The following is a 57,671-nucleotide window of genomic DNA, read 5'->3' as shown; positions in this document are numbered from 1 at the left end:
TAGCCTAACTTTAAATATTCTCTTTCGTAGGCTAATTTGTCATTATCGATTTTAATCATTATATTACATAAATAATATTAATAATAACAAAGCGGCTGTTATTCCCATTAAGGAAAACAAAACAACGAAAATATTATTTGAAATATCCTTTACTATAATATTTTCAAATTTTTCTGTGCTTTCTTTTACTTTTTTGTTTTCGATTAAAATTGACATTTTATTCTCCTTAAAAAATAAAGTGTGTAAACATAAAATAGTTATCATAATAATACATTAAATTTAATTTAAAACAAGTCTAATTTTTAATTTTTTTTAATATATTTTTTGGAATTTTTGATTTTGATATTTATATAATTTAAATAATTATTAATAAATGATTTTTATATATTCTTTGATTTTTTGATTTCGGATATTTTTACTTCTTTTACTTTCTCTCCGACTGATTTTTTAAGAATAAATTTTTCTCTGTCTTTTTCTGATATATAATAATCGTTTCTTAATTTTACTATTATATCTTTTGCAGTATTTATACCGCCATAATTTTTATAAGCGTCTATCATCATTTGAATTAAAGATATAGTTGATGGAAGCCCTATATAAAGTATAGCTACGGTTGCTGAAGGAACTGCGGATATAGCGGAAACTAAAACGGTTTTGCTTTTGCTTAACTTTTTTGAAGATAATACGGCGGTTACAGAAACTATAATTCCGCCAATAAGAATTCCCCAAGCTATTTTGCCCGTGTTTTTTATATTTGCTATTTTTCTGCCTAAAGACGCTTCTATATATATCATATCCTCGTTTGAATATAAAGCGTCAACAAGCTCTTCTTCATTCATGCAAACTTTAATCGTTTCGTTATTCATATTAATAAAAACCTCAATACAGTTTAATTAGTTAAATATAATTAAATATAATAAATTAATCGGAAAAAAGTTGATTAATTTTATATATTATAAATTAATATTATTGAAATTTTTATTTATCTAAAATAATATTATAGAAAATAATTCGGATAAATAAATGTTTTATATTTTAAAAAACAAAATTGCAAATAATAACTCGTTTATAAAAGGGTATAATTTTTGGACAAATGCGCTTATTATAGCCGTTATTATTAATTTTCTTTTTTTTAGAACTCTATTTTTAAATATAGAAGAAAATTCTTTTTTTTATTTAATAAATTATATTATAGAATACGGAATATTTTTAGCTTTCTTTTTACTTCTATTTTATAAATTTTATAATTATCTTTTTAACTCTCAAATATCAGACGGAATTTTAGGAATAATTTTTTTAATATTTGGAGTATTAAAATTATATATAAGCGACATAAATATTTATAATATAACGGAATTATTATTTTTTATTTTTACTTTTTTAATAACGATAAAAACTCTTCTTCCTTTAATATTATTAAAAAATATAAATGAACTTCAAAGAGGAGCATATATATTTATTCTTATCTCTCTTGGTTTTTCTAATTTAAATTATATTATTCTTTCTGCAAATAAAATTATAGATAACGATATTATGCATTATATTTCTTTATATTTAATAGAATATAAGGGAAAAGTTTCTTCAATATCTTTTATAATAATTATGATAGGCTATATTATAATTTTTGCAAAAAGAATGATTAAAAAAAATATATACAAATATTTTATTTTTATTTTAGTTTTTACAATCGTATTTATATTGAAATCGAAATATAGCTATCATTTAATAATAATTTCTTTTTACAACGCTCTTGGAATCGGGCTTTCTTTTCCTTTCATTTTATATGTTGGCATAATATTTATGTTTCTTATTATTCTATTTGGTTATTTAACGGATTCTATTATTTCAAAAAAATATTCCGCAGAATTTTTAGTTTTCACTTTATTTATACTTGCAGGCTTGGATATGAGCGGTTTTACTTTAAGATTAATGTCAATATTTTCAATAATAGAAATGTCGGAAATGGTTGAATTAATTGAGATTAAAGATAAAGAATTATAATTTTTTATATTTTATAAAGCGGACAATTCTTTAATTTTTTGTTTATAAATAGAATTATTAAGTTTTAATTCATAATTACTAATCAATAATTCCTTTCCAATATCGGCTTTTCCTCGTTTATAATTATTCATTCCATATTGCAAATCCCACTCGAGAATATAAAAATCTTTATAAAGTTCTTTTATATATTCGCAATTATCATAAGTAAGCAAAAATTTTGATTTTGTTTTATATAAATAATCTCTCAAATTTTCATGATTAAAATTTAAATGCAAAATTCCTTTTTTGCCATATAATTTAGATTTTACAGAACTATAATAAGGCGGGTCTAAAAAAATAAAAATGTCTTTTTGATTTTCAAAATTGTTATCTATCGCATTAAAAAAATTATCGCATGAAAAATTAAAATTCTTAATTATTTTATGAGTGTTTTTTAATCTATCAATAGAACTTGTTGTAAATCTTGATTCGTAAGCTTTTTGAGAAAATCCTCCGCTATCTACAATACCCGAAAAAGTAATTCTATTAAGAATAAAAAAATCAATTCCTCTCTCAAGTATAGAAAGATTAGATTCTCTTCTATATAAAATAAAATTATACAAATCTTTACCGTTTTTAAATCTATTTTTTAATTCTATAATTCCTTCAATTAATTTATTAGGATGAATTTTTAAACTCTGCCAAAAACAATATAATTCGTAATTTAAATCGTTTACATCTATTTGTATATTATTCATAATTTGAGCTATATAAATACCGACAGAACCGCCTCCAAAAAATGGCTCTTTATATATCTTAAAATCATTCGGAAAATATTGGCATAAAAATTTTATCGCTCTACTTTTTCCGCCTGGATAACGCAAAGGCGATTTAACTAAATTCATACTTAAGCCTTTTGAATCCATATATAAAATTTATTTCTTTCGCATTCAGAATTTAATTTATATATAATTTCTATTTGTTTTTTATTTAGTTTATTCGATTTTATAAAAGATTCTAAATTATTATTTGGCAAATCTACATTGCTTTTTAATGTGTTTGAAGTTAATCGCAAAACTATTTTAAAATCTCTTTTTGTTTTTAAATCTCTAATTTCACATAGATTATTATAAAGCATAAGTTTTAATAAACCGTCTTTAATATCGTCATTTGAGGGCAAAATAGAATTTTTACTATGTTTGCTTTCAATTAAATACAAAATATTATTTTTATCTAAAACATCGTCAATAGTAAAATAATAATATCCGCCTAAATAATTTTCTATTTCTATTTTTGTTTTTTCTCCTATTCCGACAGATTCTTTATTGTGCAATGTTAAAACTTCTCTATTTTGCGCGCTCTTTGCTTTATATCTTGAATATTGCATAAAAGTTTCTTTGTCTTTAGTAATATTGATTTTAAATTTATCTATATTTTTTACATCATGAAGTTTTATTTTAAGTTTTTGCGAAATATAATTGTAAGAATTTTTAACTTTATTTATAAGATTTAATAAATTTTCGTTATCTAATTGATTAAGATTCCAATGCAATGCCGATTGATGATAATTGTTCAATATTTCAAGTTGTTTATATATAAAGCTTGATTTTAATTTTTGATTTGTTATTTTATTTAGTTTATTCGTATTTCTAATATTTTTTTCGGCGTCTTCGTAGAATCCTAATATAACATATACATTAAGCAAACTCATTAAAGAAATTGTATCCCATTGCAAATAATCTATATCTCCATCGATTCCTTCGTCTTTAATGATTGGTATTATAGTCGTAACCTTACAACCGAAAGAATCAAAACTATCATATACTCTTGCAAAAGGATATGAGCGAGTGCGTTTAGGACTTACCCATTTACTTAACGATATAATTTTATTATTAATTTGAATATAACTTTTACTTGGCAAATAGTTTATATCTATATTTTCATGATTTAAATTGAATGTTTTTAACTCTTCTCTCCAAAATTTTTGATACGAAAAGTTTTTTATTTTACCAAATAATATTTGCACTATTGCCTCAAGATATATTAAATTAAGTATTAAATAAAATTATATAAAATTTATCATAATATACAAGCATAATATTTTTATAAATTATTTTACTATATTTAATTTATTTCATAATATATAATAAATATAGAATTAAAATATAACTTTATAAATTATATAATATTTTTTAGAGAGGAAATTTAATTATGATATTAGTCGATAATTCGGAAGAATCAAAAAGTTTGCTAAAATATTTTGAAAAACAGTTTTATAATATTGATAATGAAAACGATATTCATAATATAAAAGAAATTTGCATATTAACCGCTTATTGTTATTATGAAGTATTTTCGTATATAATTAAAAATGAAAATGCAAGAAATATATTTTTAAATGCGAAAGTAAAAATACTTATCGGAATGAATATAGATAACAAAACAAGAAGATTATATTTTAATGATAATAAAGATAACGATAAAGCTATAAGCGATTTTAAAGAATTTACTTTAACTGAAAATAAAGAATATTCTTCAATAATAGAATTATTTAAATATAAATGCGAAAATAAAACTCTTGAAATTAGAAAAACGGCGGAATATATGCATGCTAAATTATATTTATTTAAATACAACGAAGAAGCGGAAAGAAACGCTTTTTTAATAGGCTCAAGTAATTTTACGCATCGCGGAATTAAAGACAGAAAAGAACTTAATATATATTGTAAAGACGGTTTTAACGAACTTTATAATTATTTTGAAGAAGAATGGAATAAAGCTCATGAAATTCTAAATAATAAAAATGAAGAAGAATTCTTTAGAAATATTATTAAACCGACTAAAGAAGATAAAAAAGATAAAGACGATTTCGGTTTGCCTTATAAAATATTTCTTAAAGTTATATACGAATATTTTGAATTTATTAATAGAGAAGAATTATTATGTTCGCCTGCAGATTATGGTTATAGAGATTATAAATATCAAATTGAAGCTATAAAAAGCGGAATAAACGGAATTATGTTATATAACGGAGTTCTAATTTCCGATGTAGTAGGTTTGGGAAAAAGTATAATCGCTTCTGCAATAGCGAAAAATCTTTTATTAAAAGAAAAAGTAGAAGAGATAATTATTATTTGTCCGCCTAAAATAATAGATTCTTGGGAAAATTATAATATCGAATTTCAAATTAAAGCTAAAGTTTTTAGTATCGGGCTTTTAGATAAAGCTTTAGAACATGTAAGAAATCATAGAAAAAATAGATTAATTATAATAGACGAAGCTCATAGATTTGTAAATAATAAAACTTATTCTTATGATATGATAACTAATATATGTTTTGGTAATAAAGTTATAGCAATTACGGCGACTCCTATGCATAATACGACTTCCGATATATTTTCAATAATTGATATTTTCGATAGAAAGCTTACTAAAAATAAAAATATTGAAGAGGCAAAAATTAAAATATTAAAAGAAGAGAGAGAATTAAAATCGAAATATAAAAAATCTGAAAACTCAAAAGAAGAGAATATTAAAAAAAGTAAAGAGATAGCAAAAGAAATAATGAGTTTAATACATACTATTATAATAAGAAGAACGAGAAACGATTTGCTTGAATCTTCGGAATATAGAAAAGATTTAGAAAAACAGAAAACGGAATTTAACGATGTGGAAGAGCCGAAACTTCATAATTATGAGCTTGGAGATTTATCAAAATTATATTACGACACTTTAGAAAAAATAAGTCCTTATAACGAAGATAACGAAGACAATAAAGATAATTCTAATATTTTTAAGGGCGTTAGATATAAGCCTTTAATTTATTTGAAAAAAGAAACGATAGAAGATAAAAGGAAAAGCGCGGAAATTGTTAAAGCGGTTTACGGAGAGGATGCGAATTTTGATTTTGCCGATTTGTCTTCAAATAATATTGCAAAGTTTATGAGGCATTTACTTGTTAGGAGATTTGAAAGTTCTATTTTTGCATTTAAAAAAAGCGTAGACAATATGATTGCAAAATACGAAAACATAAAAATGTGGATTAGTAAAAATCGCTATACTATTTATAAAAGAGGCGATGTAAATTACGAAGATTATGACGATGATAACGATATAATGATAAAAGATAATTCTAAAAAATACGAAGGACTTTATATAATAGAAAATGTTAAAGAAGTTTTAAGCAAGGAATTTTTTATTGATTTTGAAAACGATTTAAAAATACTTAAAGAGATTAAAAAAGATTGGGAAAATATAGGAATTGAAAAAGATAAAAAGTTTTTCAAATTAAAAGAAGAATTAAAAAAATTCAAAAAAGAAAACGACAAAAGAAAAATAATTATATTCAGCGAGTTTAAAGATACTGTCGATTATTTATATGAATCGATTTGCCAAGACGAAGAATTAAATTATTTACTCAAACCTTTAAAATCGGTTGCAGATTCAAAAAATAGAGAAACTGTTAAAGCGAATTTTGACGCATCGCTTGAAGAGAGAAAACAAGAGAGCGAATATTTTTTACTTATATCTACGGATACGCTTTCGGAAGGAGTTAATTTGCATAGAGCGGGAATAATTATAAATTATGATATTCCTTATAATCCAACGAGAGTTATTCAGAGAGTTGGAAGAATAAATAGAATTGGAAAAAAACTTTTTGATAAAATTTATATTCACAATTTTATTCCGAGATTAGAAGCTCAAAAAGATATTAAAAATTGGCAGATTTCTAATTTCAAACTTACTTTAATTAATTCTATTTTTGGAAACGACACCAAAATACTTCAAAAAGACGATGAAATTAATTCTTTGTTTTCTTTGAAAAGAGAAGCGGGAATTATTTCGGATTTAGAAAACGATATAAGTTGGGATATTGAATATAGAGAGATTTACAATAAATTAAATCAAGATAATAATCTTTTGGAAGAAATTAAAAATATGAAGGATAATATTTTTATAAGAAGAGAAAACGATTTTAACGGACTTGTTGAAATAAGAAAAGGAGAAAACGGAATATTTGGAGGATTATTAAAAAATTCTGTTATGGATTATAATATGGCAAATATATTTAAGATTTTGAAAGCGCAAGAAAATGAAAAATCTTTTAAGCCGAGCGATAAAGCGGAAAGTTTAATTGCCGATTTTGAGAGAAGAAAAAATATTAAAAAGATTAATTATAAACCTGACGCTTTACTTAAACTTGAAAGATATAAAGAAATTATGGGGCTTGAAATTTCTTTAAATGATAGAGAATATATTGAAAAAATTATTAAGGGAATTGAATATAATATTTTTACTGAAAAACAAATTAAGAATATTGAAAAAGCTTTTAAGAATAATAATGGAATTGAGATACTTAAAGAGATTAAAAAGATAATAGATTATAGTTCGCTTAATTATATTAATTATATTGAAAGCGATTATTTGAAAGATTCTATTTTGGTAGTAAGGGAAGAGTTTTTTAAATAAAATTTATTAATTAATTTTTCGCATAAATTAATTTTTTAGGGCTTGTTATTTTTACTTTTAAGTTGTTTAATATGGTAAAATAATAAATTTGTAGAAAGTATTTTAATTTTAATTTTAATTTTAATTTTAACTTTAATTTTAATTTTTAATTTATAAGGATTATTTATGAGTAAAGATTTTTTTAGATTTGATAAAGAATATAGCAGGGAAGAATGGACTAAATATTTAGGAGATAATTTTAAATATGAATACGGTTCTATTCCTAATCAAAATAGCATAATTGAAAAATATATTGATTGTTTGGATGATTCAAATAACGACGCGATAATTTGGCTTGGCAATTTAAATGTCGATGAAGATATCGGAGTTTATGAGATTAGAATAAAAAATACTAAAACGGGAAGCAGAGTTAAAATTTCTAAAATATGCACGGATATTATAAAAAGCGGAAATAGAAATTCTTTCGGGAAAGGAATATTTTTTATTTTATATTCTAATGAAAATGAAAAAGCTTATAGAATTTCTTATGTGAAATATGATAAAAAGGTAAATGAAAATCTTGAAGTGAAAAAAGATTTGAGCGACCCGAAGAGATTTACTTATTTACTTGGAGAAAGAGCGAAAGTAAAAACGGCGCAAAGTAGATTAAATAAAGAAGCGTTTTCAAGCGTTAAGAAAATTGAAGAAGCTTTTAGCGTAGAACCCGTCAACGAAGAATTCTATAAGGGAATTAAAGAGTTGTTTGATAAGATTTGTAAAGATGTTTTGAAGAATTTTGTCGGAAACAAATCAAGTGAAAATAAAGAAGGTGAAGCTTTAGCTAGCGACTGCTTGCTTTCAGCAAAAGAATTTAGTTTAAGGTTTTTAGGAAGGGCGCTTTTTTGTTGGTTTTTGAGAGAGAAAGATTTGATACCGAAAGAAATTTTTGATTTTATAAATATTGGCGAAATGAAAACGAAAGATAATTATTATAAAGAAGTTTTGGAGGAATTATTTTTTAATATATTAAATGTAAAAATGGAAGAGAGAAAAATTGAAAGTAAAATAATTAATAAATACGAAAAACAAATTCCATTTTTAAACGGCGGATTATTTTTAAAGAAAGAAGAAGATTATAAAGTAAAAACTATTGATAATGAAATAATAAAAGAATTGTTTGAATTTTTTGAAAAATATAATTTTACTGTAGATGAAAGCACGCCATTTGATATTGAAATTTCTATTGACCCTGAAATGCTTGGGAGAATATTTGAAAATCTTCTTGTAGCAATAGATACTAATGAAAATTTGAATATAGGCAATTCAACATTCTATACACCAAGAGAAATAGTAGATTACATGGTTAAAGAAAGTGTAAGACTATCTATACAAAATAATACAAAAAATATTAGTGAAGAAGAAATAGAAAAAATATTTAATTCTAATGAAGATATAAAATTAGGTAAAAAAGAAATATATGAATTATTATCAGTTTTACATAAAATAAAAATATTAGACCCAGCTTGTGGCAGTGGAGCTTTTCCAATCGGAATATTGCAAAGAACTTTTATGATTATAGATAAATTAGACCCAAATCATGAATTTTATAAAGAATTATTACTTAAAAATATTAAAGGACAAGCTAAAATTGAATTTGAAAAACTTTACGAATCAAAAAAATTTGATTACGCTTATAAACTTTATATACTTCAAAATATGATTCATGGAGTAGATATTCAACCGATTGCGATTGAGATTAGCAAATTGAGGGCATTTTTGTCTTTAATTGTGGAAGAAGAGAAAAATGAAAGTGAAGAGAATTTGGGAATAAAACCTTTGCCTAATTTGGAATTTAATTTTATATCAGCAAATAGCCTTATGCCACTTGAAGTAAAAAATAATACTCAACAATCTTTTAATTCAATGTATGTTGACGGCATAATAGAAAAAATAAAATCAATTTCGGAAGATTATTTTAACGCTTCTTCAGAAGAAAATAAAAATAATATAAAATATAGATTTGAAGAATTGAGAGACTTTATAGTTAATAATGATTATTTGGAAGCGGAAGATAAGAAAAAATTTTTATCTTGGAATCCTTTTGAAAATAAATCGACAGACTTTTTTGATAGCGAGATTCAATTTGGGACAAAGTTTTTTGATATTGTTATTGGCAATCCGCCTTATTTAGAAGCGAGAAGTAAAATTTTTTCTGATAGTATGAAAGAAAACTATCAAAATAATATATTAATTAATTTTCATAAAAATAAAAAACTTTTAGGTAAAGGCATGGATTTATCTTTATATTTTTATATTAAATCTTTGCAACTTATAAATGAAAATGGATTTATAACTTTCGTTTGCACTAATTCTTGGCTTTCTACAAAATATGGAATAAATTTTCAAAAATTTTTAATAGAACAAAATTTAAATATAACATTAATAGATACTGATTTTAAACATTTTAGCACCGCTGCAATTAATACAATAATTAGTATTTTCCATTATGATAATAAAACTAATTTAACATTAAAATATTTTAGAGAAAATTTTGCAAAATATAATGAATTATATTCTTATTCTATAGGAGATAAAAATTTAATGCTAAATTATAAATGGAATATATTATTTACGGAAGAATTAGATATTTTATTATCAATATTAAAAAAACTATCAAAAGGTTTAACCATAGATAAAATAGGGTTAAAATATGGACAAGGTTTAAATGGCTATAAAGTTAGTTCAAAAGGCAATATTCATTTTTATCATAAAGAAAAGCCAAGTTTTACTTTTACAAAATCATCAAATAAAATAGATAATCTTAAAACTAAACGAACACCGCCAATTTTTATAATGCCAAGAGGTATTGCATATTCTCATTATTGTTGTTTTAATAAAATTCATTCATATTCAGATAGTTATGTTGAAATTTTAAAAAGCGATAATTCTAATAATATAAAAGAATTAAAAGATAAAAATTTATTAAGTATTTGGTTATTTTATAATTCAACTTTAGGTTGGTTTTTAAGAGAAATTACGGGAAGAAATAATTTAGGCGGAGGTTTATTAAAAGCGGAAGCCTTTGATTTACAAAATATACCTTGCGTATTTGATATTGATTTAAAATTAGCTACATTAATATATAACAAAACTAAAAATTTAAATATATTAACATACGATAAAGAAATAAATACCGAACACCATAAAGAAATTGATAAAGTTATTTATGATAGCATAGGTTTAAATAAAAACGAAAAAGAATTTATAAATAATAAATTTATAAATTTGATAGAACAGAGAAAAAGTAAATAAATTGTAATTTTATTGTTATATATAAAACAGAGGGCAATAGCCCTCTGTCTTTACCTAATAAAGCATTTATTTTTTTGTTTTTTTATACTTTACAGGTATTCGCCATGCTTTGTAGCCATAATCTTTGGCATAAAGGATTCTCCCAGAGTTACCTCTGACTTTCCTTTTTGTTACAAATATGTAAGGCATTTTTACCTCCTTCAAGGAGATATATCTTGAAATTTAATCATAATTAGTATAAACTAATTATTATATTGATTATTTACAAGACATACCTTCTTGTAATTTTTATTTAAATATCTTAACAGTTGCAGCTGTTAAGATATTTCTTGTAAATTTGTTATTCTTTTTTTATTAAAATATTATTTTCTACTTCTCTATTGCCTATACCTGTAATTATTAATCCATCGTCATCCCTTTGCAGTAATTTTTTCGTGTTTCTACTAGCATTACTTATGGCATCGAATACTTTAAATTTTATATTATTATTAGTAGCAGCTATTAAAAAAGAATATACATAATCATCATTTATCCTATTAGATAATTCATTTATATTTTTTGATATCCAATATACTGTGATAACAACACTGGTTATAGCGCTATTAATTTCTAATGATTTGTAAAAATTAATCCATTCTTCTATTTTTTCTTTCCCAAATTCCTTATCTATATCTATATATTCTAGTTCATTTCTATTAGCATTTTTTACTTTGTTTTTCTTCTTTTTTATATTTTTTTTATTTTCAATATTTTTATTTATAGGCTTGCTATCAGATTTAACTTCTTTATATGCATTATAAATATTTATATTATTTAATATATATTCTATAGTGTTTAATATTTCAGCTGGATTTCTTTTTGTATCATAATCAATATTTATATTAATATTGATATTTAAATTATCATTACTAATAGGTATATTCAAAATATTTTTATTATTAATTTCAGAGGCTGTATAATTATAATCATATAAATCCTTATGTTTAACATCTAAATTAAAATTTTCAAATTCATTTTTATTAAAAATAATTATATTGTTATCCATTGATATAATTTCCGCCTCTTTAAATATTTCTAATAGCGTATTAGCTCCTATTTTAGCGTATTGATTACTTGGTTTATCAAAATAATTAATAATTATATTAGTAAGTGCTTCTACTGTTAAATTCGTTTTATTTAATTGAGCAAATATTAATTCATTTAAATCTTTATTATTTTTTATCATTTTTATCAATATTTCTTTTATTTTAATATTGTCTTCTAAATTATAGGCTTTAGCCAGTTTTAATCCAATATCAGTAATGATATTTTTATTATTATCATTCTTTTCAAGAAATCCTATAGAAAATAAAAAAGCATTATTTCTACTTATAGTGTCAGAATTTATTTCTGTTTGTCTTGATAACTCATCCCTTTCTATTATCATATTTATATCTTTTTTCCCACAAGCCATCATAATTTTTTTTAATTGTTCGTATGCTAAACTAGGTAGTTTAAAATCCATGTAATCCTCCTTTTTATTTTACTAATATGTGATATAATTATTTCTTAATAATATCACATAATTAAAAATATTACAATATAACTCTTATAACAAAATATATTATTGATTAAAACAATTATATATTTACGATTATCATTGTAGCATTTTATAAAAATTTTTCAATATAAAAATATGATATAATTGTTAACTTTATAAAAATATTTTTAATAATACTACATTTAATACAGAAATCTTATAAAAATAATTGATAAATTTATGTATGAATATTTTTTATACACAATTAATTTCTAAAGAAATTAATTGTAAAAAGAGTATTGATATATAATAAAATAATGATATGTATCTTATATATTTAAGTAATTATTATTAATGAGGTTAATAAATTCTAAATTTAAATATAAGCAAAGCGATAAAAAATATGCACAGGTTGATTTGTCCTTCGTATGATTTGAGTAAAGAGGAAACGGAGTTTATTATTGGTTATGAGTTGGAGTTTAGGGTTTAGTTGATAGATGCCTAAATGAGATTGGCACACAATGGGCTACAGCCACATTGTTATTAAGATAAGTTAACGGTTGTAAAGAGTAAAGCTAAATGGAATGATACTGAAAAAGAGGAAAAGGAAATAAATGAGATTGTTTATAAGTTATATGATTTAAGTGAGGAGGAAATAAAGATAATTGAAGGGGAATGATTATTTAATTTGTTATTATAATTATACTTGTTTTTATGTTTGTATATAGCAATTAAATTTGATAAATGTTTTATTTGTAGTATAATTGCATAATAGTGAAATTAATTATAATACAAATGGGGAATTTTAATGTCAAATGAAAAAATAAAAAAATTAGAAGAACATATTGAAGAATGTAGAAATATTTTATACAAAAAGAAACCAAAAGAAGCGGAAAGTCAAATAAAGAAAATTAAAAAAGCTTATGAAGGGACTAAACATTTTAATACAAAACAATACGATGAATATGATACAGGATTTATCTCTATGTTAGAAGCCAATTCACCTTTGCAATTAAATCGTCTTGAAGGATTAATTTCAAAATTGGAAGTTTACCGTGCAGAATTAATAGACGAATATAATACACAAAAAAAGCAAAATCAAACAAATCAGCAAAACATAAATATAAATAATCAAAATAATAATACTTCAAATGCATCAATAAATCAAAATATAACGATTAAATCGACTATAGAAGATATAAATAAAATACCAGATAATATTTTAGATAAAGAAGCTAAAGAATATTTGGAAGAAATCTTATATTCTATTGAAACCTTAAAAGAAGAAAATAAAGATAAAGCAAAAGAAAAAGTATTTAAAGTTTTAAAATATATTATTGATAAAGGTTTTGAAGTAGGAATAGCGATTTTACCATATTTAGGGGAAGTTTCAAAAGTTTTAATATAAGGTATTTATTATGAATAATATTATTTCTACAATATCAAACAATCCGTTAATTTCAACAATAGTTGGAAGTCTTTTTAGTAGCATTATAATTCTTATTGTAAGTATTTTTATAAGTAGAAAGAAAAAAATTTTATCATATAGAATTATATATAATAATTTATTAATTACCAATAGCGAAAATATAAAAATATTTTATTCTGATAAAGAAATAAATAATATATATATAGTTATAATTGAAATTGATAATGCATGTAATAGCGAAATTAAACCTGAAGATTACGATAAAAATATTTCTATTGTTTTTGACGAGAGCATAAATATATTATCTGCAATAATTAAAGAAAAATACCCTGACGATTTAGATGTTAATTTAAAAATGAAAGATAATAAAGTTTTATTAGATAAAATACTTTTAAATAAAAATGATAGGTTTATAATTCAATTTGAATTAACATCAAAAAGCAATTTGATTAAAGAAAAATTAGATAAAATACAAGTATCAGCACGGATAGCTGGATTTAAAATTAAAAAAAGAAAGCATATTTCTTCTTTTTCCTATTTACTAAATATTTTTTACGCTATGACAAATTCTCTTATTATATTTTGTCTTGGTATTACTCTATATTATGAAAAAAGGTTATATTTAATTTCTTATATATGCATTATAATATCCTATATAGCTATGGCTGGAGCTATATTTATATGTATATTTTATATTTATACAAAAAAGAGAAGCAAGTATTAATAAATTATAATATAGATTAATATAAATTAGGTTACTTTATTTCGTTTAGTTTGAATTGCTACGCCTCACTCTGTGTGCCGTTGACAAAGGTTCGCAATGACTAATTTTTTTATATAAAAAAGATATATTAAATATTTTATTTTTCAATTATTATAATAAATTTCATTGCAAGATATATCTAAATAATCGTTCCAATAAATGCCATAACCTTGAATATCGATTTTTACCAATTTAAATAAATTTTTATCTCGTTTCAATATTTCAAAATCTTTATTTACTTCTATAAGTTTATTTAAATCGTAAAATCGTTTTTCTCCGCTTTCAAATAAAACTTGTAAAGTAAAATTGTCTAAAGCTTCTACATTTTTTATTTTATGAAACGACATAGCTACTCCAAAGGTTCTAATTGTTTAAAATTTTGCGTTTGCCATATATTTAATAATTCTGCTTGATTATTTTTCGCCCATTCCAAAACCATAGAAGACGCTTTGCTTGGTAAATCGCCTTCTATAATTTTTAATTCGTTAATATCCACTACGCCGACATATTCTCCATATATTGCATGAAAATGCGGCGGATTATGTTCTTTCTGCTGAAAATACATTTTTATTATAATTCCATAAAATCTTGATATAACGGGCATTTTGCTATCCTCTAAATTGATAAATATATTTTAACATATTAAAAAAAATTATAAATAGTTTAAAATGGAATAGTTTATAAATATTAAATTATTATGTCGGTTGATTTGTCCGCTTTATTGTTTGACGGAGGAGATGGAGTTTATCATTGGTTATGAGTTGGAGTTTAGTAAAGTGGGAAATAAAAATTGACTTATTGGTTTGTAAATTGTATAATTTGTTAATAAATAAAATTCAAATTATAGGGAGAAAATAATGACTGTAAAATTAACTATAGAAAATGCTAACGAAGATTTGATAAAAGCTATAAAAAGTATGGCTAAAATATCTAAATCAAAATTAAAAATAGAAGAAAAAGGAATAGATAAAGCTATAAAATCTTATAAAAAAGAAAAAGACAATTTAAAAACATATAAAAACTTTGAAGAGTTTGAGAAAGATTTATAATGTATAGATTTAAGCCATCGTCAAAATTTAGAAAACAATACAAAAAATTAAATCAAAAAGATAAAGAAATTACTAAAAAAATTATAAATAAACTTTTAAATGACGAAATATTAGAATCAAAATATAAAGACCATAAATTAATTGGAAAGTATGCAGGTTTTAGAGAATGCCATATAAAACCCGATTTACTTTTGATATACAAAAAAGAAAATAACGCTTTAATACTCGTATGCATTGCTATAGGTTCGCATAGCGATTTATTTTAATTAAATAAATAATTATAGATAGGTTGATTTATCATTTGTATGATTTAACTTATATATGAGACGGAGTTTATTATTGGTTATGAGTTTGGGTTTAGGGTTTAGGCAGAATACAATTAACTACTGAATAATTTTTTATTTATCATAATGATATTTGCATGAAGTAATAATTAGTTTTTCATTTTCTATATGATAAACCAATCTATGTTCCAAATTAATTCTTCTCGAATAGAAATCTTTTTTATCGTATTTTAATTTTTCGGATTTTCCTATTCCGCTATAGGGATTTTTTATTATATCTTTAATTAATTCGTTAATCTTTTTTACGATATGTTTATCTTTATTAACCCAATAAATATATTCTTCCCAAGCCCTTTCGTTAAAAACTATTTTCATTTTTCAAATTCTTCTAATTCCTCGATAGTTTTCGTTATTAATTTTCCGCTATTTTCCATATCGAGCGCTTCGTCAAGATATTCGCTCGCTTTTATCAATTCTATAACTCTTGTAATATTTTCTTCAGGCATTTTGTCTATAATTTGAATTAATTCTTCTTTAATCGTCATAAGTCTCTCCTTTTTTATAATTATACAATTTAGAGTTTTAAAATCAACTATTTATTAACGCAGATTTTATATTTGATTTGTCCGCTTTACGGTTTGACGGAGGAGGAGATGGAGTTTATTATTGGTTATGAGTTGGAGTTTAGGGTTTAGTAAGCGGAAAATAAAAATTGACTTATTGGTTTGTAAATTGTATAATTTGTTAATAAATAAAATTCAAATTATAGGGAGAAAATAATGACTGTAAAATTAACTATAGAAAACGCTAACGAAGATTTGATAAAAGCTATAAAAAGTATAGTAAAAGTTGCAAATGCAGAAATTAAGATAACGAAAGAAAAAATTCCCGCTTGGCTTAAAGAAGCAAAATATATGGAAAAAAATCCTCATAAATATAAAACTTATAAAAATGTTGACGAAATGTTTGAGGATATTTTGAAATGAAATACGAAGTTCAATATTCTAAAGAATTTAGGAAAGGATTAAAGAAATTAAAAAACGATAAAAATAGTTTAAATCTTGTAAGAAATATAATTAAAAAATTAGCAAATAACGAAATATTAGAATCAAAATATAAAGACCATAAATTAATTGGAAAGTATGCAGGTTTTAGAGAATGCCATATAAAACCCGATTTACTTTTGATATACAAAAAAGAAAATAACGCTTTAATACTCGTATGCATTGCTATAGGTTCTCATAGCGATTTATTTTAATTAAATAAATAATTATAAATAGGTTGATTTGTCCGCTTTATGGTTTGACGGAGGAGGAGATGGATTTTATTATTGGTTATGAGTTGGAGTTTAGGGTTTAGTAGGAGTTCTTTTTTGATAACAAAAGAAAAAATTATTTGTTTAATAGAGTCTTTTGTTTCACTTCGTTTAATTTGGATTGCCACGCTATCGCTCGCGATGACAAATTTTTTATTAAATAAAAAATATCAATAAAATTAACATTTTAGAATTTATGGAATTATATTCCCTTGCCATAGAAATTATTAACCTTATTGATAACAGTGGACTTAACCACCTTGAACGCTTTTTCTTGTAATCATATTTTTCTAGTCATTGCAAACCTTCATTCCAAAAGTGAAGCATAACAATTCACATTTAAAATTAAATTTTCCAACGCTTCAAATTACAAAATAAAAATTATATTTCAATTTTAATTATTTAAATCGTTTTTAATAAAATTATTTAATCTATTCTTTAAGTAATTCGTATAAATCAATCATCGCTTTTGCAATTTTTTGTGGATTATCTTTTTCTGTATTTATATAATAAACAAAAATCCACACGTCATTTTCGTCATATTTAAAATATCCAAATATATTTTCAATAGAAACTTTTAGTTGTTTTTTCTTAATTATTTGATTTTTTTATCTTCTTCTTCTGCTATACCCAAACGACATATTATAGAATTATCTTCGCAGTCACTTTGTAAGAATACACTTCCAAGCCCTAAAAAATAACTACTATCAATGGGACATTCATTATCAGTAAAGATATATTCGTCTTTATTTGGAGCATAAAAATTACCTTTTTTATAACCTTGCTTTTCTAATTCTTTAATTACATCTTTTGTAAATTTCAAATAATGGGGAAAAAATTTATCTATAATAACTTTTCGATTTTCTCTTTCAATTTCAGCTTCAATTTCTACCCTTTTCTCTTCAAGAAGCCCTATCACTTGAGATTTAAACATATTAATATATTCGTCTACATCCTCAACGGTTTTAATGTCCTTAAAAATATTTTCCTCTAAAATTTTTTTAATTTTTCCTTCTGTCATTTTATCTCCTTGACTTATACTTAATTCGTTATTTATTATTTGTATAAGCGCCGATTTTAATAATTTATAATCATTTTTATTGTCTTTGCTTTCAATATTCAAAAAAGAAAATTCTTCATTTTTTAATATTTTCTTGTTAATCCATTTTCCTATTTCTTCATGTTTTATATTTTTAAATTTGCCGTAAAGTTCGCTTCCTTCTTTTTTATACAATTCTTTACTCAAACTTTCTTCGCTCGGTTCTCTTTCATAAGGCGTCAAATAAATTATATATATTTTATCGTATTCTTGGCTTTTTACATGATTATAATAATTTTTGAGCTGTTTATAACCGTCATCAGCCCAAATTTTATTTTCTATAATTATCGCAAATTCTTTTTTATAACCGATAAAAATATCTATTCTTTTTAGCTCTTCGGTTGAAAGTTCCCGTTTTATTTTTATGTCTTCGATTTTAATATTTTCTAAATCAAATTCCCATCCGAATTCTTCGGTAATATATTTCAAAAATAATTTAGCGAAACCGATTTCATTTCCGTTATGTTTAAATTTTATATCCAAAAAATTAGCGAATAAATTGCTATTATAATTTTCATGATTTAACAAATTAATAAAATTAAAGACATTAAATTGAGGCGGAAGTTTTTCCATTTCCTCTTTAACTTTTTTTCTAACTTCAATTAAAGATTTAGAAATATTTCCTAAATGATTTAATTTTTCTTTTTCGTCATTTTTAAAAGCGTTTATTAAAGTTAATAATATATTTTCTTCTTTAGTTAAACTTTTAGCCATAAAGTTTTTAATTCCTTTTATAAATTTAATTATAAATTAAAGACAAATTAAAATCAAAGAAACTTAATATTTTATTCATAATATTATTTATATATCAAAATATATTTTATTTAATTTTTTAATAAATTATATGAAGATAATTAAAAGTCAATTATAAAAAATAATTTTTTTATAGTAATTCTTTATCGCCTTCTTTACAATCGGAAATAAGAGCTTCGTTTATATCTACTTTTGATTCGTTTTCTTTCTCTTCTTGCAATTTTAAATTTTTTTCTGATTTCATTTTTAACTCCTTAATAAAAAATTAATTTATGTATTAATTATAAATTATAACAAGTATCATAAGTAATACTTGTTATAACTCTATTTTTACCTATCAAAATAATGATTTATTTGTATATTTTTAAGTTTATTTAAATTTAATATTTCTTTTGGCAATTTATTTATATTTTTTCTCCATATTAAATTAAAACTTTTAAGATTATTTAAATTGCCGATTTCTTTAGGAATTTCTTTTAAACTTACGCAATTTATATCAAGTTCTTTAAGTTTAGTAAAATTTCCTATTTCTTTGGGAATATTTTTTAAATAATGGATTAACAACTTAAGTTTTTTCAAGTTTGATTAAATTTCCAATCTCTTTTGGAAGTTTATTTAAATTTACAGAGCCTATATATAGCGCTTTAAGATTTCAAGGTTTCCAATTTCTTTTGGCAGATTTTTTAAATTCCAACAGCGTATAGTAAATTCTTTAAGCTTTGTTAAACTCCCAATTTCTTTGGGCAATTCTTTTAATTTTTTATTATCCGATATTTTAAATATTTCAAGATTAATTAAATTTCCTATTTCGCTTGGCAATTCTTCTAAATCATCGCTATTTATTTCAAGTTTCTTAAGATTATATAAATTTCCAATTTCTTTTGGTAGATTTTTCAAATTCCAACACCATATAGTCAATTCTTCAAGTTTAGTCAAATTGCTTATTTTATCGGGTAATTCTTCCAAACCGTAGCAAAGTATATTAAGTTTTTTAAGATTAACCAAATCAAACATTTCTTTAGGAAAAGTTTTTACATCGTAAGAGGCTATCTCAAGACTTTTAAGATTAATTAATTTTCCAATATCTTTTGGAATTTCTTCTAAATTGTCATAACCCATACAAAGACTTTCAAGATTTGTAAGCTTAAAAATTTCATTTGGCAAATAATCTATTTTCTCATGTTCTATTTTCAGTTTTTTATATTTTCTAATTTTTCTTTAAGATACAAACTTTTAATAAAATATTTTTTACCCCACTTGTATAAATTGTCGATTTCTTTTTTTGTTAAATTATTTTGCATTTTACTTCTCCTATTTTTTAATTTTTTATATAATAATTATAACATATAACTAGTATCATACAGTGATACTTATTTTTTATTAAATTTAAAAGATTATAATTAAATATTATGATTTATATTAATTATATAAAAAATTAATTTAAAATTAAATTGCGTCATATAATTTATATACAACGCAATTTATTATAAATTTTATTTAAAATTATTTTCCGCTATTATAAATCGATTCGACATCTTCTTCCAAGCATTTTATTAATTTTTTAGTGAATTCGTATAATTTATTTTCTTCTTCAGGGAATTTAAATCCTTTATACCATCTCCAATCTTCAAAATAAAAGCCGTCAAATAATTTATGTTTTTTAAGCCAAGCTTCTATATCTTTATTGTCTTGTTCCCATTTCTTTGTAGATTTAGGATTATCATCCGTAGCCGTTCTTTCTTCTCCTGAAAATAATTGTAACCGACTATAATTATTATACATATAAATTTCTAAACAATAATCCATTTTTCTTTTTTCGCTATAAAAATATCGCCAAAAATACTCATTTTTATAATTTTCTCCGTTAAATTCTTTAGCAAAATAATCAATGCGAGTTTTTATCAAATCGTTATACATAGTCGCTATTAATTGAATTTTCTTGTATTCTTCAGGTTTGGCTTTAATATTGTCATAAAATTTTTCAGTTAATGCATCCATTTTTGTTTCTCCCGTTAATCTTAAAATTTTTAAATAATGTTTTAATAATAAATGCCATTCTATATTTGATTTTACTTCTTCCAAACTATAATTTAAAACGGCATGAAAATCTTTATTTTCTCCATTATAACCTACTATAATTTTTATCAATTCTTTTGGAATTCCTTCTTTACTTTGTTCGTCAGGTTTATTCTTTTTATCTAAATTAGGCAATAAGTAAACTATTTTATCTACTTCAAATTTTTCACTGCATGCAATGAAATATCTATATAATTGCCTTTCTTCGTCTTTAGCTCCGTGAAGTTTATTTTCAATTATAATGCAATGAGGTTTTTCTTTATTTTCTTCGTCTTCGTTATTTTCTTTATCGTTCGATTTTATAAGAATATCAATTCTTCCGTCTTTTATTTCATGTTTTATAGAATATTCGGGAATAACATCATAACCGTTATTAATATATACGATTTCGTTAACTTTGATAAACTTTAGAAAATTTTTTAATATAATTTTGCTTTTAAGTAATTGAGCGATTATATACGAATGAAAATTTTCTCTATAGAATTTATCCGACATTAACTCAAAAATATTGAAATCTTCATTATCCTCAAAATTATTCTTTTCAATATATTCTTCATACCTTTGAAGCATATCTTCGTTAATAAATTTGAAAGAAACATCAACCGCATTGTCTATAATTTCTTTTGCGGAATTATCGTAGAAATTCCAAGTTTTTTCTAATTCTTCTAAAGTATAATTCATTTATTTAACCTTTTATAATTCTATATTATAATATATTTTTTAATTGTCAATTATTTAGATTAAACATGCAAAAATTATTATATATCAAGATAAAGTGATTTTAGATTATTTAATTTTACTATTCCTCCAATTAAATATTGCAAATTTAATTTTCCATTAGAATTTATAATATAAATAGTTTCCAAATTAATTAATTTTGAAATTCCATCTGGGAAATTTTCTGAATTCGGGCAATCAATATCAAACCTTTTAAGTTTAATTAAATTATGTATTTCTTTTGGCAATTGTTTTAAATTCCCACACTCAATGTGAATAGACTCAAGATTAGTTAATTTTTCAATCTCATTTGGCAAACTTTTTAAATTCTCACAATAAATATAAAGTTCTTTAAGATTAATTAAATCGCCTATTTCTTTTGGTAATTGTTTTAAATTTTCACAGTAAATAGAAAGTTTTTTAATATTACTCAAATTACCTATCTCTTTTGGTAATTCTATTAAGCAGCGACTAATTATATCAAGTTCTTTAAGTTTAATTAAATTGCATATTTCTTTTGGCAGTCGATTTAAATTATTACAGTAAATAGAAAGACTTTTAAGGTTTGTAAGTTTAAAAATCGCAGCTGGAATATATTTTATATTTGTATTAAATATACAAAGCTGTTTAAGATTAAAAATTTTTTCCTTATCATTAATTTTTAATTCTTTAATACCATATTTTTCAGCCCATTTGTTTATAGTTTTAATGTCTTTTTCGGTTAAATTGTTTTTCATTTTAATTTCTCCTGTTTTAATAAAATTTTTTATATTATATACATATTATTTACTATATAGAGGCGGTTCGCCCTCTCCCAGAATCAACTATATTTTATTTATTCTTAATTGAAAACTATAATTTAATTATTAAAATAAACTTATTTAAAATAAAAAATCATTATTGGGAGATTTCCTCTCAATAATGATTTTTTATTTTAAACTCAAATATTGAAGCTATAAAATTTACGATTACAATTTAAAAAAATTTATGTTATAATAATTCTTAAATTAAATTAGGTTTCATAATGAAAGCAAAAATTGAAAATATAGATATTAAAAATAACTTGAAAAATAAAGTCGAAAAAATAACAGAAGCGAGAGTTTTGGTAATTGGCGATTTGATGCTTGATAAATTTACTTACGGAGATGTTATTAGAATATCGCCCGAAGCTCCCGTTCCCGTTTTGCATGTCAATCATGAAGAAAGTTATTTAGGCGGAGCGGGAAATGTCGCAAGAAATATATCCGCTTTACTTGAAAATTCTTATAAAGGAAAAGTTGGAATTATTGCCGTAATTGGAAAAGATAAATCTACAGATTCTATAATCGAAGAGATGAATCGCTGTAATATTTCTAAAGCGGGAATAATAACTGACGAAAGCAGGAAAACGATAACAAAAACGAGAATAGTCGCGGGCAATCAACAAATTGTGAGAATAGACGAAGAGAATACGAGTCCTTTTTCAAAATCGATTTATAAAGAAATAGAAAAATCTTTTATAAAAAATATTGACGATTATAATGTCGTTATAATGAGCGATTATGCAAAAGGAATTATAACGGAAAAAACTGCAAAAAAAATTATAGATATATGCAATAAAAAACGAATTCCTATTCTTGTGGACCCCGCTATAAAACATTTTTCATTTTATAAAAAAGCCACTTTAATGACTCCGAATCTAAAAGAAGCTAAAGAAGGAATAGAAGCGCTTGAAGGATTAAAAGGAATTGACGATAAAATAAATTTTTACGAATTCAATCCTAAAAATATTAATATATTAGGAAAAAGCATAATAAAAAAATTGGGGCTTTCAAAATTAATGATAACTTTAAGCGCAAACGGAATGGCATTATTTGACAAAACTATAAAAGGAGAATTCTATATAGCGCCGACAAGAGCGAAAACGGTTTTCGATGTTTCGGGAGCGGGCGATACGGTAATATCGGTTTTGGGAATGTGTCTTTCTGTTGGTTTTTCATTTAAAGAATCGGCTGAAATATCAAACGCGGCAGCTGGAATAGTCGTTGGAAAAAGAGGAACTTCTACTTTAACTTTACAAGAATTAATAGAGGCTTTATGAGAATTAATTATTTTATTATTTTATTAACAATTTTATCTTTATTTATTTTATCCTGTCTGCCTAAACCTCCGATAACTCCCGCAAAAGTTATAGCTGAATTGGAATTAAATAAAGATATAACGGTTTATAGCAACGATATAGTAGATTTGGATAGCCCGAAAGTTTATAATGTGAACGGACAATATTATTTTGGAGACTTTTATTATATAAATAATAATATAGTTTACGCGCTCGATTTATCAAATTCAAGAATAATAATAGCCGAAAGCGATAATATTAAATATATTCCTTTAGAATATAAGAATTTAGAAAAATCAAAAATATCTTTAATAGACAATAATCAAAATATATATATAACGGGACATGAAACAAGATATATAGGAAATGTCGTAGTTTCAAATATAACAATGTCTTTGCCTTCTGAAAGTCCTACAGCCGAAGGCGATGAAGTTTCTCATAGAGGAACTTATACTATTATAGTGACTAATACGAATTATACTAAAGTAGGTTTTGTTTCTTTAAATAAAATATCTCCCGAAGGAAAAATTTTATATAGCGTAGATTCTATAATAGAAAACGAATACGAATCTTTGGAAAAATTATTTTCGTTAAATGACGATAAATTTGCAGTTTTGAAAAGAGATAAAAATAGAATTCCAATTATTAACATATACGATATTAATACGGGAAAAATAGAAAACGAATATTTGCTTTCTTCTATAGAATATGCCGATACAAATACAATGTCTTATAGAGAAATAATAGATTGCGTTTATATTTTTGAAAAACAATTAATAGCTATACTTACAATGAATATTGTAAACGGAAAACATAAAGAAGACACTATTTATACAACCGAAATAAACAATTTTAATTTGAAAGAATCTTATAAAATACCTTCGCGCGATAATTCTTTAGCTGTTGGAATCTCTTCTAGCGGAAGAGTCACTTACACGGGAATAAATAACGGAATGTATTTTTTTATTAGAACGAATCCTTTTCTGTCGCAAAATTATAGCAAAGAATATATGGGCGTTGATGGATTAAATAAATTGAGAGGAATAAATATATTTAACGATTCTATTTACGGTTTTTTAATTGAAAACGATAAAATAAAATTTCAGAATTATTAAAAAAATAAAGTCGCTTCCGCTTATAGTTTGCTTTACATTTTTATATAATCTTTGAAATTATCCGTTCTATATACGAAATTTATTTTATAATAATTTCATATTCAAATTATATAAATTAATGAATTTATCAAATTTTTATTAAATTATCACGCTCAAAATATAAAAAATTCAAATATTATGTTAATCCGCGAAAAAAATTCAAAAAAATTTACAATTTTTTAAAAAAAGTTCTTGACTTTTTAAAAAAATTTATTATCTTAAGTATGTATGAGAAATAAAATAATTTTTAACGAAAATATAACGGTTGCATTCTGCAGCTCAGCTCAGCTCAGCTCAGCTCAGCTCAGCTCAGCTCAGCTCAGCTCAGCTCAGCTCAGCTCTAATATAAATTTATTTAAAATTTTTGCATTACTCTTTAATGCATTAAATAGCGGATTGCCACGCTTTCTTACTAAAGCTCGCAATGACGACTATGCATTTTATTATGCATCCAAATTTGAAATAATAAGTCATAATAAAAATTTAAAATCAATTTATTACGGCTTCTTATTTAATAAACAAAATTTCATTGTTAGAGGAGGAATAGGACAATGAGAAAACACATTTATATTTTAACGGCTTTAGCTATAATCGTATCGGTTTATACAATGGCTTGTAAGTCAAACACGATGAGCCAATTTACAGAGGAGACGGGCTTAATTGACGAAGCTACGGGAAAAGTTTGGACTAATGCTTTTATCGAAACGGATACGGTAACGGCTACGGAAGAAACCATCAGAGGTTATACAAATGTAGGCGCGGTAAAAGAGATTGTGACGCAGTATGTTCAAGGAGAGAAGGAATACATAATTAAATATGTTACAAATGAGACGGTAGCTCAACTTCCAGACAAACCAGGCGCAAAGTATAGAATCTCTGTTCCTTTTGCAAGCAAAGACAAAGTTGATGTGGATTATAGAGATACTGCAAGATTAAAACAATTATGGCTCGACCAAATTAACAGAAAGGCTTTAAATGACGGTAGAGTTATGGCTATTAGAAACGGTAGAAATAAAAATGATTTAAATAACTTCCAAAAGCAACTTGATTATTACTATTTTGCGGCTAACGGAGATATTCACTACGCAAAAGACAACAGATTAATCAAGAAATTTGTAGGAGCGGTTATAGTAGATTATGTTAATACTACCAAAAAAAATTATGGATATGCTGACAGCGTAACGCATGAGTATAGACATACGGGCGAATATACCGTTGCGGGAATTTACAAAATGGCTATAAGCGGACAAGAAGCCGAAAGCATATATGGATATGGCGATGGTAATGTTTACACATTCATAGAAGCTAACATAACTTTGTCTAAATTCTGGAATGGAGCTCATTACAACAACATATATTTCAAAAGACAATTTGAAAGAGGTTATATAGAGTTTTTGGTTATGAATCCTTATGCTAATGAAGGACTTGCAAATTGCGCAGGCGTTGATTCCTATTATGTATATTATGGCGGCGGATTTGGACATCCAGATAGAACTCCGCAAAATGTTCATAAAATGATGGATGAAAAATTATATTTAGGAGAAAGACCTGAGTTTGTAGTTCCACAATTTACGAGATATGTAAAATTCTCTGATAGTTGGGATACTCCTTGGTGGTTCTTCATGTTTATGCCAGGACATAAGAATTAAGTCAAGCAATCTGTAAAAATTTTGTATATCCGAAGAAGGCGCTCTTTTCGTGTTGGTTAGAGCGCCTTTGATTTTATTGTATGTATAAATTCCTGTCATTGCGAAGTATCTTCTGAAGTAATCAATTTTTAATAAAATTCATTTATAAATAAAACAAAATTCTAAAATTTAATTATTATAAATTGAAATTAAATAAGGCAAAATTTCTTCGGGCTTTAATTTATTCAAACAATCGATAGTTTTGCATCCTCGCTTTATATATTCGCAATGAAAACTTTTTAAAAAATTGCAATATTTTTTTCTCTCTTCAATATTAAAAGCTTTCTCTCCTCGCGCTCCATAAATCAGAGGCAAAGTGTCTCCGAATATTCCGATTGAATAAATATTAAACGCGTTAGCGATATGCAAAGGCGCGCTGTCTCCTCCAATTAAAGCGTAAGAATTTTTTATAATCGACATAAGCTCTCTAATCGAAAGTTTAGCCGTGAAATCTTCTTTTATTATATCTCCAAGTTTCGCTTTCATTTTATTTGCAAAATCAATATCTTCTTTTGAATTAGAACCTATAAGAATAATCGGAACTTTAATTTTTTTATAAAACATTTCAATTAATTTAGAAAAATTTTCTGCATTATATCTTTTGCTTATTCTTGTAGCTCCGCCATGAACTATTAAAGCGTTTTTATAATTTTTCATTTTTTCAATTCCAAAATTATTTTCTTCCTCGCTTAAAAATAATTCCGTTTTTATTCCGTCAATTTCTATATTTAAAGGTTTTAATATAGATAAAATTGTATCGACTATATGCCTTTTATGTTTTCTAAAAGAAATTTTTTTATTTAATAGTATTCCTCTTAATTCGCTTTTAACTCCAGCTCTTATTGGAATTTTTGCCTTATATAAAATCGAAGCTCCATAAAATGCGGTTGTAGCGCTAAAACCGATATCGTAATTTTCTTTTTTTATTTTTTCTAAAATATTTTCATTTCTGATTATAATTTTATTTATATAAGGATTTTCTTTTAAAATATCTATTCCTCGCTCTCCGTTTACAATATCAATTATGCAATCTTTATAATGCTTTTTTACACCTCTTATTAACGGCGTTATAAATATCGTATCTCCGATATAATTCATTCCTATGATTAATATTTTTTTCATTTTATAAATTAATTATTATAATTTTCTATTTCTTCTCATTAGTTTTTCTTTTCTTTCGCTTAATTCTCTCTCTTCGTTATAAATTTTCATTACTTCAAAGAATAAAATAAACATTAAAGGACCTAAAATTATTCCCGATAAACCGAAAAATAAAACGCCTCCAAGTATCGCAAAGAATATAAATAAAGGATGCAATTCTATTCTATTTCCCAAAAGCAAAGGACGAACAAAATTGTCGGGTATCGTTATAAAAAACCATGAAACGATTAAAAATATTATCGCTCTAATTATCTCGCCTTTTATAATAAATAAAATTCCAAGCGGGACCCAAATAATTGTAGTGCCGATTATAGGCATAAAAGACGCTATTATAGTTAGAAACGCAAAAGTAAAAGAATTTTGCACTCCAAATATAGAATAAACTATAAAAGCGCAAAATCCTTGAAATATTCCCGTAAATAAATTTCCAAATATTATTCCTTTAATTCCTTCTGAAACTTGTTTAAATAATCTGTCAATATATTTTTTATCTATCGGAAGCAAAGTTCTAACTTGTTCTATTAAATAATCGCCATCAACGAAGAAAAAGAATAAAGAAAACATCATAAATATAAAAGAGCTTACAAAAGTTCCCGTGCTTTTCAATAAACTTGAAACATTTTTTGTCAAATAAGAGCTTATAAAAGTTAAATTCGATAATGAAAAATCTTGAATCTGTTTTATTATAGCTTCTATTGAAGTTTCAAAAGGCAATCTTTCAATTATTTCGTTTAATTTTGGATTATGTATAATTTCATTTATATCTAAATTTATAAAATATTTTATTCCAATATTCGATATGTCTATAAGTTGAGAGACTATAGTATAAAAAAGCAGGCTTGTCGGAACTAAAAATATTATTAAAGAAATTAAAGAAAATAATAAAGCTAAAGTATTTCTTTTTATCGTAGCGAAATTTGTATTTTTTTTATAGCTTTTTCCCATAGCTTTTATAAATAGAGGATTTAAAATAACATAAAAAACTACGGCAAAAAATATTATCATACCGAAAGGTTTTAAAAGCTGATACATTATAATTATAGCTAAAAATATAAAAGCGATAAAAAATGCATAACCGATATTATTTTTATTCATTCAATAACTTTCCTAAAATTTTTTAACTTTAATATAATATATACTAAAAATAATATATTGTCAAAAACAATTTAAATTATTCTATTTTTATGTTATATTTATTTTTGAAAATTATTATAAAAAATATTATTAAAAACATTATGGAAAATATTAAATTAAATAAAGAACAAGAAAAAATAATAAATAATTTTGTAAATAAAAACGCTTGCTTTGTAAACGCTTCCGCTGGCACGGGAAAAACTACGACTATTACCGAAGTTTATATAAAATTGCTTGAAAGCGGAGAAAAAGTTTCAAATATTATAGTGATAACTTTTACAAAAGCCGCCGCAAATGAAATGCTTTTAAAAATAAGAAATAGAATAAGAAAAAAAATAAACGAAGAAAATATTAATAAAAATTATTGGCAGAATATTTATAAAGAATTATTATCAAATTCAAAAATTTCTACAATAAACGCTTTCGCTCATTCTATAGTTAAAGAATATTCTATGCATTTAGGAATGCCTCCGAATATTTATATTTTAGAAGAAGATAATCAAGCCGATGAAATATTGCAAGAAGAAATTTTAAATGTATTGGACTTTTCGGAAAATGGAAAAAAAGTAAAAAAAATCTACAGAGTTTACACAGAAGAAGATAAAGAAATATTTATAAAAAGCATATTTAATTTTCTTGTAAAAATAAAACCGAGATTAGAAAATATTGAAGCCTTTGAAAAAGTAGCCTTAAAATGCATCGATATAGACGATAAAGAATATTCAAAATTATATAACGATATTATACATTATTCAAACGAAGTAATGAACGATAACACAAAAGAAAATACAACCATAAATAAATGCAAATATAAAATAACAAAATTATTAGAATGCATAAATAATATAGAAAAAAAAGATAATGTAAAAAATTTGAATTATGCGAATTTTGAAAATATAAGAGATTCTTTAATTGAAGTTTCAACTGCAAAACTTGGAAATACTAAAGCCGAAGAATTAAAAAATATATTATACAATTTAAATAATTATTGCAGTTTAATGATTAAATATATTGAAGCGATTTATAATAAAGATAATTATATTGAAATTATAGAATTTATAAAAGAAACATTTAATAAATTTGAAAAAATAAAAAAAGAAAACGGCATTTATTCTCATGAAGATATTATGTCAAAAGCTATAGAATCTTTAGAAAATAAAAAAATATCTAAAGAGATAAGAGATAATATAAAAGCTTTGATACTTGACGAAGCTCAAGATACGAGCAAACTTCAATTTTCTTTTATAAATTTAATCGTATTTGGAAAAAGAGATATAAACGAAAACGATATAAAAGAATTAGATAAAATAAATAAAAAAATATTAATTGTAGGCGATAGAAAACAATCGATATACAGATTTAGAAACGCCAACTTAAATATATTTACTAATATTCAAAATTCATTTAAAGATTATTTGATTGACTTAAAAAATAATTATAGAAGCAATTCAATGCTTATAGAATTTTTTAATCGCTTTTTTAAAGAAGTCGTTTTTTTTGACGATGATTTGGTAAAATATAAAGAAGGCGATAATATTTTATATAATAAAAAAACTGAACAAAAATCCGTTTCTTTATTTGTATTAAATAATAATTTTGAAGAAGAAGATAAAAAATTAGATATAGATTCAAAAACTAAATTAGAAGCCTATTCTATTGCAAATTATATAAATAAAAATTACAAAAAAGAAGAATATAAAGAAACCGTTATTTTACTTCAAACTTTTACGAGATTAAATATTTATTTGGAGGCTTTATCGGATTTAAAAATTCCATATTATGTGGATGGCGGAAACGGTTTTTATGCGAGAGAGGAAATAGAAAATATAATTTTATTTTTAAAATATTTGATATTAAAAGATTATTCCGTTTTGCCTAAATTATTGAGAGAAAAATTTTTTGATATCAATATTGGCGATTTATCCGATTTTTCAAATTCTTTATTATCTGAAATGTTGGATTTAAAAGATTATTTTTCTTTAAGTTCTTTATATTCAGAGAATTATCAAAATGCATGCAAAATAGCGAAAGAAAAAAAATATTATAAAGAGCTTGAAAAAAATAGAGAATTGTTAAATAGTTTAGAGAGAAAATCCGCGACTATTAATTCTTACGATATTATAGAAACTATTTGCATTGAAACGAATTATTATAATTATTTAATGACTAAAGAAGACGGAGAATTATGCTATGCGAATATAGAAAAATTAAAATCAATCGCTTATGATTTTGAAGATAAGAGCGGAAAAAATGTTTACGATTTTGTTATAGGATTAACTTCCGTAGTAAACGATATTTCTTACGCTTCCGTTCCTAAATTGTCGGTTGAAGCCGTAAAGGTAATGACAATTCATAAATCTAAAGGTTTGGAGTTTAAGAATGTATTTTTAGCGGGAGCGGGTTATAATAGAAATTCTGCAAATGATAGATTTGATTTTATAGAAGATTTTCCCGTTATAGAAATTCCCGTGCATAATTATATTAAAGATTATAATATAAGAATATCCGAAAAAGATAAAGAATATAATAGAATTGCGGATTTGTCAGAAAAGCGAAGACTATTATATGTAGCATTAACGAGAGCGGGAGAAAATTTAACTATTTCGGGAGAAGGCAGAGGAAAAAATACTTATAGAGGATATATTAACGATTATATTGCAGAATTAAAAGAATTAAATAATAAAATTTCAAGCGAAAGCCAAAAAGAATTAATTGAAATAAAAGATATAAAAAACGATTTTGTTAATTTTTATTCTTACGGAAGAGGAATAAAATCAAACGAAAAAAACAATATAAAAAATATCGCTCAAATAAATGAGAAATTAAAAAATATTCCAAATAATATTGTTAATGAAAATAAAATTAAAAATAACGAAATAAATAATATTCAATATGTTATTCCTTCAAAAATCGGAGTAAAAAATAATTTTGAAGAAGACAATTTTAAAGATATAGGCGAATTATTAAATAAAAAATTATCGAATTTAGAATTTGAAAAAGAAAACGATTATAACGATTATGAAGAGAAAATAAAAATCTCTCCAACGAATATGGGAACGATAATGCATGAATTATTTGAAAATTTTGATTTCGATAAATATTTGAAAGATAAAGAAAATTATATTGAAAAATTAAAAATCGATACCTTAAAATATTATAAATATTATGACAATAACGATTTGAAAGACAAGCTTGATAAATATTTTAATAATTTTATCAAAAACGAGCATATAAAAAATATAATAAACGGAAACGAAAAAATTATTTCAAGAGAGCATAAATTTCAGAGCAGAAAATTAGAAAATGAAACTATATTTATAATACCAGCTAAAATAGATTTGATTACTCAAAATTCCGAAGGCAAATATTTTATTTTAGATTATAAAACTTCAAAGAAAAGCGAAAAAAAAATTGCATTTTATCAAAATCAATTAAACAAATATAAAAAAATAATTAGAGAAGTTTTTAATATAGAAAATTTGGAAGAATTAAAAACCGATATAATATTTTTAGGATAATTTATTTTGTAATTTCTACTATTAACATAGGATTTGTTAGATTAAATCTCTATTTTATTAGCATATATAATTTTATAAATTTAATTTAAATTTTGACAGATAAAAATAAATTATTACCTTCATTTAAAAAATAAAACCCCTATGCTCTTTTGAACATAGAGGCTTTGGCTTAAATCTTTATTTTTTGTAGTTAGCTTAAAACCATACTTTAATGGAATTTTTAATTTTGATTATTCCATATTTTATCTGCAGTAATAGTTATTACAGTTTTAACTGATTTACCTTTTTCTACTTCTGAATATTTAGGTGTTACATCTGAAGCAAAAGTGTTATTACCTTTAATAGTAATAGTTAATGTTGCCGTTTTATCATAGTATTGAATTGTTCCAGCGTATGCAGTAGAAGAATAATCATCAGTATCTAATTTAAAATCACTTTCTAATGTTGTCTTTAAATCAGCCACTTTTACTGCTGCAGTAACTTTAGCGCTTGCAGAACCTGTTCCGCTAGTGGAAGTAAAATTATTAAAGTCAAATGCAACTTTATCTGTTGATGAATCTGTAGCTAATTTAGTTGCAGCTAATTTTATTGCTCAATCAAGAATTGCAGCATCGATTTTAATCGGAGTAGACGGAGCAGTAGGTTTACTTCCTTCGTCTTTGCTACAGCTTACCGACAATAACGATAAAGCCATTACCATTATTAATAAAGATTTAAGAATGTTTTTTGTGTGTTTCATTTTGCACATTCCTTTTGAATAAAATTTTTTTCTAACTAAACAAGGATTTTTAATTTTTCTTGATAAGTTATCGAAAGTAAATTTGATTGAAGTTAAAAAAGATTTAACTAAATTGATATTAGATTTTTGTAATTCAAATTTAAAAATAACAACGGACTTCAGCCCATTGTTTGCAATTGCAAATTTATGTCATGGGTTAAAACACCTTGTTATTAAATTTATAATTTGTCATTGTGAGAGACTATGCTTAAACAATCGCTATATTTAGATTGCTTGGCTTCTGCCCGACTTTGTTACGGAATTTTCAATGTCTCACAATGACAATATTGTTATTAAGTGAAGAATATGAATAAAATTCTATATTCTATAGATAAGGGAATAAAATTCCCGTTACTAAATATAAAGAAATTTTTAAAAATGGTATAAGCCATTGATATTGAGCTTTAAATTCATATTGTTAATGTTTTTTTGTTTCTTTTTTCACCGAAGTAGCGCAGAGCGACAAAAAAAAGAATAAGAATTTTGATTAAATAATAAAGTAAAAATTTAAATTGCATCTTTCTTATGCAGAGGATTATTCTCAAATCCTTTGTATTTCCTATAATTTTGGCGTCTTTCGTTTGTTGCGGAGGGAGGACGCTTTATTTTTTGAAGGTTTATTTTACTTTATTCTATTTTACCTTTATCTCTATACTCTTACTTTCCACTCTCTTATTTGAAATGGTTATTTTTATAATTCCTTTTTTAGTGCTCGTTTTTACCCAAAAAGAATAATATCCGCCTTCTAAAACGGGATTATCGTTTCCTATAAGCTCTCCCGCTCCTTTTACTTCTATATTAATAGCTTCGTTAATATAAGGCAGTCTATTTCCCCAAGAATCAACCGCTTTAATCGTTATTCTTGTAGAATCCCAAGCCGAACCTTCGTTTATAGAATTAATTTCTTTATCGTCCGCAGTTATTTCTAATTCTTTGAAAGTAGGATTTTTCAAATATTTTCTTTCAATTTCAGCTTTTCCGTTTATATAACCTATTACTTTTAAATCTTCCCAATTCATAGAACTTACGCCAGGAATATTCTGCTCTATATTAATAATAATCGGAGGATGTTTTAATCCAGGATATTTATTTGTAGCGGGATATTCTTTTACAATCATAATATCTTTAAAATAAACTTCTACATAATCGCAATTTGTGGAAATCATTAAAGGAGTAATTCCGCCAATCGCTCGCTCGCCTCTCGCGTATATCGTTATCGGTTCTAATATTATTTTTTTATCTGTATCCATTTGAGAAGAATAAACGGTTGATGCAAATTTTGGATTTCTAAACATATCATAAACGCCATGATAACATATTCTATCGCCAGAACCAAAATCATAATGCGTATGATAATCGAAAGCGCACCAACCAGTTCCGCCCGCAATATGATTATCGATAGCTATTGCATTGACAACCTCGTAATGTCTTTTTGTATGTTCCGATAATCTTTCTTCGTTGTCCTGCATTTTAGTAGGAAACATATGTCCGTTATATTCGGTAATCATATAAGGAACATTTTTATTTAATTTAGTTATAAATTTCTGCGCTTTAATCGGCGTCTCTTTTCCGTCATAATTAAAATCATTAACGGTAAAAACATCTTCAAGAAACTCGCTTCCAATTACATATCTAACTCCGCCCGTTGGTCTTGTTTTATCTAATTTATGAGATACTCTATTTGTTTCTTTATAAAAACTATGATTATCTTGACTCTCATTAATTCTCACGCCCCACATAATTATTGAAGTATGATGAAAATCTCTTTCTATCATATCTTTAACATTTTCTATAGAAATTTTTTGCCAATTTTTATCTCCTATATGCTGCCATCCAGGAATTTCTTCAAAAACTAATAAACCTATTTCATCGCATCTGTCTAAAAAATGTTTTGAAGGCGGATAATGTGAAGAGCGAACTATATTTAATCCCAAATCAAATTTTAGAATATCGGCATCTCTTTTTTGAATTCTTTCGGGCATAGCGTATCCGACATAAGGAAAACTTTGATGTCTGTTTAATCCTCTTAATTTAATTCTTTTATCATTTAAGAAAAATCCATTTTCTGTTATTTTAATATCTCTAAATCCTATATTTAAAGAAACAGAATCTTTATTTTCTAAACTTATATCGAGTCTATAAAGTCTAGGATTATCAATATCCCATAACTCTATTCTGTCGGATTCTATATTCCAATCAATATTTATGTCGGTAAATAATTCGTCTTTTAATTGAATCTCTTTTTTTATTTCGCATATTTTATATTCTCTATTATACAAATTAAAATATAAAGTTTCTTTTGAAATTTGTTTTTTTGAATTTCTTATTCTGATTTTTCCCGTTACCTTTTGATTTGATAAAGCCGTGAGCATCGTTTTTTCTATCGAAATATTATCCGCTATTATTATTTGAACTTCTCTATATATTCCGCCATAGCATAAATAATCTATTTCATTTCCAAAAGGCGGTATATCTTCTCTCTCTCTGCTGTCTAATTTTACCGCTATAATATTTTCTCCGTCTTTCAAGGCTTCCGTAATATCATGTATAAAAGGCAAATATCCTCCTTTATGTTCGCCAAAACTTTTTCCGTTTATAAATAATTCCGCAGCCGCCATAGCTCCTTCAAAATTTATAAGTATTCTTTTATCTTTCAATTTTGCTTTGTCGTAATTAAAAATATTTTGATAGCCCGAAATAAGCCAAGTGTCAGATTCGTCAAAATAATGCAAAGGAATTTCATGAACCGTATGAGGCAAAGTTATATTTTCTCCTTTAAGAAATTCATTTTTTATATTATCGTTCCATTCTTTAGAAAATTTCCAATTCGTATTAAAATTTATTATTTTTCGCATAATATTATCTCCAATTAGGTTTTTATCAGTTAATTTTACTACTAAAATATAAAAAATCAATAAATTTATAAAATATCTATTGATTTTATATCGTTAATATATTAAAATTATTATATGGAAAATTTAGAAACCGTAAAAATAAAAAACAAAGTTTTAATTATAGACGATGAAGAAGATATTTTAAGCTCCTGTAAAAATGTTTTGGAAGATGAAGATTACGATGTAGATATTGCAAAAGATTATGACGAAGCTTTAAAAATATTTGAATCAAAAAAAATTGATTTAGTATTTTTAGATGTTTGGCTTCCGAATACTGACGGTTTAGATATACTTTCAAATATAAAAGAAAAATATCCAAAAACTACTGTGATTATGATGAGCGGGCATGCGGGAGTTGAGACTGCCGTGAGAGCGACAAAATTAGGCGCTTACGATTTTTTAGAAAAACCTATAAGCGTTTCAAAATTGCTTTCAAGTTGCGAAGAAGTTTTAAATAAAAAAGAAAATAATAAAAACGAAGAAAATTTAAATTATTTGAATGAACATGGAAATCATAATAAATCAAAATTAAAATATAGAATTCCTCAAAGGACGATAGCGAAAAGCGTTGTCGTTAGCGGATTTGCATTAATGGAAGGACGAAAAACTGCATTGACTTTAGTTCCTGCAGAAGTTAATACGGGAATAGTTTTTATAGATATAAATACGAATACTCATATAAAACTTTCGCATGAAAATATTTTATCAAAAGACAAATCGGGAGCGGTTAATTCTACGGCTTTAATAAACGGAAATAGATATATAAAAACAACCGAGCATTTTTTAGCAGCATTGCATATGATGGGAATAACAAATTTAATAGTGAAATGCGATGGCGAAGTTCCAAATGTTGACGGTTCGGCTTTAGTATTTTGCGATGCATTAAAAGAAGCGGGTTTTATCGAACAGGAAGATTATATAGAGCCTATAGTTATAGATAGAGAATTAACTTACGGAAAAGTTGACGATAATGAAACTTATATAATACTTTCGCCTTATGACGGACTTGAAGTTAATTTGCGTATAGATTTTTCGGGAAGTATCGGAGTTCAGCAATACGATTATAAATTTGAATCTTTCGAGCAGTTTTCCGAAGATATAGGAAAGGCAAGAAGTTTTAATACTTTGGATAATATAGATTACGCTCAAAAAATGGGAATGGCTGGAAGCGGAATGATTGGAAGCCATATAATATTATGCGAAGGAAAGGTAATAAATACGAAGCTACATTTCGATAATGAATTTGTAAGGCATAAAATTTTAGATATAATAGGAGATTTATATATATTGGCGAGACCGATAAAAGCTAAAATAATAGCGAATAAATCGTCTCATTCTTTTAATCATTCGGTTGTGCATGATATTGCCAATAAATATTTGTGAGAGTTAATAATATGTCGTCTAAAAAAATTAAAAATATAAACCATCGTATTGCCGAAAGCGATAATATAACTATATATCTTGAAGACGCTAAAAGAGAAAGGCTTTTAACTCGCGAAGAAGAAGAAGAATTAACGAGAAAAGTAAAAGAAGGCGATATGGAAGCGAGAGCCACTTTAATAAAAAGCAATTTAAGATTTGTAATAACTATTGCAAAACAATATAGAAGCAGCGGACTTTTATTAGAAGATTTAATAGAAGAAGGCAATTTAGGTTTAATAATGGCAGCCGACAGATTTGAACCCGATAAAGGTTATCATTTTATTTCTTACGCGGTTTATTGGATTAGACAAAGCATATTAACAGCGATAAACGAAAAATCAAGATTGATAAGATTGCCTTTAAATAAAGCTACAGATTTGGTTGATTTGGAAAGAGTTATTCATCAAAGTTATTATAAAACGGGAGATATTCCCGATGTTAATCAATTATCCGAAATATTAAAGAGAGACCCTAAAGACCTTATGAGCGTAATGGCTGCCAATAGCGATTATGTTTCTTTAGAGAGAGAATTTAATTTTGACGGAATAAAAGAAAAACTTGCAAATATTATAGAAGACGACAGAGAAGTCGGAGTAGAAGAAAACCTTACAAATAAAGAGTTAGTCGAAGAGTTAAAAATTGCTATGGAAGATTTAAACGATACGGAAAGACAAATAATAAAAGCGAGATACGGAATTGGCGAAGAGAAAAAAACTCTTAAAGAAGTAAGCAAATCGCATTCTTGCACAAAAGAGAGAATTAGACAAATAGAGAAAAAAGCTTTAAGAAAAATGTATTCAAAAAGATACAACTCTTTAAAAGATTTCTTAAATTAAATGTTATATATACACATTCCTTTTTGCGTTTATAAATGCGCTTATTGTAATTTTTATTCGGTTGTTAATATGAACTCTCCCGATTCGTATAAAAAATATTTGGACGCTTTAATAAAAGAGCTTGAAATTAGAATAAAAGATTATAAAAAAAATATTGAAACTATTTATATAGGAGGCGGAACTCCTTCTATAATCGGCGCAAAAATGTTAGAATATTTTTTTGAAAAATTATTTGAAGTTATAAATAAAAATAATAATGACGAAATAAAAGAAATAACTATTGAATTTAATATTAACGATATAAATAAAGATTCTTTAAAAGTTATATCGAAAATAAAAAATATAAGATTGTCGATTGGAATTCAAACTTTCAATGAAGAGAGTTTAAAAATAATTAACAGAAAAACCGACAAAAACGATATTATCGAAGCTTTGAAATTAATAAATAAATCAAACATTGAAAATATTTCGGTTGATTTTATATGCGGACTTCCGTTAAACGATAAAGAGCAATCTAAAAAAGATATTTTGCAAGCTTTTGATTTGCTTCCTAAAATAAAACATATTTCTTTATATTATTTAGAGCTTAACGATTCTCTTAAAAATAAATGGCGAGATTTTTTGCCTGCAGAAGAAGATTGCGTTTATTATTATAATTTGGCTAAAGAAACTATAGAGAGTTTTGGGCTTATGAGATACGAAATTTCAAATTATGCTTTTTCTAATTACGAATCGATTCATAATAGCGGTTATTGGGATTTGAAAGATTATTTAGGAATCGGAGCGGGAGCTTTCGGTTGTTATAAAAATAATAGATACGAAAATACAAAAAATATTAAAGATTATTTGGAAGTTTTATCTCAAAATAAATTGCCCGTAAAAAATATAGAATATTTGGATAGCGATACAAGAAAAAAAGAATTTATATTTTTATCTTTAAGAACCGCAAAAGGAATAAATTTTTTAAATTATAAAAAACTTTTTAAAGAAGATTTTATAGATAAACATTCTGAAATAATAAATAAACATACAAAATATTTTATTATCTCAAAAGAATATTTATCTATAAAAAAAATCTATTTTGATTATGCGGATGAAATTAGTCTATTGTTTTTGTAGAGATTTATTAAGACTCTCTTGAAATTCTTCGTTATTAATAAGATATTTATCGACTATTGTCGACAAAGCGCTGTTTGGTTTTTTTAATTCTTTAGCTCCTCTTGTAATTGAACATAAACTTGCGTTTAATATTTTTGCGATTTCGTATTGAGGTATTTTCTTTTTAAGCAATGTAACTATTTTAAGCCTTTGCCAAATCATATCTCTTTCGTCTTTTGTAAAAAGTTCCATTAATAATTCCTTAAGAAATTCATCGTTTGTTTCCATTACTAAAATATACGCTAGTAATTCCATTTTTATTCTCCTTGTTTTTTAATTAATTTATTACTATATATAATATTGTTATATATTCAAGTATAGAATAAAAAATAATTATTTCAAGCGTTATTTTTATATTCTATAATTTATTTTTTAATATTTATTCTTTTTCTATTTTATCGAATCCCGTAAAACTTCTTAACGCTTCGGGAATTATTACGCTTCCATCTTCCTGCTGATAATTTTCAAGAATTGCAATCCAAGTTCTTCCAACGGCTATTCCGCTTCCGTTTAAAGTGTGAACTAATTCTGTTTTGCCTGCTCTCTTTACTCTCATTTGCATTCGGCGAGATTGATAATCCCAACAGTTGCTTACGCTTGAAATTTCTCTATATGTGTTTTGTGAAGGAAGCCAAACTTCCAAATCGAAAGTTTTATAAGCGGCGTTTCCAATATCTCCCGAAGATAAAACCACTACTCTATAAGGAAGTTCTAAAGCCTGCAAAATACTTTCCGCGTCTTTAAGCATTTTTTCATGTTCCATTTTTGAAGTATCGGGAGCGCATATTTTTACAAGTTCGACTTTATCAAATTGATGCTGCCTTATCAATCCTCTCATATCTCTTCCGTAAGAACCTGCCTCCGAGCGAAAACAAGGAGTATAGGCTGTGGCATAAATTGGAAGCATACTCTCTGGTATAATCTCTTCTCTATATATATTAGTTAAAGGAACTTCAGCGGTAGGTATTAAATATAAAGCTGGATTATCAGTAGTCTTAAATAAATCTTCTTCAAACTTCGGCAAATTCCCCGTTCCCGTCATAGCTTTTGAATTAACGAGAATCGGAGGAATATATTCCGTGTAGCCATGTTCTGTTGTGTGTTTTTTGAGCATAAAATTAATTAAAGCTCTTTCAAGCGCGGCTCCTTTTCCTTTCATTAAAGAGAAACGAGTTCTTGACATTCTAACCGCTCTTTCAATATCTAGTATATTAAGTCCAACTGCAATATCTACATGGTCTTTAACTTCAAAATCAAATTTTTTCGGCTCTCCCCATCTTATAATTTCTTTATTGCTATTTTCATCGTCTCCTTCAGGCACTTCATCGGAAAGCATATTTGGTAAATAAAGAATTTCATTATTAACTTGCTCTTCAAGTTCGGATAATTTTTCTTCTTTTTTATTTAATGATTCGACAAACAATTTCATTTCTTCTTTAATTTTTTCCGCTTCTTCTTTTTTTCCAGCTTTCATGCATTCTCCGACTTTTTTTGAAGATTCGTTTTTTTTCGCTCTGTCGTTTTCAACTTCTTTTAATAATTTTAATCTTTCGCTTTCTAAAGATTTTAATTTATCTAAAGAAACTTTGCTTCTTCTCTTTCTTAAATTCTCTTCTACTAATTCTATATTTTCTCTTATTAATTTAACATCTATCATAAAAAATCCTTAAATATAATTTTATACAATTTAATAAATTATACTATTATTTTAAAAAATGTATATAATGTTTATTTTTAATTATCATAAGTAGAGTTAATAAAAATAAATTCTATAATCCTAAATTCCGATATTTATATTATGTTTAAAGTAAATATTGTATTAAGAGGAAGAGTGCAAGGCGTAGGTTTCAGATATTACGCTAAAAAATGCGCAGACGAAATGAAAATCGCGGGAAAAGTTTGGAATAATTATGACGGTTCGGTTGAAATAATAGGATATTTGGAAAGCAAAAAAGATATAGAAGAGTTTGTTGAAAAAATGAAAAAAGGTCCCGAAATGTCGAGCGTAAAAGAATCAAATGTTATTATAATTCCTTCAGACCCGCCGATTGAAGAAGTTTTTGAAATAGACAATTAAAACGGTATGATAAAAACGAATAATATTTTTAAAATTTTTTTAGGATTATCTATATCTTATTCTTTATTTGGAGCAAATTATATAAATTATAAAGTAGAAAACGGAGATAGTTTATACGGAATTGCATTTTCGCATGGAATGTCGGCAAGCGAATTTTTAAAATTGAACAACATAGAAGATGCTGATAAATATAATCTTAAAATTGGCGAGACTCTTAAAGTTAAAGAAAAAGAATATAGTTTAGTTTTTGATTCGGTAAATAAATCTTACGCTTTTGATGTCGATAAATCGAAATCTTACAAAAATTATAAAGTAAAAAGTGGAGATACAATTTTAGGAATTGCATTTTCTCATGGAATGTCGGCAAGTGAATTCTGCGCTATAAATAATATAAAAGATTTTAATAAATATAATCTCAAAGTAGGCGAAACATTAAAAGTGGCAAATAATAATATTGAAAAAGTTTCGTTTGAAGAAAATAAAAAAAATTCTATAGAAAAAAATTCGGATAATTCGGTTAATAGAAATTCAATAGAAAATATAAAAAAAGAAATTAACAATCAAAAAACTGAAGATAATTTTGAATTATACACAGTTAGAAGCGGAGATACGCTTTTTGGAATCGCTTTCGACAACGATATTCCCGTTAGCGATTTTTTAAGAATAAATAATATAGAAGAGCCTTTAAAATATAAATTAAAAATCGGAGAGAAATTAAAAATATATGCCAAAAAAAATAAAAATAATACGATAGACGATAAAAAAATAATTTCTGTTTATAAAGTTAAAAAAGGAGATACGCTTTTAGCAATAGCTGCAAATAATTCAATGTCTTTAAATCAATTATTAGAATTAAACGGCTTGAATAGAAATTATTTATTAAAAATAGGCGATAGCATAAAAATTTATAATAAAGTTAATTTGAATTTAAATAATAATCAAAATCAACCATCAAACGAAGTAAAAAGAGAATATAGAAAAATTGAAGATTATAAAATTAAAAAAGGCGATACTTTAAGCGAAATAGCGGTTGCTAAAGGAATGGATTTAGTAGAAATATATTCTTTAAACGGATTAAACGAAAAATCAATAATTAAAGTTGACGAAATAATAAAAGTTTATGCGGAAAGAGAGAAAAAAACTACTTTGGTTAATTCTTCTTATTCTGTTAAAAAAGGAGATACTTTATATTCTATTGCAAGAAATCATAAAATGGTTTTGGCGGATTTATTAAAATTAAACGATATAAAAGATTTGAATAATTATACTTTGCAAGCTGGAGCTTCTTTAAAAGTTCAAATATTAAAAACTATTTATACAGACTTTGACGATTTGCCTGAAAGTTCTTTTATTTTTCCATATAGAGGAAGCATAGTTTCAAAATACGGAACGGATGAAAATAATTTAGCAAATAGAGGAATAATTATATCTGGAAAAGCTGGAGATAAAATAGTCGCTTCCGATTACGGAATAGTTGAATATTCTGATAATATAAGAGGTTTTGGAAAAGTAATTATTATAAAACATAAAAACGGTTATAATACGGCATACGCTTATTTGTCGGATATAAAAGTTAAAGCTGGAGATATTGTTAATAAAGGAGATTATATAGGAAATATAGGAGATTCTGAAATTATTGGAAATAAAAGTCGATTATATTTTAAAATCTCTTATTTAGGAATGTCTATAGACCCTTTAAGATTGCTTCCGAAAGGTTAATAAATTATTATTAATGCAAATATTTATATAAATAAAAACCAAAAACATGATTAATCGCTTCGTATAAAATAATCTTTTAATTATTTAAATTTTTTTAAAATATTATATACTTTAATTATAATTAATATAAATTTTTAATATATAAATTTTGAGAGGGAATAATATAAAATGAATATAAATATTGAAGAAATAACTAGTAAATTTGAAGAATTAAATTTAAATGAAGTCAACGATATTAAAGATTATTTAATATCTCATAATATTCCTTTATTTAGATTGGATAGAGAAAAAGGCATAGTAGAATTTAATACCGAACAGTTAAGTCTTATATTAGATAATCCTAAATACGCTAATATTAAACTATATATTCCTAAAAATTTTAAAGTTTTTGTTCAAGAGTTTAAAACCATAAAAGAAAATGCAAAAGCAAATTTATTAAATTCAAATTATAAGTTTAAGACGCCGAAAGAATGCGAAGAAGAACTTGACAAGAGAATAAAAGAAATCGGCAAAATGACTTATAAGGATAAACTCAGCATTATAGAAACCCATGATAAAGAACTTAAAGAAGTTAAAGTAGACGAAAAACATGTTATAAATAAAAATACCGCTCAAAGAATAGTAAACGCGGGAAACGATGTCGGACTTATAGCTAAAGTTACAATGTTTGAAAGTATGAAGAAAATTAAAGATAATGAAATATCTCAAGACCAGGCGAAAATTGAAAATCAGGAAATTACGGAAACTACAAGCTCTTTAGTTACTACAATAGTTAATATGCTTTCTTATAATACGGAAACTCAAAAAGTTTTTACAGAGTTAAGAAATTATTCGGATGGCGGAGTAATGGCGCATTCAAATAGAGTTTTTATTTCTTATGTTAATTTTTTAACTTTCTATAATAATTTAGTTAATAGAAGACAGCTTGTGCATAAAATAAGAACGACATATCAAAAGATTTATAAAAAACATTATGATAAAATGGTAGAAAACCTTGACGGCAAATATAGATTATACGATAATTTAGAAACGGTTGAAGATGCGATAGACCAAGGAATTAAAAGCGTTGAAGAAAAAGAAATGTATTCGTATTCCGTTGGAGCTTTGCTTCATGATGTCGGAAAAGTTAAAGATTTGGATTATTTTGAAAGCGGGGAAGGAAGAGATTACGAGAGAATAAAAAAACATTTATTTAACAGTTATAAACTTGTAAGTCAAACTTCAGAATATCCTTTAGAAGTTATATTAACAGTCGCATTGCATCATGAATATTACGGTTTGGGATATGGACCTTATGAGAAATTGCATAAATTAAAAGTTGAAAAATATGCAAGCTTTCAAATACCGAGAATAATGTCTTATGACGCTAAAGCTATAGACGAATGCGAGGCTTTCGCTTATTTTCCCGCTAAAATGCTTGAAATTATAGATGTGTATGACGCTTTAATGGACCCAGCGAGAAAATATAGAGGCGGAAAAACTTTCACGCCCGAAGAATCGCTTAATATAATGAGAGAAGAGTTTATTGAAAAGCATTTAAAATTAGACCCGATTTTATACGATGTTTTTGTTGAGTTTTTAAGCAATTCAATAGAAAAAGATTTAATGTCGTCAAAATTGAATTAATTTTATAGAATTAAACTTTAAGTTTTTGTTTTTTTGATAAAAGCCTTATTAAATATTTAAGTTCGTATTTTGAATAAAAATCTTTCGCCATAATTATTCCTCTTTTATTAAAAAAAGAAAAATAATTATATTGTTCGAGAGTTTTTATAAGAGAAAGAAAATTATCTTTGTCTAACTTAAAAATATTTGCAACTTCTTCCGCAGAATAAAGTTTATCTTCAAAAAAATATTTTCTTAAAAATCGATTTGATTTTTTTATTATAATTATTTTGTCAATAATAAATTTTAATAATAAAACTAAAATAAATAATAATATAAAAAATTTAATCATTAAGTTTAAGATTTCGATTGATTAAATAAAATTAGATTCATAAATATATCGCCGAATTCGGTTTTATAATTAATCGAAAGTATTTTATCATTTTCTTTTTCAAGCATAGCTATCTGCTCGCTCATAAGAATAGCTGGAGGAGTCATATCCAAATCAATATGTTTTGTGTATAAATCGTTTATAGCGCTTCCCGCAACCATATTTACAAATTCTTTTATCGTTGAAACAAATATATCGTCTATAATCGTAATCGACTCGGAATTGAGAGCGGATGCTAATTTGAAAGCGGTTGATTTGCTCATATTAAACATTAATCTTCCGCTTAAATCTCCTGTAATTCCTATAAAAACTATAACTCCGCCGACATGATTAGCGTTTCTATATATTCTCACATCGCCTTTAAGCACTTTTGAATTAAAATAACTTTTCAATATTATCACAGTGCCTTTGCTGAAAGCGTTTACAACATCTAAATCAAACATATTAATACCCACTTTTTTAATTATTCGTTCGTTAAAATATTTATATAAATTATCGGAAATTAACAACGATATATTGATATTATATTAAGAATAAAAAAAATTATCAATATAAAATTAATTTTTATTTGTATAGTTTTTGCAAGTGAAAGTTTTTTATAATTTTTTACTTCTACCAATTTTTTAATTTTTTGTTAAAACACTTGATAATTTTTTTTAATATTGTATAATATTTATATGATTTTGGTAGTTTATAATATCTTGTTGACGCTCGTCAATCGTCAATCGTCAATCGTCAATCGTCAATCGTCAATCGTCAATCGTCAATCGTCAATCGTCAATCGTCAATCGTCAATCGTCAATCGTCAATCGTCAATCGTCAATCGTCAATTAATTTTTATTGCAAATTTTTATCGTCTATATTTATCAATTATTTTAAGTATAGTTTTTTACTTATTCAATTTTATCTTAAATAATTCTATAAACGATTATTAAATATGTTAGCAAACAATAAAATATTTCGTTTATTATTAATACTTATATGCGTATTTGCAATATCTGCTAGAATTTATTGGGCTTCTCAACAAAATGAATTAGACCAAGACGAATATTATACGATTTTGGCTGCAAACAATAAAACCAATATTTTAGGAAATAATTTTAAAGACTTTATTAGCGATTTTTCAAATATTAGCGGAAAGGAATTATATAAAATCATTTTCTTTGGGGACAAAAGCATTAAAGATTGTTTGGACGATATAGTAGCCTTATATAAAAATAGCAAAGACCCTTATATTTCAAATTTATATTATTCGTTATTTAGGCTTTCGTTTATCGGAAGAGAAGTTATAGACAAAAAGAATATAATTATTACGGGAACTGTTTTAAATTGTTTACTATTTATAATTTCTTTTATTTTTATATACAAACTTTTAAAATATGTTTTTGAAGACAACAGAGAAATAATACTCGGAAGTATTTTTTGTATATCTCTTATGCCTTCATCAATAACTTTTGCGATGTTTTTAAGAGCGTATCAAATACAAGAAACTTTTTTTATTATTATAACTTATATAGTTTTATCGACAATTTCTGAAAATAAATACTCTATTAAAAATTTTATTTTAACTACTATAATAGCGGGCATTTGTTATATAACTCAATTTTCTTCATTACTATTTGTATTGATACTTTCCACTATGTTATTCTATAATTTTTTAATTTCAAATAAAGAAAAATTTCATTTGAATAATTTATTAAATTTCAGTATTTCAAATAAAATAAAAAATATTTTAATAAAAGTATGGTTTGCTTTAATAATAATATTTGTCGTTTCAATATCTATTTTATTTATTTTAGGAATTCAATATAGAAAATCCGACTTAAATATAATAAACGAAAATAATTTTGGAGATTATAAACATATTTATGCAAGAATTAATTTTAAAAATCAATTATTTAGAGCCAACGATTTATATCAAATAAAAAATGTAAATATTAACGGGGATAAAGTATTGGATTATAATTTTCATTCTTTAGGATATGTCAATTTAAAAGTAAAAAATGACGCTCTAAATAATTTTTCAGTTTCTTATAATTTAAAAATAAATAATAAAATATACGAATTGCCAATAATATTATGCATATTAATATTTTTAATTTTATTTTATAAAATAGGTTCAAATAATTTAGAAATAAAAAACTATAAAATTATACTTTATTACGCGGGAATATTTTTATTAGCTTTATTTATATCTCAATTATTATGCTCAAATTTCTTTAATTCAATGTTTAACGCCAATTCAAGAGCTGGACGAAGTCTAAATTATAATTCGGATGTTATAGGATATATAAATAGAATATCTTTTAATGGTTTATTTATATTTTTTATAATATCATCTTTATTATATTTATATTTCAAAAGAAACGATTTGAATATAATAATAGATAAAAAGAAATTCAATATTTTGCTTTTTGTATCTATTTTAGGAAGCTTTTTCGCTTTTTTTGGAAATATGCTTGCTCCTTTTCGTTATGCAAGATATTCCGCCGTTTCGTATATTCTAATATTTTTATTTGTTCCGTTGTTTTTATCGATAATTGAAAATAAAAAAATTAGAATATTTATTTTGGCTATTTTATGCATAATTTATTTATATAATATAACCAATCCAAAAAGATTTGACTTTTTTGAAGTTAATAATACTGAAAAATATTTTGACGAAAATCTAAATGTTTATTTATATAAAGAAATATTTTACGCTTATAATCTTTATTATTTGAATCAAAATTTAAACTATACTATTATAGATAATCAAAATAGTTTTGAAAATAAATTAGAAATCGATAATTACGATAAATTTTATTTAATCTATCCTTTTTATTCTGACGAATATTCCAATTATAAAGAAGAAATAAATAGCATATTGTCGAATAAATATAATATTCTCGATATTAACGAAATGAACGGAAATATTATTCTAAAAATAGAAAAGATTAAATAAACTATTTTATAACAAAATTAAACCTTGATAAAACTTTATTTTATTGTTATATTTTATTAACAGATTATTTTTAATTGATTTATAAATTTTAATAATATTTAAGGAGAATATAACATGTCAAATATAGCTTTTTTATTTCCAGGACAAGGCTCTCAAACTGCGGGAATGGGAAAATCTTTATACGATAATATTGCAGAATCAAAAGAAATTTTCGATAAAGCTGCAAATATTTTAAGCGATATAGATATTAAGGCTTTATGTTTTGAAGGAACGGAAGAAGATTTAAAGAAAACGGAAAATACTCAACCCGCTTTGGTTACGGTTGGAATTGCAGTTTATAAGGCTTTAGAGTCCAAAAATATAAAAGGCGATTTTTTCGCTGGGCATAGTTTAGGCGAGATTACAGCGTTATGCGCTGCAGATTATATAACTTTTGAAGACGCCGTAAAAATTGCGAGAGAGAGAGGACTTCTTATGGCAAAGGCTGGCTCTGACGCTCCTTATGGAATGGCTGCCGTTTTAGGATTAAATTACGAGGGTGTAGTTAAATGTATGCCTGAAAATAAAGAGGTTGTAGCCGCTAATTATAATTTGAAAGACCAAATTGTTATATCTGGTTTATCGAAAGCTATCGAAGATATAACTCCGAAAATTCAAGAGGCGGGAGCAAAAAGAGTAATGCCTTTAAAAGTATCGGGCGCTTTTCACTCTCCTTTTATGAAACCTGCAGCCGACAGTTTAAAAGAATTTTTAGAAAATATAAAATTTAATAATTCTAAAAATAAAGTTTTTTCAAATGTCACAGCCGAAATTCATTCTTTTGATTCTATAAAAGAAAATTTATATAAGCAAATGTTTTCTACAGTTAAATGGTTTGACAGTATGATTAATATGCAAAAATTGGGAATAACTAAAATATACGAATGCGGACCTGGTAAAGTATTAACGGGAATGAGTAAAAAAATCGCTCCCGATATTGAAGCGGTTTCAGTTTTCGATATTGATTCTTTAAACTCTGCGGTAAATAATTAATTAAATATTAAAAATCATAATAAAAAAGAGAGAGAACAAAATCTCCCTCTTTTTTTAACTTAATCAAAACTTAAAGTTTCAAACTATTCATTTAAACTCGATTATTAGATTTTTCCAACCAAATCGATTCCTGGTTTTAGAGTTTTAGAGCCTGGTTTCCATTTTGCAGGACAAACTTCTCCGCCATGTTCGGCAACATATTGAGCCGCTTGAACTTTTCTTAATAATTCGTTAGCGTCTCTTCCTATTCCCATGTCGTGAATTTCGTAAGCTTTAATTTCTCCTTGAGGACTAACTATAAAGCTTCCTCTTAAAGCCTGTCCAGCGTCTTCAACCAATACTCCAAAAAATCTTGCCAATATTCCCGTAGGGTCGCCAAGCATTGGATATTTAATTTTTTTGATTGTGTCCGAAGCGTCCGCCCAAGCTTTATGAACGAAATGAGTGTCTTCTGAAACGGAATAGATTTCGCAGTTAATTTTTTTGAACTCGTCATAAGTGTCCGCTAAATCGCCCAATTCCGTAGGACATACAAAAGTAAAGTCTGCAGGATAAAAGAAGAATACGCTCCATTTACCCAATACATCGCTTTTTGAAACTTCTTTAAACTCTCCATTTTGGTAAGCTTGAACTTTAAAATCGATAAGTCTTTGATTTATTAATGAACTCATTTATAACTCCTTTTGTTTATTTGTTGTTCGTTTTTTCTAACATAAATAATACAATAGATAATAAATCTTGTCAAGTAAAAAAAGATACAAATTAAGAAAAATTATTAAAAACATTTGATAATTATACGAATAAATATAAATTATAATATAAAATATTTTAAATTTATTTAATAAATATTTAATAATAATTAAAATCATAATTTTTTTATTGATAATTATTATTTAAATTATATTAAAAATACGCTATTATAATATAGTTTTTTATTTAAAAAATTATATAATAATCATATTAAATAAAATTGGAGGAAATAAATATTATGAAGAAAATTCTTATTACAATATTTGCTTTATTTATAACGGCGTCTTTTGAATACGCTCAAAATAGAAAAACTGTGCAAATTAATTTTGATTATACAAAAAGAGGCGGATTTGCAAGCAATCAAATAGCCGTTTGGGTTGAGGATGCGAAAGGAAATTATATTAAAACGATTTATATAACCGATTTTACGGGAAGGAGAGAAGGTTGGAAAAAAAGAGAATATTCTTTATCGAATTGGCAGAGAAAAGCAAACGCTATTAATATGAATCAGGATGAAATAGACGCTGTATCTGAAGCGACTCCAAAAGAAGGAAATATAAATATAATTTGGGATTGCAAAGATAATAACGGAAATTTTGTAAGAGATGGAAATTATAAAATAGTAGTGGAAGCTACGATATATCAAGATAATAATGTTTTATATACCGCAGAAATAAATATAGGAGATAAAGCAAATTCTAAAATTGCTATACCTAAATATTCAAAAACTGGCGCTAAAGATATAGATATAATAAAAAATGTAAAAGTGAGTTTTAATCCTTAAATAAAAGTTTTTATTTTAGAATTAAATATTTTTTAGAGAGTTTAAAAAATTATGAGCTTAAATACTTTAATAATAGTTATTATATTCGTAATAATAATTTCATTGCCCATATTAAAAAAAATGTTTAAGAATATAAGAATAGACAATTCAAGCAATATACATACGGCTTGTTTATACGGCGATTTAAGAAAGATTAGAGAATTTTTAAACTCGGGAATAAATATCAACTCAAAAGATTTTGGCAATAAAACTCCTTTAATGTATGCCGCAGAAGACGGAGCGACTGAAATAATAGATTATTTGCTTAAAAACGGAGCGAATATTAACGACATAGATATTAGAGGAGACAGTTCTTTAATAATAGCTTTGAAAAATAATAATATAAAAGCCGCTAAATTTCTTATAGAAAGAGGAGCGGATTTATCTATAATAAACGAAGAAGATAAAACCGCCCTAACTATCGCAAAAGATATTGACTCTAAAGAGATTATAGAATTAATTAATATAAAAACTAATTAACTATTATTATAACTTCTTGTTATATTTGTAGAGCCGCATATAGGACAATTTGAAACCGAATCCTCTATAATATCGTCAATTTGGCTCAAATCATCATTTTCCGATATATTAATTTCTTTTTCGTCAACAGCCCAAAAATTAAAGCAGTCTTTACAATAAAAATGAATTAAATATTCTCTGTAAGTCGGATAATTGCCTTCAATTTTTCTGTATCCGTCTATTATATTACGCGCCATAATACTCTCCAAATTCTTTGAAATTTCTCTATTTATAATTTAGTAATTTTTTATAAAAAGTCAACAAAAAATTTAAAATTATTAACTCTTTATAAATATTATAACAGTATAAACCGAAATTAATAAAATATTATAATTTATTTTTTTATAAAATATGATATAATAATTTTTACATTTTTCAATAATTTAATAGGATTTATTATGAAACGCATAATTATTTTAATTATTTCATATATGAGCGTAGTAATTCAATTATACTGCGATACGACAGTAGATTTTAGATTATTTACAAGTTCATACGCATATAACGGAGAAAATACTTGTTGGGAATATACGAGAACAACTTTAACATATTTTGAAAATTTTACGGCGGGCGATTTTGATATACAATTTAACGATTTGATAAATTTGAAAATTGGCGTTTCCGTATTTTTTCCTTTTACTTCAGAATTGCCAAAAGGAATAAGATTTTTTCCTATAGTTACAATGCAAATTTCAAATGAATATGTATCTTTCAGAATGGGAACTCTTACGGGCGGACATAATTTACCTGCGCCAATAAGAGACCCTTTAATAGATATGACGCCCGTAGTTAGGTCGACTCCCGATAATACTTTAATAGCTAAAGGACCAGAAAGCTATAAATATGACGAGCCTTTTACTCATGGATTTTACGAATACGGCGCTTCTTTTGAATGGTTTAAGGCGGGAGGAAGAGGCGAATTATATATGAATTGGCAAATACAACATAACGCTAAACATAGAGAAAGATTTGATGTCGGAGTAATTTATTGGTTAGATTTTATAAATCTATGGACGCCTTATATTGCTCTTCATTATTGGCATAATGGAGGACATGAATATCCTCTTGTTGCGGGAACGCCTGCAATTACTGAAAATTATACGGGAGCGGTAGGAATTAATAGCAAACAATTATCTATACTTTATATGATGTCTTATAATATACCCGACAGAGATAATAATGTAACGAAATTCGGACATGGATTATTTTTAAGAGGAAATATTCCCGTTCTTAATTGGTTTGAAATAGAGCCTATCGCTTTTGTTTCATTCTTTTATATAAATAGAAAACATCAATTTATAAGTGTTGAGGGCGACCCTTTTTATAGAGTTCCTTTTTATTTTGGATTAAATATTAAAAGAGAATTTGTATTTGAAAATGGAATATCTCTAACTTTGGCTTTAAATAACGGATTATTTTTAACCGAAGATAATAAAGTTGGCGGAAGATACGACCAGGAATTAAAATTTGATTTTACATATCTTGTCCCAATAAAGACAAATAAATAAAATTTCGACTTTTAAAAATTTTAATTTTTTTAATTTAAACTATTGACAAATATCTTACTTTGTGTTAGAATATACAAACAATTTAATAACAAGGAGTATATTATGAAGTTAACCGAACTAGAAATAGAAGAAGGTTTTGTGGTAGATAAAGTCGCCACCGAAGGAGAAATTAGGCAAAGGATTATCGAGATGGGTTTTACGCCAGGAGCTAAAGGATGGATTGTCAGAAAAGCGCCACTCGGAGACCCGATTGAAGTTCATATAATGGACTATGAAATATCTTTAAGAAATTCCGAAGCTAAAGGAATCGAAGTTTCAAAATCGGAGGTAGAAATTAAAAAAGATAGAATTTTAAAATCTTCCGATACGAAAAAAGAAAAATTAGAATTAGATTCTAATTTAATTGAAAACAGAGAAGATATTTACAAAAAAACTAAAGTTCCTTCAAATAACACAAAATTAAAAGTGGCTATAGCGGGAAATCCAAACTGCGGAAAAACAACAATATTCAACGCTCTTACAGGAGCAAATTATAAAGTCGCAAATTATCCAGGCGTTACAGTCGAAAGAAGAGAAAAAGATATGGTTTATAACGGCTATACTTACGATTTGATTGACTTGCCAGGAGTTTATAGTTTAAGCGCTTACTCTCAAGATGAAGTTGTTGCCTGCGATGTTTTATTAAACGAGAAGCCCGATTTTATAATCGATGTTATAGACGCTACGAATTTAGAAAGAAATCTTTATTTGACTTTACAACTTATTGAATTAGGAATTCCTATTGTATGCGTTCTTAATATGTATGAGTTTGCCGAAAAAGACGGAATCAAAATAAATGAAAAATCTCTTACAGAACTTTTAAAATTGCCCGTTTTAAAAATTTACGGAAGCAAATACGAAAGCGTTTTACTAATTTTAGATAAAATAGAAGATATGTATAAATCGGGAAATAAATTGGATAAAGACGCGGCGATGCAATACGGCGAGACGGTAGAAAAATCGATTAAAACGATAACCGACAATATGCAAGGAGATTTAAGCGATTTGCATAAAAGATGGCTTGCTATTAAAACTTTGGAAAAAGACGAAAGAGCGATTCATTCGATAAGAAGAGAATGCTCAAACGGCGGAGAGGTAATAGAAACGGTTAATAAAGAAATAATAAAATTAGAATCTTCCGAAAATGCAAAATCAGATTCGATTATGGCGGATAAAAGATATTCTTATATAAGAGGAGCTTTGCAAGAGGCGGTTAAAAAAGACAATATAAGAGCGTTTAATTTTACAGAAGCGGCGGATGTGGTATTCTTAAATAAATGGCTTGGAATTCCTATATTTTTAGCGGTTATTTGGCTAATATTTTACGCCACATTTACTCTCGGCGCTTATCCTCAAGGATGGATAGAAAGCGGACTCGGTTTATTATCCGATGCAGTCGGAGGATTATTGCCAGAAGGAAGTTTAATTCAGTCTTTGGTTGTTGACGGAATTATAGGAGGCGTTGGAGCGATTTTGTCATTCTTCCCTTTAGTGCTTATATTGTTTGTAGGAATTTCATTTTTAGAAGATTGCGGTTATATGGCAAGAGCGGCTTTTTTAATGGATAAAGTGATGCATAGATTGGGTTTGCATGGGCAATCGTTTATTCCTTTATTTTTAGGTTTCGGTTGTAGCATTCCCGCGACAATGGCGGCAAGAACTTTGAGAAATAAAAAAGACAGAATAGTAACCGTTTTAATAACTACATTTATGAGTTGTGGCGCAAGAGTTCCCGTATTCGTTTTATTTACGGCGGCTTTCTTTCCAAATAATGCTCCTACGGTTATGTTTAGTATCTATATAATCGGCGTTATAATCGGCTTTATAGTGGCGTTTGTATTGAGAAAAGCTTTATTTAAGGGAGAAGAAACTCCTTTTGTTATGGAACTTCCTCCTTATAGAGTGCCAAGAGCGAAAGCTATTTTAAGGCATATGTTTGATAGAGGTTGGATGTATATAAAGAAAGCGGGAACTTATGTATTTGCAGCGTCAGTAATAATATGGGCGCTTATGACTTTCCCTCAATATGAGCCAAACGAACAGGAAGAAGTTTCATTAAGAGAACAAGCGATTTCTATAGCGTCCGAACAAGGATTAGATATTGAAGACGAAGAAGTTATTAATACGGAATACGAAAGATTATTATCGGCTGAAACTTTAGAAAAAACCTACGGAGGACAAATAGGAAAATTCGTTGAACCTGTTATGAAACCTTTAGGATTCGATTGGAGAATAGGAATAGCTTTGGTTGCGGGAGGCGCGGCTAAAGAAGTCTTGGTTTCAACTATAGCACAAATTAAGGCTATAGAGTTTGACGAAGAAGACACTTCAACTTTAGAGGAATCTCTCCAAAACGACCCCGTATTTAATCATTGGATAAAAGCATATACTTTAATGTTATTCGTTTTGCTTTATTTCCCTTGCTTTGCGGCAATCGGAGTTATGGGAGCGGAGATTGGCAATAAATGGATACCGTTTATTGTAGTTTATACTCTCGCTGTGGCTTGGATTGTAAGTTTTGTATTCTATCAAATAGCGGGAAGGATAGCAGGGATTATATAAATTAAAATAAGTTAAATAATTTAAATATATTTAAAGCTCAAGTTTTAAACTTGGGCTTTTTTTATTTGATTAATATAAACAATTATAAAAAATAAAGATTTGATATTTATTAATTTTTATATAAAATGTATCTTAATTTTAAATTAAATATTTAATAAAAGGTTTAATATGTCTTTTTCTTTTAAGGTTTTAAAATCGTCTTCTTCTACTTTAGCAAGACTTGGAAAAATAGAAATTAATGGAATTGAAATAGACACTCCCGTTTTTATGCCCGTTGGAACTAAAGCTACAGTAAAGGCATTAACTCCCGCTATGATAGAAGAGAGCGAAAGTAAAATAATACTTGCAAATACTTATCATTTGATTCTTAAACCTAGTTTAGAAGTTATAAAAAAATTCGGCGGAGTTAAAAAATTTATGGCTTGGAAAGGAGCTATGCTAACCGATTCGGGCGGATTTCAAGTTTTTTCTTTGGCAAAATTAAGAAATATAAACGATAACGGAGTGGAATTTAATTCTCATATAGACGGAACTAAATATTTTTTTACTCCAAAATCTGTAATTGAAGCGGAACATATAATCGGAGCTGATTTTATAATGTGCCTTGACGAATGCTCAAAACATGACGAGGGTTATAAATATGTTAAAGAAGCTATGGAGCGAACTCATAAATGGGCAAAAGAATGCAAAGAATATCATGATAATTCTCAAAATAGAGAATGGCAATATTTAGGAGGAATAATTCAAGGCGGAATGTTTGACGATTTAAGAAAAATAAGCGCGGAAACTTTAACTGAAATGAATTTTCCTTTTTATGCAATCGGCGGGCTTTCGGTTGGCGAAACTCCCGAAAAAATGCATGAAGTTTTATCAAAAGTTATGCCTTATACAAATAAAGAAAAACCAAGATATTTAATGGGCGTGAGCGAACCAAGAGATATTTTAAATTCGGTTATGGAAGGAATAGATATGTTCGATTGCGTAATGCCTACTCGAAACGCAAGAAACGGAGAGGCTTTTACTATGGATGGAATTATAAGAATAAGAAATTCAAAATACAGAATGGACGATGCCGTTTTAGAGAAAGAATGCGATTGTTATACTTGTAAAAATTTTTCAAAAGCATATTTAAATCATTTGGATAAAACGCATGAAATTCTTTTTTCAATTTTAATGACTATTCATAATATTAGATTTATGCAAAGATTTATGCATGATTTAAGACTTTCTATAGAAAATGATAATTTTTCCGACTATAGAAATAATATGATGAAAAAATTTTATAAAATAAATTAGAGTAAAAAATTAAGAGAGTTTAAAATGAGCGAAAATAATAACGATATAAAATCTTTATCAAAACTTGCAGAAAAATGCATTAAAGATAAAAATTTTGAAGAAGCAAAAAATTATTATAAAACTATATTGGAAAACGAACCTGAAAATTTAGAGGCTTTATATATCGTAGGTTTTTTATGCATGAAAAATAATTTATACGAAGACTCTTTAGAATATTTTAATAGATTTATAAATATTAAAAATGATAATCCTTTTGTTTACGAATATATGGGAATAATGGACGAAACGAACAGAACGGAATATTTTAATAAAGCTATTGAAATTAACGACAATATTAAAACGGTAAGAAAAGATTATTCAAGATATATTTATATAGCTTTTAAGTCTTATCAATGGGGAGAATACGATATATCTTTAAATTACACGAATTATATTTATAATGCAAGACAAATAAACACAATCGCTAATCTGCTCGGATGCATTTATTATAAGAAAGGCGATTACGATAAAGCGCTTTCTTTATTTCATGATTTAAATTTTATTTACGAAAAAAATAATGTTTATGTTTTATGCAATATAGCTTCATGCTACAGAAAGAAAAATAGCAATAATATGGCGATTAGATATTTAGAAAAAGCAAAAGAAATAGACGATAATAACAAATTAATATATTATAATATAGCTTCAATATACGGCGATTTGGGAGATAAAAAATTAGCTTTAGAAAATATCAATAAAGCTTTATCAATCGATAACGATTATAATGACGCTATTAAATTAAAAGAATATATAAATAATTTGGATTAAGTTTTTTTTTTATT

General features: G+C 25.6%; 55 protein-coding genes (2 of these 55 running past the window's edge). 28 read left to right on the top strand and 27 right to left on the bottom strand.

Going from position 1 to position 57,671, the window contains the following annotated elements; translation table 11 throughout:
• The 3 genes from EPJ79_RS09820 to EPJ79_RS09815 form a co-directional block, all read right to left on the bottom strand.
• Positions 1–59: the beginning of a ribonuclease HII gene (locus EPJ79_RS09820; protein WP_147739362.1), read on the bottom strand. It extends 616 nt beyond the left edge of the window; the window shows 59 of its 675 coding nt (coding positions 1–59); the start codon lies at positions 57–59; its stop codon lies beyond the left edge, outside the window.
• A gap of 4 nt (positions 60–63) precedes the next feature.
• Complete coding sequence (locus EPJ79_RS11595; protein WP_158634369.1) at positions 64–216, bottom strand: hypothetical protein; 153 nt, start codon at positions 214–216, stop codon at positions 64–66.
• A gap of 164 nt (positions 217–380) precedes the next feature.
• Positions 381–866, bottom strand: coding sequence for a hypothetical protein (locus EPJ79_RS09815; protein WP_147561755.1), 486 nt, complete (start codon positions 864–866; stop codon positions 381–383).
• A gap of 157 nt (positions 867–1,023) precedes the next feature.
• Between EPJ79_RS09815 and EPJ79_RS09810 the strand changes: the two genes are divergently transcribed.
• Positions 1,024–2,001: a WESB_1763 family membrane protein gene (locus EPJ79_RS09810; RefSeq protein WP_147739361.1), complete on the top strand. Its 978-nt coding sequence runs from the start codon at positions 1,024–1,026 to the stop codon at positions 1,999–2,001.
• A gap of 11 nt (positions 2,002–2,012) precedes the next feature.
• On the opposite strand, the gene EPJ79_RS09805 is transcribed toward EPJ79_RS09810, so the two are convergent.
• Together EPJ79_RS09805 and EPJ79_RS09800 are read right to left on the bottom strand one after the other, a co-directional pair.
• Positions 2,013–2,885: a DNA adenine methylase gene (locus EPJ79_RS09805; protein WP_147739360.1), complete on the bottom strand. Its 873-nt coding sequence runs from the start codon at positions 2,883–2,885 to the stop codon at positions 2,013–2,015.
• 2 nt (positions 2,886–2,887) lie between these two features.
• On the bottom strand, positions 2,888–4,006 hold the full coding sequence (locus EPJ79_RS09800) for a hypothetical protein (protein ID WP_208745271.1): 1,119 nt from the start codon (positions 4,004–4,006) through the stop codon (positions 2,888–2,890).
• Positions 4,007–4,191: 185 nt separating this feature from the next.
• Between EPJ79_RS09800 and EPJ79_RS09795 the strand changes: the two genes are divergently transcribed.
• On the top strand, positions 4,192–7,449 hold the full coding sequence (locus EPJ79_RS09795) for a helicase-related protein (protein WP_147739359.1): 3,258 nt from the start codon (positions 4,192–4,194) through the stop codon (positions 7,447–7,449).
• A gap of 165 nt (positions 7,450–7,614) precedes the next feature.
• Positions 7,615–10,740, top strand: coding sequence for an Eco57I restriction-modification methylase domain-containing protein (locus tag EPJ79_RS09790; RefSeq protein ID WP_147739358.1), 3,126 nt, complete (start codon positions 7,615–7,617; stop codon positions 10,738–10,740).
• Between the two features lie 340 nt (positions 10,741–11,080).
• On the opposite strand, the gene EPJ79_RS09785 is transcribed toward EPJ79_RS09790, so the two are convergent.
• On the bottom strand, positions 11,081–12,244 hold the full coding sequence (locus EPJ79_RS09785; RefSeq protein ID WP_147739357.1) for a hypothetical protein: 1,164 nt from the start codon (positions 12,242–12,244) through the stop codon (positions 11,081–11,083).
• An 823-nt stretch (positions 12,245–13,067) separates the two neighbouring features.
• Between EPJ79_RS09785 and EPJ79_RS09780 the strand changes: the two genes are divergently transcribed.
• Together EPJ79_RS09780 and EPJ79_RS09775 are read left to right on the top strand one after the other, a co-directional pair.
• Positions 13,068–13,667 (top strand): hypothetical protein, encoded by a 600-nt coding sequence (locus tag EPJ79_RS09780; RefSeq protein WP_147739356.1) that lies wholly within the window; start codon positions 13,068–13,070, stop codon positions 13,665–13,667.
• Positions 13,668–13,677: 10 nt separating this feature from the next.
• A complete protein-coding gene (locus EPJ79_RS09775; protein WP_147739355.1) occupies positions 13,678–14,412 on the top strand; it encodes a hypothetical protein in 735 nt (244 codons plus the stop codon).
• Between the two features lie 143 nt (positions 14,413–14,555).
• On the opposite strand, the gene EPJ79_RS09770 is transcribed toward EPJ79_RS09775, so the two are convergent.
• On the bottom strand, positions 14,556–14,798 hold the full coding sequence (locus tag EPJ79_RS09770) for a DUF2442 domain-containing protein (RefSeq protein WP_147528997.1): 243 nt from the start codon (positions 14,796–14,798) through the stop codon (positions 14,556–14,558).
• Between the two features lie 2 nt (positions 14,799–14,800).
• The gene (locus EPJ79_RS09765; protein WP_147530943.1) at positions 14,801–15,055 is read right to left on the bottom strand and encodes a DUF4160 domain-containing protein; all 255 of its coding nucleotides are present in this window, start codon (positions 15,053–15,055) and stop codon (positions 14,801–14,803) included.
• Positions 15,056–15,308: 253 nt separating this feature from the next.
• Between EPJ79_RS09765 and EPJ79_RS09760 the strand changes: the two genes are divergently transcribed.
• Both EPJ79_RS09760 and EPJ79_RS09755 read left to right on the top strand, forming a co-directional pair.
• Positions 15,309–15,500 carry a hypothetical protein gene (locus tag EPJ79_RS09760; RefSeq protein ID WP_021957530.1) on the top strand — a complete coding sequence of 64 codons (192 nt, stop codon included), beginning with the start codon at positions 15,309–15,311 and terminating at the stop codon, positions 15,498–15,500.
• On the top strand, positions 15,500–15,766 hold the full coding sequence (locus tag EPJ79_RS09755; protein WP_147739354.1) for a type II toxin-antitoxin system YafQ family toxin: 267 nt from the start codon (positions 15,500–15,502) through the stop codon (positions 15,764–15,766). Before EPJ79_RS09760 ends, EPJ79_RS09755 begins: the two co-directional genes overlap by 1 nt.
• Positions 15,767–15,898: 132 nt before the next feature.
• Here the strand turns inward: EPJ79_RS09755 and EPJ79_RS09750 are convergent, their stop codons facing one another.
• Both EPJ79_RS09750 and EPJ79_RS11685 read right to left on the bottom strand, forming a co-directional pair.
• The gene (locus EPJ79_RS09750; protein ID WP_147739353.1) at positions 15,899–16,159 is read right to left on the bottom strand and encodes a Txe/YoeB family addiction module toxin; all 261 of its coding nucleotides are present in this window, start codon (positions 16,157–16,159) and stop codon (positions 15,899–15,901) included.
• Positions 16,156–16,329: a hypothetical protein gene (locus tag EPJ79_RS11685; RefSeq protein WP_167497317.1), complete on the bottom strand. Its 174-nt coding sequence runs from the start codon at positions 16,327–16,329 to the stop codon at positions 16,156–16,158. Before EPJ79_RS11685 ends, EPJ79_RS09750 begins: the two co-directional genes overlap by 4 nt.
• A 234-nt stretch (positions 16,330–16,563) precedes the next feature.
• Between EPJ79_RS11685 and EPJ79_RS09745 the strand changes: the two genes are divergently transcribed.
• Both EPJ79_RS09745 and EPJ79_RS09740 read left to right on the top strand, forming a co-directional pair.
• Complete coding sequence (locus EPJ79_RS09745; protein ID WP_147718714.1) at positions 16,564–16,770, top strand: hypothetical protein; 207 nt, start codon at positions 16,564–16,566, stop codon at positions 16,768–16,770.
• Complete coding sequence (locus EPJ79_RS09740; RefSeq protein ID WP_147528993.1) at positions 16,767–17,042, top strand: type II toxin-antitoxin system YafQ family toxin; 276 nt, start codon at positions 16,767–16,769, stop codon at positions 17,040–17,042. The genes EPJ79_RS09745 and EPJ79_RS09740 overlap by 4 nt, the downstream gene beginning before the upstream one ends.
• A 652-nt stretch (positions 17,043–17,694) precedes the next feature.
• On the opposite strand, the gene EPJ79_RS09735 is transcribed toward EPJ79_RS09740, so the two are convergent.
• The 5 genes from EPJ79_RS09735 to EPJ79_RS09715 all read right to left on the bottom strand — a co-directional run bounded on the left by EPJ79_RS09735 (position 17,695) and on the right by EPJ79_RS09715 (position 22,481).
• Positions 17,695–18,912, bottom strand: coding sequence for a PDDEXK-like family protein (locus tag EPJ79_RS09735; protein WP_147739352.1), 1,218 nt, complete (start codon positions 18,910–18,912; stop codon positions 17,695–17,697).
• Between the two features lie 369 nt (positions 18,913–19,281).
• Complete coding sequence (locus tag EPJ79_RS09730; RefSeq protein ID WP_147739351.1) at positions 19,282–19,515, bottom strand: hypothetical protein; 234 nt, start codon at positions 19,513–19,515, stop codon at positions 19,282–19,284.
• 66 nt (positions 19,516–19,581) lie between these two features.
• Positions 19,582–20,115 carry a leucine-rich repeat domain-containing protein gene (locus EPJ79_RS09725; RefSeq protein WP_147739350.1) on the bottom strand — a complete coding sequence of 178 codons (534 nt, stop codon included), beginning with the start codon at positions 20,113–20,115 and terminating at the stop codon, positions 19,582–19,584.
• A 339-nt stretch (positions 20,116–20,454) separates the two neighbouring features.
• A complete protein-coding gene (locus EPJ79_RS09720; RefSeq protein ID WP_147739349.1) occupies positions 20,455–21,708 on the bottom strand; it encodes a PDDEXK-like family protein in 1,254 nt (417 codons plus the stop codon).
• A 77-nt stretch (positions 21,709–21,785) separates the two neighbouring features.
• Positions 21,786–22,481 (bottom strand): leucine-rich repeat domain-containing protein, encoded by a 696-nt coding sequence (locus EPJ79_RS09715; RefSeq protein WP_147739348.1) that lies wholly within the window; start codon positions 22,479–22,481, stop codon positions 21,786–21,788.
• Between the two features lie 287 nt (positions 22,482–22,768).
• Here EPJ79_RS09715 and EPJ79_RS09710 point away from each other — a divergent pair, with 287 nt between their 5' ends.
• From EPJ79_RS09710 to EPJ79_RS09695, 4 genes are all read left to right on the top strand, one after another.
• Positions 22,769–23,824: a bifunctional heptose 7-phosphate kinase/heptose 1-phosphate adenyltransferase gene (locus tag EPJ79_RS09710; RefSeq protein ID WP_147739347.1), complete on the top strand. Its 1,056-nt coding sequence runs from the start codon at positions 22,769–22,771 to the stop codon at positions 23,822–23,824.
• A complete protein-coding gene (locus tag EPJ79_RS09705; protein ID WP_147739346.1) occupies positions 23,821–24,957 on the top strand; it encodes a hypothetical protein in 1,137 nt (378 codons plus the stop codon). Before EPJ79_RS09710 ends, EPJ79_RS09705 begins: the two co-directional genes overlap by 4 nt.
• A 267-nt stretch (positions 24,958–25,224) precedes the next feature.
• Positions 25,225–25,551, top strand: a complete 327-nt coding sequence (locus tag EPJ79_RS09700; protein ID WP_147739345.1) for a nuclear hormone receptor family protein — start codon at positions 25,225–25,227, stop codon at positions 25,549–25,551.
• On the top strand, positions 25,548–26,645 hold the full coding sequence (locus EPJ79_RS09695; RefSeq protein ID WP_147739344.1) for a hypothetical protein: 1,098 nt from the start codon (positions 25,548–25,550) through the stop codon (positions 26,643–26,645). Before EPJ79_RS09700 ends, EPJ79_RS09695 begins: the two co-directional genes overlap by 4 nt.
• 168 nt (positions 26,646–26,813) lie before the next feature.
• On the opposite strand, the gene EPJ79_RS09690 is transcribed toward EPJ79_RS09695, so the two are convergent.
• Positions 26,814–27,806 (bottom strand): glycosyltransferase family 9 protein, encoded by a 993-nt coding sequence (locus EPJ79_RS09690; RefSeq protein ID WP_147739343.1) that lies wholly within the window; start codon positions 27,804–27,806, stop codon positions 26,814–26,816.
• A 15-nt stretch (positions 27,807–27,821) separates the two neighbouring features.
• Positions 27,822–28,940: an AI-2E family transporter gene (locus EPJ79_RS09685; protein ID WP_021959139.1), complete on the bottom strand. Its 1,119-nt coding sequence runs from the start codon at positions 28,938–28,940 to the stop codon at positions 27,822–27,824.
• Between the two features lie 140 nt (positions 28,941–29,080).
• Here EPJ79_RS09685 and EPJ79_RS09680 point away from each other — a divergent pair, with 140 nt between their 5' ends.
• Complete coding sequence (locus EPJ79_RS09680) at positions 29,081–32,497, top strand: UvrD-helicase domain-containing protein (protein ID WP_147739342.1); 3,417 nt, start codon at positions 29,081–29,083, stop codon at positions 32,495–32,497.
• Between the two features lie 220 nt (positions 32,498–32,717).
• Here EPJ79_RS09680 and EPJ79_RS09675 read toward each other — a convergent pair whose 3' ends face one another.
• The 3 genes from EPJ79_RS09675 to EPJ79_RS09670 form a co-directional block, all read right to left on the bottom strand.
• Positions 32,718–32,960 carry a hypothetical protein gene (locus tag EPJ79_RS09675; RefSeq protein WP_147739341.1) on the bottom strand — a complete coding sequence of 81 codons (243 nt, stop codon included), beginning with the start codon at positions 32,958–32,960 and terminating at the stop codon, positions 32,718–32,720.
• A gap of 129 nt (positions 32,961–33,089) precedes the next feature.
• The gene (locus tag EPJ79_RS11590) at positions 33,090–33,236 is read right to left on the bottom strand and encodes a hypothetical protein (protein ID WP_158634368.1); all 147 of its coding nucleotides are present in this window, start codon (positions 33,234–33,236) and stop codon (positions 33,090–33,092) included.
• Between the two features lie 671 nt (positions 33,237–33,907).
• Positions 33,908–36,130 (bottom strand): glycoside hydrolase family 2 protein, encoded by a 2,223-nt coding sequence (locus tag EPJ79_RS09670; RefSeq protein WP_147739340.1) that lies wholly within the window; start codon positions 36,128–36,130, stop codon positions 33,908–33,910.
• Positions 36,131–36,244: 114 nt separating this feature from the next.
• On the opposite strand from EPJ79_RS09670, the gene lpxC reads away from it, so the two are divergent.
• Genes lpxC through hemW form a run of 3 tightly spaced genes read left to right on the top strand, consistent with a single transcriptional unit; the run spans position 36,245 to position 39,546 of the window.
• A complete protein-coding gene (gene lpxC / locus EPJ79_RS09665; protein WP_147739339.1) occupies positions 36,245–37,552 on the top strand; it encodes a UDP-3-O-acyl-N-acetylglucosamine deacetylase in 1,308 nt (435 codons plus the stop codon).
• An 11-nt stretch (positions 37,553–37,563) separates the two neighbouring features.
• Positions 37,564–38,427 carry a sigma-70 family RNA polymerase sigma factor gene (locus tag EPJ79_RS09660; RefSeq protein ID WP_147529222.1) on the top strand — a complete coding sequence of 288 codons (864 nt, stop codon included), beginning with the start codon at positions 37,564–37,566 and terminating at the stop codon, positions 38,425–38,427.
• Positions 38,428–39,546 carry a radical SAM family heme chaperone HemW gene (gene hemW / locus EPJ79_RS09655; RefSeq protein ID WP_147739338.1) on the top strand — a complete coding sequence of 373 codons (1,119 nt, stop codon included), beginning with the start codon at positions 38,428–38,430 and terminating at the stop codon, positions 39,544–39,546.
• Here hemW and EPJ79_RS09650 read toward each other — a convergent pair.
• Together EPJ79_RS09650 and serS are read right to left on the bottom strand one after the other, a co-directional pair.
• Positions 39,532–39,840, bottom strand: coding sequence for a Trp family transcriptional regulator (locus EPJ79_RS09650; RefSeq protein WP_147739337.1), 309 nt, complete (start codon positions 39,838–39,840; stop codon positions 39,532–39,534). The genes hemW and EPJ79_RS09650 overlap by 15 nt on opposite strands.
• Before the next feature lie 124 nt (positions 39,841–39,964).
• Positions 39,965–41,242, bottom strand: a complete 1,278-nt coding sequence (serS, locus tag EPJ79_RS09645; RefSeq protein ID WP_147739336.1) for a serine--tRNA ligase — start codon at positions 41,240–41,242, stop codon at positions 39,965–39,967.
• 141 nt (positions 41,243–41,383) lie between these two features.
• On the opposite strand from serS, the gene EPJ79_RS09640 reads away from it, so the two are divergent.
• The 3 genes from EPJ79_RS09640 (at position 41,384) to EPJ79_RS09630 (ending at position 45,007) form a co-directional block, all read left to right on the top strand.
• The gene (locus EPJ79_RS09640; protein WP_147527103.1) at positions 41,384–41,662 is read left to right on the top strand and encodes an acylphosphatase; all 279 of its coding nucleotides are present in this window, start codon (positions 41,384–41,386) and stop codon (positions 41,660–41,662) included.
• 6 nt (positions 41,663–41,668) lie between these two features.
• Positions 41,669–43,381 carry a LysM peptidoglycan-binding domain-containing protein gene (locus EPJ79_RS09635; RefSeq protein ID WP_147739335.1) on the top strand — a complete coding sequence of 571 codons (1,713 nt, stop codon included), beginning with the start codon at positions 41,669–41,671 and terminating at the stop codon, positions 43,379–43,381.
• A 168-nt stretch (positions 43,382–43,549) separates the two neighbouring features.
• The gene (locus EPJ79_RS09630; RefSeq protein WP_147739334.1) at positions 43,550–45,007 is read left to right on the top strand and encodes an HD-GYP domain-containing protein; all 1,458 of its coding nucleotides are present in this window, start codon (positions 43,550–43,552) and stop codon (positions 45,005–45,007) included.
• Between the two features lie 10 nt (positions 45,008–45,017).
• On the opposite strand, the gene EPJ79_RS09625 is transcribed toward EPJ79_RS09630, so the two are convergent.
• Complete coding sequence (locus tag EPJ79_RS09625) at positions 45,018–45,338, bottom strand: hypothetical protein (protein ID WP_147739333.1); 321 nt, start codon at positions 45,336–45,338, stop codon at positions 45,018–45,020.
• Between the two features lie 5 nt (positions 45,339–45,343).
• The gene (locus EPJ79_RS09620) at positions 45,344–45,820 is read right to left on the bottom strand and encodes a chemotaxis protein CheX (RefSeq protein ID WP_021958115.1); all 477 of its coding nucleotides are present in this window, start codon (positions 45,818–45,820) and stop codon (positions 45,344–45,346) included.
• A 494-nt stretch (positions 45,821–46,314) separates the two neighbouring features.
• Here EPJ79_RS09620 and EPJ79_RS09615 point away from each other — a divergent pair, with 494 nt between their 5' ends.
• Together EPJ79_RS09615 and fabD are read left to right on the top strand one after the other, a co-directional pair.
• Positions 46,315–48,321 (top strand): hypothetical protein, encoded by a 2,007-nt coding sequence (locus EPJ79_RS09615; protein ID WP_147739332.1) that lies wholly within the window; start codon positions 46,315–46,317, stop codon positions 48,319–48,321.
• A 114-nt stretch (positions 48,322–48,435) separates the two neighbouring features.
• Positions 48,436–49,353, top strand: a complete 918-nt coding sequence (fabD, locus tag EPJ79_RS09610; RefSeq protein ID WP_147739331.1) for an ACP S-malonyltransferase — start codon at positions 48,436–48,438, stop codon at positions 49,351–49,353.
• Between the two features lie 104 nt (positions 49,354–49,457).
• Here fabD and ahpC read toward each other — a convergent pair whose 3' ends face one another.
• Positions 49,458–50,024 carry an alkyl hydroperoxide reductase subunit C gene (ahpC, locus tag EPJ79_RS09605; RefSeq protein WP_021959619.1) on the bottom strand — a complete coding sequence of 189 codons (567 nt, stop codon included), beginning with the start codon at positions 50,022–50,024 and terminating at the stop codon, positions 49,458–49,460.
• Between the two features lie 317 nt (positions 50,025–50,341).
• On the opposite strand from ahpC, the gene EPJ79_RS09600 reads away from it, so the two are divergent.
• Entirely contained in the window at positions 50,342–50,887 is a 546-nt protein-coding gene (locus EPJ79_RS09600) for a DUF2271 domain-containing protein (RefSeq protein ID WP_147739330.1), read from the top strand.
• 120 nt (positions 50,888–51,007) lie between these two features.
• Positions 51,008–51,406 (top strand): ankyrin repeat domain-containing protein, encoded by a 399-nt coding sequence (locus EPJ79_RS09595; RefSeq protein WP_244289098.1) that lies wholly within the window; start codon positions 51,008–51,010, stop codon positions 51,404–51,406.
• On the opposite strand, the gene EPJ79_RS09590 is transcribed toward EPJ79_RS09595, so the two are convergent.
• The gene (locus EPJ79_RS09590) at positions 51,403–51,642 is read right to left on the bottom strand and encodes a hypothetical protein (protein WP_021957566.1); all 240 of its coding nucleotides are present in this window, start codon (positions 51,640–51,642) and stop codon (positions 51,403–51,405) included. The genes EPJ79_RS09595 and EPJ79_RS09590 overlap by 4 nt on opposite strands.
• Positions 51,643–51,843: 201 nt before the next feature.
• Between EPJ79_RS09590 and EPJ79_RS09585 the strand changes: the two genes are divergently transcribed.
• The 4 genes from EPJ79_RS09585 to EPJ79_RS09570 all read left to right on the top strand — a co-directional run bounded on the left by EPJ79_RS09585 (position 51,844) and on the right by EPJ79_RS09570 (position 57,657).
• Positions 51,844–52,953: a hypothetical protein gene (locus EPJ79_RS09585; RefSeq protein ID WP_147739328.1), complete on the top strand. Its 1,110-nt coding sequence runs from the start codon at positions 51,844–51,846 to the stop codon at positions 52,951–52,953.
• A gap of 102 nt (positions 52,954–53,055) precedes the next feature.
• Positions 53,056–55,554 carry a ferrous iron transport protein B gene (feoB, locus tag EPJ79_RS09580; RefSeq protein WP_147739327.1) on the top strand — a complete coding sequence of 833 codons (2,499 nt, stop codon included), beginning with the start codon at positions 53,056–53,058 and terminating at the stop codon, positions 55,552–55,554.
• Between the two features lie 168 nt (positions 55,555–55,722).
• Complete coding sequence (gene tgt, locus EPJ79_RS09575; protein WP_147739326.1) at positions 55,723–56,850, top strand: tRNA guanosine(34) transglycosylase Tgt; 1,128 nt, start codon at positions 55,723–55,725, stop codon at positions 56,848–56,850.
• Positions 56,851–56,874: 24 nt separating this feature from the next.
• Entirely contained in the window at positions 56,875–57,657 is a 783-nt protein-coding gene (locus EPJ79_RS09570; protein WP_147739325.1) for a tetratricopeptide repeat protein, read from the top strand.
• Here EPJ79_RS09570 and EPJ79_RS09565 read toward each other — a convergent pair.
• A protein-coding gene (locus EPJ79_RS09565; RefSeq protein ID WP_147739324.1) for a hypothetical protein crosses the window boundary here: on the bottom strand, positions 57,654–57,671 show its 3' portion. It continues 435 nt past the right edge of the window; 18 of the gene's 453 nt are visible here — the last part of the coding sequence; its start codon lies off the right edge, out of view; its stop codon occupies positions 57,654–57,656. The genes EPJ79_RS09570 and EPJ79_RS09565 overlap by 4 nt on opposite strands.

Origin of the sequence: Brachyspira aalborgi (genome assembly GCF_008016455.1) — a bacterium.
Classification (GTDB): domain Bacteria; phylum Spirochaetota; class Brachyspiria; order Brachyspirales; family Brachyspiraceae; genus Brachyspira; species Brachyspira aalborgi.
Note: the sequence above shows the minus strand (reverse complement) of the source record. Positions and strands in the feature narration are given on the sequence as shown.

Excerpts from the sequence above, each read along its gene's own strand:
- EPJ79_RS09710 (WP_147739347.1), top strand. The coding sequence starts at position 22,769 with ATGAAAGCAAAAATTGAAAATATAGATATTAAAAATAACTTGAAAAAT.
- EPJ79_RS09760 (WP_021957530.1), top strand. The coding sequence starts at position 15,309 with ATGACTGTAAAATTAACTATAGAAAATGCTAACGAAGATTTGATAAAA.
- EPJ79_RS09700 (WP_147739345.1), top strand. The coding sequence starts at position 25,225 with ATGAGAAATAAAATAATTTTTAACGAAAATATAACGGTTGCATTCTGC.
- EPJ79_RS09590 (WP_021957566.1), bottom strand. The coding sequence starts at position 51,642 with ATGGCGCGTAATATAATAGACGGATACAGAAAAATTGAAGGCAATTAT.
- EPJ79_RS09660 (WP_147529222.1), top strand. The coding sequence starts at position 37,564 with ATGTCGTCTAAAAAAATTAAAAATATAAACCATCGTATTGCCGAAAGC.
- EPJ79_RS09570 (WP_147739325.1), top strand. The coding sequence starts at position 56,875 with ATGAGCGAAAATAATAACGATATAAAATCTTTATCAAAACTTGCAGAA.
- EPJ79_RS09595 (WP_244289098.1), top strand. The coding sequence starts at position 51,008 with ATGTTTAAGAATATAAGAATAGACAATTCAAGCAATATACATACGGCT.
- EPJ79_RS11685 (WP_167497317.1), bottom strand. The coding sequence starts at position 16,329 with ATGACGATTAAAGAAGAATTAATTCAAATTATAGACAAAATGCCTGAA.
- feoB (WP_147739327.1), top strand. The coding sequence starts at position 53,056 with ATGAAGTTAACCGAACTAGAAATAGAAGAAGGTTTTGTGGTAGATAAA.
- EPJ79_RS09735 (WP_147739352.1), bottom strand. The coding sequence starts at position 18,912 with ATGGCTAAAAGTTTAACTAAAGAAGAAAATATATTATTAACTTTAATA.
- EPJ79_RS09750 (WP_147739353.1), bottom strand. The coding sequence starts at position 16,159 with ATGAAAATAGTTTTTAACGAAAGGGCTTGGGAAGAATATATTTATTGG.
- tgt (WP_147739326.1), top strand. The coding sequence starts at position 55,723 with ATGTCTTTTTCTTTTAAGGTTTTAAAATCGTCTTCTTCTACTTTAGCA.
- EPJ79_RS09755 (WP_147739354.1), top strand. The coding sequence starts at position 15,500 with ATGTATAGATTTAAGCCATCGTCAAAATTTAGAAAACAATACAAAAAA.
- EPJ79_RS09625 (WP_147739333.1), bottom strand. The coding sequence starts at position 45,338 with ATGATTAAATTTTTTATATTATTATTTATTTTAGTTTTATTATTAAAA.
- EPJ79_RS09785 (WP_147739357.1), bottom strand. The coding sequence starts at position 12,244 with ATGGATTTTAAACTACCTAGTTTAGCATACGAACAATTAAAAAAAATT.
- EPJ79_RS09720 (WP_147739349.1), bottom strand. The coding sequence starts at position 21,708 with ATGAATTATACTTTAGAAGAATTAGAAAAAACTTGGAATTTCTACGAT.
- EPJ79_RS09670 (WP_147739340.1), bottom strand. The coding sequence starts at position 36,130 with ATGCGAAAAATAATAAATTTTAATACGAATTGGAAATTTTCTAAAGAA.
- EPJ79_RS09690 (WP_147739343.1), bottom strand. The coding sequence starts at position 27,806 with ATGAAAAAAATATTAATCATAGGAATGAATTATATCGGAGATACGATA.
- serS (WP_147739336.1), bottom strand. The coding sequence starts at position 41,242 with ATGATAGATGTTAAATTAATAAGAGAAAATATAGAATTAGTAGAAGAG.
- EPJ79_RS09810 (WP_147739361.1), top strand. The coding sequence starts at position 1,024 with ATGTTTTATATTTTAAAAAACAAAATTGCAAATAATAACTCGTTTATA.
- EPJ79_RS09765 (WP_147530943.1), bottom strand. The coding sequence starts at position 15,055 with ATGCCCGTTATATCAAGATTTTATGGAATTATAATAAAAATGTATTTT.
- EPJ79_RS09620 (WP_021958115.1), bottom strand. The coding sequence starts at position 45,820 with ATGTTTGATTTAGATGTTGTAAACGCTTTCAGCAAAGGCACTGTGATA.
- EPJ79_RS09775 (WP_147739355.1), top strand. The coding sequence starts at position 13,678 with ATGAATAATATTATTTCTACAATATCAAACAATCCGTTAATTTCAACA.
- EPJ79_RS09685 (WP_021959139.1), bottom strand. The coding sequence starts at position 28,940 with ATGAATAAAAATAATATCGGTTATGCATTTTTTATCGCTTTTATATTT.
- EPJ79_RS09585 (WP_147739328.1), top strand. The coding sequence starts at position 51,844 with ATGAAACGCATAATTATTTTAATTATTTCATATATGAGCGTAGTAATT.
- ahpC (WP_021959619.1), bottom strand. The coding sequence starts at position 50,024 with ATGAGTTCATTAATAAATCAAAGACTTATCGATTTTAAAGTTCAAGCT.
- EPJ79_RS09815 (WP_147561755.1), bottom strand. The coding sequence starts at position 866 with ATGAATAACGAAACGATTAAAGTTTGCATGAATGAAGAAGAGCTTGTT.
- EPJ79_RS09795 (WP_147739359.1), top strand. The coding sequence starts at position 4,192 with ATGATATTAGTCGATAATTCGGAAGAATCAAAAAGTTTGCTAAAATAT.
- EPJ79_RS09780 (WP_147739356.1), top strand. The coding sequence starts at position 13,068 with ATGTCAAATGAAAAAATAAAAAAATTAGAAGAACATATTGAAGAATGT.
- lpxC (WP_147739339.1), top strand. The coding sequence starts at position 36,245 with ATGGAAAATTTAGAAACCGTAAAAATAAAAAACAAAGTTTTAATTATA.
- EPJ79_RS09770 (WP_147528997.1), bottom strand. The coding sequence starts at position 14,798 with ATGTCGTTTCATAAAATAAAAAATGTAGAAGCTTTAGACAATTTTACT.
- EPJ79_RS09790 (WP_147739358.1), top strand. The coding sequence starts at position 7,615 with ATGAGTAAAGATTTTTTTAGATTTGATAAAGAATATAGCAGGGAAGAA.
- EPJ79_RS09745 (WP_147718714.1), top strand. The coding sequence starts at position 16,564 with ATGACTGTAAAATTAACTATAGAAAACGCTAACGAAGATTTGATAAAA.
- EPJ79_RS09680 (WP_147739342.1), top strand. The coding sequence starts at position 29,081 with ATGGAAAATATTAAATTAAATAAAGAACAAGAAAAAATAATAAATAAT.
- EPJ79_RS09640 (WP_147527103.1), top strand. The coding sequence starts at position 41,384 with ATGTTTAAAGTAAATATTGTATTAAGAGGAAGAGTGCAAGGCGTAGGT.
- fabD (WP_147739331.1), top strand. The coding sequence starts at position 48,436 with ATGTCAAATATAGCTTTTTTATTTCCAGGACAAGGCTCTCAAACTGCG.
- EPJ79_RS09650 (WP_147739337.1), bottom strand. The coding sequence starts at position 39,840 with ATGGAATTACTAGCGTATATTTTAGTAATGGAAACAAACGATGAATTT.
- EPJ79_RS09635 (WP_147739335.1), top strand. The coding sequence starts at position 41,669 with ATGATAAAAACGAATAATATTTTTAAAATTTTTTTAGGATTATCTATA.
- EPJ79_RS09600 (WP_147739330.1), top strand. The coding sequence starts at position 50,342 with ATGAAGAAAATTCTTATTACAATATTTGCTTTATTTATAACGGCGTCT.
- EPJ79_RS09630 (WP_147739334.1), top strand. The coding sequence starts at position 43,550 with ATGAATATAAATATTGAAGAAATAACTAGTAAATTTGAAGAATTAAAT.
- EPJ79_RS09805 (WP_147739360.1), bottom strand. The coding sequence starts at position 2,885 with ATGAATTTAGTTAAATCGCCTTTGCGTTATCCAGGCGGAAAAAGTAGA.
- EPJ79_RS09715 (WP_147739348.1), bottom strand. The coding sequence starts at position 22,481 with ATGAAAAACAATTTAACCGAAAAAGACATTAAAACTATAAACAAATGG.
- EPJ79_RS09740 (WP_147528993.1), top strand. The coding sequence starts at position 16,767 with ATGAAATACGAAGTTCAATATTCTAAAGAATTTAGGAAAGGATTAAAG.
- hemW (WP_147739338.1), top strand. The coding sequence starts at position 38,428 with ATGTTATATATACACATTCCTTTTTGCGTTTATAAATGCGCTTATTGT.
- EPJ79_RS11590 (WP_158634368.1), bottom strand. The coding sequence starts at position 33,236 with ATGAAACACACAAAAAACATTCTTAAATCTTTATTAATAATGGTAATG.
- EPJ79_RS09705 (WP_147739346.1), top strand. The coding sequence starts at position 23,821 with ATGAGAATTAATTATTTTATTATTTTATTAACAATTTTATCTTTATTT.
- EPJ79_RS11595 (WP_158634369.1), bottom strand. The coding sequence starts at position 216 with ATGTCAATTTTAATCGAAAACAAAAAAGTAAAAGAAAGCACAGAAAAA.
- EPJ79_RS09695 (WP_147739344.1), top strand. The coding sequence starts at position 25,548 with ATGAGAAAACACATTTATATTTTAACGGCTTTAGCTATAATCGTATCG.
- EPJ79_RS09615 (WP_147739332.1), top strand. The coding sequence starts at position 46,315 with ATGTTAGCAAACAATAAAATATTTCGTTTATTATTAATACTTATATGC.